Genomic DNA, 57,171 nt, shown 5'->3' with positions numbered 1-57,171 from the left:
ACACCCTGCTGACCATCGGTGACGGGCTGGTGGCGCAGATCCCCTCGCTGGTGCTGTCCACCGGCACCGCCATCCTGGTGACCCGCGTCTCCTCCAGTCAGGACATGGGGCGGCAGGTGCTGACGCAGCTGTTCAAGAACCCCAAGGCGCTGGCGGTGAGCGCCGGTGTCATCGGGCTGATGGGTCTGATCCCGGGCATGCCCAACCTGGCATTCCTGACCCTGGCCGCAGCCGGTGGCAGCCTGGCCTGGTACATCAATCGGCGCAACCAGGAAGAGCCGGAGGTTCTCGGCCCGGACGACGTGGAACCAACCCCCGGCCGTGGCGACAAGTCCAAGGCCGCGCAACCGGCGATGGCGCCGGAACAGCGAGAGCTGAGCTGGGATGACGTGCCGCCGGTAGACGTGATCGGACTGGAGGTGGGTTACGGGCTCATTCCCCTGGTGGACCGCCAGCAGGGCGGCCAGCTGCTGACCCGGATCAAGGGTGTGCGCAAGAAGCTGTCGCAGGACCTGGGCTTCCTGGTGCAGTCGGTACACATCCGCGACAACCTGGATCTCGGGCCCAACCAGTACCGCATCAGCATCCACGGTGTACCCATGGCCGAGGCGGAGACCCAGCCAGGTCGTGAGCTGGCCATCAATCCGGGCACGGTGCAGGGCGAGTTGCAGGGAACGCCGACCAGGGACCCGGCATTCGGCCTGGAGGCGGTTTGGATCGAGCCCGGACAGCGGGATTACGCCCAGACCATGGGCTACACCGTTGTGGACAGCAGCACCGTGGTCGCCACGCATCTGAGCCAGGTGATCCAGGGTCACGCCCATGAGCTGCTCGGCCATGAAGAAACCCAGAAGCTGCTGGACATGCTTGCCCGCCAGCAGCCCAAGCTGGTGGAGGACCTGGTGCCGAACACCCTGCCGCTCAGCGTGGTGGTGAAGGTGCTGCAGAGCCTGCTTGCCGAGAACATTCCCATTCGCGACATGCGCACCATTGTCGGCACGCTGGCCGAGCACGGCACCCGCAGCAAGGAGCCCACCGAGCTGCTGACCGCCGTGCGCGAGGCGCTGGGCCGGATGATCGTGCAGAACGTCAATGGCATGGCAGCCGAGCTGCCGGTCATCACCCTCGACCCGCAACTCGAGCAGTTGCTGCTGAACACGGTGCAGGGCACCGGCGATGCGGCTGGTTTCGAGCCAGGCCTGGCGGATCGTTTGCAGCGGTCACTTGCCGACAGCGCACGTCGCCAGGAGGCCGCCGGCCAGCCGGCAGTGCTGCTCACGGCCCCGCCGCTTCGGCAGTGGCTATCACGATTGATGCGACATGGGGTCCAGGGCTTGCACGTCCTGTCCTACAACGAAGTACCGGATGACAAGCAGGTGCGCATCGTCGCATCCATCGGACAACAGCAGGTATCCGGCGCCTGACGGGCCCGGGTGAGTGACGGAGGCAACCATGAAGATCCAGCGTATCTTCGCGAAGGACATGCGCCAGGCCATCCGGCAGGTGCGGGATGAGCACGGGCCGGACGCGGTGATTCTCTCAAGCCGTGCGGTGGAGGGTGGTGTCGAGGTGATTTCCGCCATCGACTTCGACCAGCGGGCCATGGAGGCGAGCGTCCCCCGGGCCGAGCCGCCCCGGCGCCAGTCCACACCCGCTGCGGCCCCGATGCCGGCGCGCCGCAATGCCGCCGACGAGCCGGCCTTCGGTGCCCTGCTGCGGGAGGTCGAACAGGGCGCGCCGGTGGCGGCGGCCAGGCGTGCCGGTGGCGGCATTGATGTCCGTGTGGATGACGCGCTGGACGATGACCTGGAGCAGGCCCTGGGCAGTGCGATGGCGTTCGCAGACTCTGCGCCGCAAGCCGGCCACACTGAAACCCGTCGGGCGCCGAAGCGCGCCGCGACCACGGTTAAGGATTCCGGGCGACCGACACGGGCCAAATCGCCGGTCAACGTCGAGTGGACACAGGAGCCGGCGCTGGTGGAGATGCGGGCGGAGCTGAAAACCTTGCGCAGTCTGTTCGAGAACCAGCTGAGCCTGCTGGACTGGCAGCAATCCGAAAAGCGCCATCCGGTCCGTACCCACGTGCTGCGACGGCTCATGGAGCTTGGATTCGGTCCGGATCTGTGTCGCAAGGCCGCAGACCGTGTGGCGGAAAACGTCACGCCCGACATCGCCTTTCGTCAGGCGCTGGCAATCATCACCCGGCACACGCCGGTGGCCAGGGATGACCTGATAGATACTGGAGGCGTGGTGGCGGTGGTCGGCCCCACCGGCGTCGGCAAGACAACCACCGTGGCCAAGCTGGCAGCCCGGTTCGCGCTGCGCCACGGCCGCCAGCATGTGGCGCTGGTCAGCACCGACAACTTCCGGATCGGCGCCCAGGACCAGTTGCGCAATTTCGCCCGGATTCTCGGGGTGCCGGTGCATGCCGCCGATGATGGCGAGGAGCTCAAGCGGGTACTCGACGATCTGTCGGATCGTCGCCTGGTACTGGTTGATACCGCTGGAATGAGTCGGCGGGACCTGCGGATTGCAGACCAGTTCAAGGCGCTGCAGACGTCACATCACAAGCTGCGCAGCTACCTGGTGATGTCTGCCGGTACGCAGCTGGCGAGTCTCGATCAGACGGCGCGGACGTACAAGCGCATGGGCCTGGCCGGCTGCATCATCACCAAGGTGGACGAGGCGGCTGCCCTGGGCCCGGCCCTGACAGTGATGCTGCGTCACCGGCTGGCGGCAGCCTATCTGGGTGTGGGGCAGCGGGTACCGGAGGATTTGCAGCCGGCCCGCAGTGATAGACTCGTTCAGCAGGCGGTGGACATCGTTCGCGACACCGACGTCGAGGTCGAGGATGAGCACATGGCCATGGTCTTCGGTGGTGGGCACTAGTCGTTCAGGTGCAGGGCACGTGCGTGCCCATGAACATCAACACAAGTATCGAACAGGGGTGGGGACGAGTGGATCAGGCAGCAGGGTTGCGGCGCATGGCCAAGGCCAGACCAGTCCAGGTCATTGCAGTGACCAGCGGCAAGGGTGGCGTTGGCAAGAGCAGTGTATCGGTCAACCTCTCGGTTGCGCTGGCGCGCTCCGGACGCCGGGTCATGCTCATGGACGCGGACCTGGGGCTTGCCAACGTGGACGTCCTGCTGGGCCTCACGCCGCGGTACAACCTGTCCCACGTGATCGAGGGGCAGGTGACCCTGGAAGAGGTACTCATGGAAGGCCCCGAGGGGGTGATGATCGTCCCGGCATCCTCCGGCACCAAACGCATGGCGGAACTGGGCCCGGCGGAGAACGCGGGTCTGATCCGCAGTTTCAGCGAGTTGAGCCAGGACGTCGATTACCTGATTGTCGACACTGCCGCAGGCATTGCCGATAGCGTCATCAGTTTTGCCCGGGCGGCACGGGAAGTGATCGTGGTGGCCTGTGACGAACCATCCTCCATTACCGACGCCTATGCCCTCATCAAGGTCCTGAACCGCGACTATCACGTGCCCCGCGCCCACCTGGTCGCCAATATGGTCAGTGGCGGCAGACAGGCCCAGGAACTGTTCGAGAAGCTGGCGCGGGTCTGTGACAAATACCTCGACGTGACCCTGTCCCTGCTCGGCGGTATCCCCATGGACGAGAGCCTGCGCAAGGCAGTGCAGCGCCAGCGGGCCGTGGTTGCCATGTATCCGGGCAGCCCTGCGGGTAAGGCCTTTGCCGACCTGGCGCGTCGGGTCGACCAGTGGCCCATGCCTGCCGGTCCGGAAGGGCACCTTGAGTTTTTCGTCGAGCGCCTGGTGCAGGTGAGTGGCAAGAGCGGCGAGTGGCAAGCATGAAGATGCCAGCGAAAGCTTATCAGCAGGTTGCCGCCCAGGTGGAGCAGGATTTGGTAGTGCAGCATGCACCGCTGGTCAAGCGCATCGCCCATCATCTCATGGCCCGGCTGCCGGACTCCGTGCAGGTGGACGACCTGATACAGGCCGGCATGATCGGTCTGCTGGAGGCCTCCCGCCAGTTTGATGCCTCCCAGGGGGCCAGCTTCCAGACCTATGCCGGTATCCGCATCCGTGGCGCAATGATTGATGAAATCCGCCGACTGGACTGGACGCCGCGTTCCGTGCACCGCAAGGCTCGGGAAGTCGCCCGTGCCATCCGCGAGATCGAGCATCGTACCGGGCGTGATCCCCGGGACAGCGAAGTCATCGAGGCCATGGGCATCAGCGCCGAGGAGTACCACCAGATCCTGCGGGATTCCTCCACGGCACGGCTTTTCAGCATTGATGATGACGAGTCCGAGGGTCGGGAACCGGCGGCGGATGTGGCGCAGCCACTGGACGCCCTGCAGGACGAAAATTTCCAGCATGCCCTGGCGGACGCTATCCGCGGCTTGCCCGAGCGCGAGCAATTGGTGATGTCTCTCTACTACGAGCAGGAACTGAATCTCAAGGAGATCGGCGCCGTGCTCGGTGTGAGTGAATCCCGCATCAGCCAGATTCATGGACGCATTGCCCTCAAGTTAAGGGCCCACCTTGCCGATTGGATAGAGTGACCGATCTCTCGAATTCGGTGGCGCAAGTGCCGAATTTTGGGCAGTAATCGGCAGAACATGAGGCCGCGCGCGTCCATCCTTCCCTAGGTGGTTCGCCGTGCCCCGCCGCGAGCCGCACTGCGCATAAAGACCATAGAAGGTGACTGAAAGTGAGTCTCGACAAGAACATGAGAATCCTGATCGTGGACGATTTCTCCACGATGCGGCGAATCATCAAGAACCTGTTGCGGGACCTGGGCTACAACAACACCGCCGAGGCGGATGACGGCAACAGTGCGCTTCCGGTCCTGAAAAAAGGCGGGTTCGATTTCCTCATTACGGACTGGAACATGCCTGGCATGACCGGCCTGGACCTGCTCAAGTCAGTGCGCGCTGAGCCCGAGTTGCGGGATCTTCCCGTACTGATGGTGACCGCCGAATCCAAGCGTGAGCAGATCATCGAGGCGGCTCAGGCCGGCGTCAACGGCTACATCGTCAAGCCATTTACCGCCAATACCCTGCGGGAGAAGATCGACAAGATCTTCGAGCGCATCGAGGCGGGGAGCTAGGCCTCCGATGAGTGATCAGGAAAGTGCCAATCAGCGGATGCTCGTGACCGCCAGACAACTGGTGGAACGCCTGGAATCCGGCGACGAGGTGGGCGTTGATGATCTGGTCGAGGAGCTGACTCATATCAGGGAGACGGAGCTCTTTCGCGAACTCGGGCAACTGACCCGCGAACTCCACGAGGCTCTAAAGGCTTTCAAGAGCGACTCCCGCCTGGCTGCCGTTGCCGAAGAGATTCCCGACGCCCAGGACCGGCTGAATCACGTGATCGACATGACCGAGCAGTCTGCTCATCGCACCCTGAACGCCGTGGAGGAAAGCCTGGATCTGGTCAACGGCTTGGCAGAGGGCGGTCAGGGCCTGCGTCAGCGCTGGCAGCAGTTTCGTGCCAGAGAGCTGTCGGCGGACGAATTCCGCATATTGAGCCGCGATCTCGAGGCGTTTCTCGATCGCGTCGGGGAAGAGGGTGGCAGGGTTCAGAGCCACCTCACCGATGCATTGATGGCCCAGGATTACCAGGATCTCACCGGACAGATAATCCGCCGGGTCATCAACCTGGTGCAGGAAGTGGAGAGTGGACTGGTCTCGCTGATCTCCATTTCCGGGCGCAGGCAAGGCGAAGAAAAGGATCAGTCCGGCGCGTCGCGCCAGAAGGCTGCGACGCCCGATCTCGAAGGTCCGCAGATTCCGGGCAAGGAGTCGTCGACCGCCGTGAAAGGACAGGATGAAGTGGATGATCTGCTTTCCAGTCTCGGCTTCTGAGCCGCTGGCCGGAAAGCTGGCATAACCAGACAGGTGCGACATGAGCATCGATACGGACGACGATATTGTTCAGGATTTCCTTGTGGAATCACGGGAAATCCTCGAGACCCTGGGTGGGCAGCTCGTGGAGCTGGAGCAGCGCGGCGATGACGCCGATCTGCTGAATGCGGTTTTTCGAGGGTTTCACACCATCAAGGGCGGCGCTGGCTTTCTCGGGTTGTCGCCACTTGTGGACGTTTGCCACCGTACTGAAGACCTCTTCAACCTGTTGCGCAACGGCGAACGGCAGGTCACCCCCGAATTGATGGACCAGGTGCTCCAGGCGCTGGATGTGGTGAACGGCCACTTCGATGCGCTGGAGCGGGGCAAACAACTTGAGCAGGCGCCGGAAGGCTTGCTGCGGGCACTGGAAGAACTCATCGAACACGGCAGCCTGCAGGGCGGAACCTCCGCGCCGGAGCCGACCAGGAAACCCGGCGGCGGTGATGACATCAGCGATGACGAGTTCGACGCCCTGCTGGATGCCCTGGATAACGAGCAGAAACAGAAACCATCCTCATCAGTGCAGGCAACAGAATCCGAGGAGAGGAGCCCCGAGACGGACTCCTCGGACAGCGGTGACATGAGCGAGGAGGAATTCGACGCCATCCTCGACCAGCTGCACGGCAAGGGGCGTCATGGCGGCGTTCCGGAGGCGAAAGTGGGTGCGCCGAAAGCCGCCCGTGAGGCTGCCAATGGCGATGACATCAGCGATGACGAATTCGAGTCCTTGCTGGACGAGTTGCACGGCAAGGGCAAAGGTCCTGTAAAGACGCCGGCAGCCAAGCCCGCCAGTTCAAGCCGTGAAACACCGCCCGCGGAGGCGCCGCCGGCGGGGAAAACTCCTCCTGCTGCAGCTGCCGGCGCTTCCAGCGCGGCAGAACCAGCCCGGGCCGAGGGGCCAAGGGGCGAGGCCACCGTGCGCGTGGATACCGCCAAGCTCGACGACATCATGAATCTTGTCGGTGAACTGGTGCTGGTGCGTAACCGCCTCAGCACGCTGCGCGGCCAGCAGGAGGATGAGCAACTTGGCAAGGCGGTTGGTGACCTGGAACTGGTCACCGCCGATCTGCAATCCGCCGTCATGAAGACGCGGATGCAGCCGATCAAGAAGGTATTCGGCCGCTTCCCCCGGCTGGTGCGCGACCTCGCCCGCAGCCTGGGCAAGGAAATCGAACTCGAGATGCGCGGCGAGGATACCGACTTGGACAAGAACCTGGTCGAGGCTCTCGCCGACCCGCTGATTCACCTGGTACGCAATTCCTGTGACCACGGGGTGGAACTGCCGGATGTGCGGGAGAGGGCGGGCAAGCCTCGTCAGGGCAAGCTCCTGCTCTCGGCGGCCCAGGAAGGCGACCACATCCTGCTCATCATCTCCGATGACGGCGGCGGTATGGATCCGGACGTGCTCCGCAACAAGGTGGTGGAGAAGGGCATCATGGATCGCGAGAGCGCCGATCGCCTGGATGACTCCGACTGCTACAACCTGATTTTCATGCCTGGTTTCTCCACCAAGGATCAGATTTCCGATGTCTCCGGCCGCGGCGTCGGCATGGACGTGGTGAAGACCAAGATTTCCCAGTTGAACGGCACCGTCAGCATTGATTCCGAACTCGGCGTGGGCACCACCCTGCGCATCAAGGTACCGCTGACCCTGGCGATCCTGCCGACGCTGATGGTGCGTATCGATGGCCGCAAGTTTGCCATGCCCATGTCGGTGGTCAGCGAGATCTTCGAGCTGGACCCGAAGCGGATGAAAACTGTCGATGGCCGTCGTGTGGTGATGGTGCGCAACAAGGCCATGCCGCTGTTCCACCTGCGCCGCTGGATCAGCGAGATCGGAAATGTTTCCGTGATCGGTGGCGGGGCGGCGCAAAGCGACGAGCAGCAGGTGGTCTCCGTGGTGCTCGGCAATCAGCCGCTGGGCCTGGTGGTGGATGAAGTGCTGGGTCTCGAGGAAGTGGTCATCAAGCCGCTGGGCGCGATGCTCCACGGGCTGCCGGGGTTGGCCGGCTCCACCATCACCGGTGATGGCCGCATTGCGCTGATCATTGATATTCCCAGCCTGGTCAAGGCTTTTGGTACCAGCATGTAAGGCGACAGGAGCCCACGGTCTTGCAGAAGGTTCGCGCACTCATCGTTGACGATTCCGGCTTTTTCCGGCGCCGGATACGCGACATGCTCACCGCAGATCCCGCCATCGAGGTCGTGGGCGAGGCTGCCAATGGCCGCGAGGCGGTGGAGCAGGTGGTGCGGCTGCGCCCGGATGTGGTCACCATGGATATCGAGATGCCGGAGCTTGACGGCATTTCGGCGGTGCGCGAGATCATGCGCCGGCGACCGACGCCGGTGCTGATGTTCTCCTCTCTGACCTTCGAGGGCGCCAAGGCGACCCTGGATGCGCTGGATGCCGGCGCAGTGGATTTTCTCCCCAAGCGCTTCTCCGACATTTCCGTGGACGCTGCCAAGGCGCGTCAGCAGTTGCAGCAGCGTGTAAAGGCCGTCGTCAAGGGGGGGCAGGGTCGCACCCCCACGCCGGCTTCGCCCGCCGCCCGCAACACCGCCACAAGCGCTGCAGCGTCAACCACCGCCCCCACAACGTCGTCTTCGCGGGGCGTTCGGGCCGCGGATCTGGACCTGGTCATCATCGGTGCGTCAACGGGTGGTCCCATGGCCCTGCAGCGGGTGCTGACCGGACTGCCGGCCAACTTCCCTGTGCCCATTCTGCTTGTGCAGCACATGCCGGCGAATTTCACCAAGGCATTCGCTCAGCGGGTCGACGGGCTTTGCGCCATCTCCGTGCGGGAGGCTGTCGAGGGCGATAGCCTGCAGGCCGGTCAGGCACTGCTGGCGCCGGGTGGTCGTCATCTCGGCGTCGTTCGGAAGGGTGCCGGCCTTGGCGTTCGCTTGGTTGAGCCACGGGAAGGACAGTTCTACAAGCCCAGTGTTGATATCGCCTTTGCCTCGGCGGCGGAAGTTGCCCCGGGCAAGGTGCTGGCCATCGTGCTCACCGGCATGGGAGCCGACGGCTGCGAGGGCGCCAAGCGTCTGCGCCAGACCGGCGCGCACATCTGGGCCCAGGACGAGGCCAGCAGCGTGATCTATGGCATGCCCCAGGCCGTGGCCCGTGCCGGCGTGGTGGATCGCGTGCTGTCGCTGGACAATGTGGCCGATGCGCTGAAGCGGCTGCGGTGAGACGGACATGAAGATCTGGGCGGTCTCCAATCAAAAGGGCGGGGTGGGCAAGACCACCACTGCCGTCAATCTGGCCGGGCTGGTGGCCAACCGGCGTGGTCGGGTCCTGCTGGTTGATCTCGACCCCCACGGCTCGATGACAACTTACCTGGGCTACGACCCGGAGGACATCAGTCCGACGGTTTATGATCTCTTCGGCGATGCCTATGCGCCGGCCATGTTGCCTCGCATGCTGCGTGGGACGCGTGTCGACGGCATTCGACTCATGCCAGCCTGCACGGCCCTGGCGACGCTGGACAGACAGCTCGGCGCTCGCCACGGCAAGGGACTGGTGCTGAAGCGTGCGCTGGAGCGGCTTGCGGATCAATTCGATCACGTGTTCATCGACTGCCCGCCGGTGCTGGGTGTGCTCATGGTGAATGCACTGGCAGCCTGCGATGCGCTGGTGATCCCCGTACAGACCGAATTCCTGGCGCTCAAGGGGCTGGAGCGCATGGTCAACACCCTGGAGATGGTGCAGCGCTCCCGTTCCCGGGAGTTGCCCTACACCATCGTGCCGACCATGTTCGATCGGCGCACCCGCGCATCAGTGCAGACTCTGCGGGAGCTGCGTGCGCGCTTCGAGGATCAGGTCTGGGAAGGGGCCATCCCAGTGGATACGCAGTTCCGTGACGCGAGCCAGGCGGGGCTGCCACTGACCGTGCTGCATCCCTGGTCGCGGGGAAGTCAGGCCTACCGCAAACTTCTCGAAAACATGCTGGGCGAGGATGTGGCCGTGACCAGGAGGGTCGTGCATGAATAGGCGATCGGGAGATGACACGACCGTACTGACGGACTCGCGGGTTGCTATCCGTGACTATCTGGATGCGCTGTTAAGCGAGGTGCCGTCGGATTTTCCTGACGAGGAGGACGAGCAAGCATCGTCTCTCGTGGTTGTGGAGTCGCCGCCGACACCGCTGGAAACCCAGCCTTTGGAAGAGACTGTGGCAGCCGAGCAGCCGCCTGCAGCGGCGCCGGACGAGGCGCTGGTGCCGTCCTGGGGCCAGGGGCTTTTTCAGGCCCTGTTCTTCAATGTCGGCGAATTGCGGCTTGCCGTCGCCCTGACGGAGCTGCACAGCGTGGTGCCGGTGGAAGACGTTGACATTACGCCCATGCCGGGTCAGCCCGAGTGGCAGATCGGGCTCATGCGCTACCGGGATCGCAACGTCAGGGTCATCGATACCGCGACCATGGTGCTGCCGCCGAATCGGCGTCCGCCACTGGGCGGGGAAGCGGCGCCGACGCAGATTCTGGTGGTGGGTGATGGCGCATGGGGGCTTGCCTGTCACGGCATTGGCGATGTGGTGAAGCTGGACAGTGACGAGGTGCGTTGGCGGTCTCGTCAGGGCAAGAGGCCCTGGCTGGCCGGCACGGTGATTGGACATCTGAGCGCGCTGGTCGAACCCGCGGCATTCACCCGAATGTTACAGGACTCTAGCGCACGATAGCGGATATGACGGGTACAAGAGGGCAGTCAAATGGCAGCGCAGGAACGCAGTGAAGCTGGAACGGCGGTGGGTCAGTGGGTGACCTTTTCGTTGGGGGATGAGACCTACGGCATCGACGTGATGCGGGTGCAGGAAGTGCTGCCCATGTCCGAGATTGCGCCGGTGCCGGGGGCACCGTCTTATGTGCTCGGCATCATCAATCTGCGGGGCAATGTGGTGACGGTGATCGATACCCGCATGCGCTTTGGTCTGGGCTCCCGGGAGTCCGACGATGCAGCCCGTATCGTCGTCATCGAGACCGGCGATCAGGTGGCCGGCATACTCGTCGACAGTGTCGCCGAGGTCATCAATGTCGATCCGACGGAGGTGGACACGGCGCCAAATGTGGGCAACGAAGAGTCTTCACGGTATATCCACGGCGTGGTCAGCCGCGGCCAGGATCTGCTGATCCTGGTGGACGTCAACCGCCTGCTGACCAGCGAGGAATGGCACGAAGTTGCGACGCTGTGAGTTGCCTGTCCGGGGGCACGACACCAGCCGCCAGGCTGGTGTAACCTCTGGGCTTGGCGGCCGTTTGGTGGCCAATGTCAGCAGATACCACGGAATCCCATGACGCTTGCCCTGATTGTCGCCCTGTTTGCCGCCTGCCTGGGCATCTACGCCGTTTTCCGCGCAGAAGACGCGGGCCGTCGACAGGCGAAGCTGCTCGAGCAGTTGCGCCAGTCCCAGCAGCGGTTGGCAGAGAACCAGCAGACTGCCGCCGCCGGGGCTGTGGCTCAGGGCGATCAACTGGTGCGCCTGGAGCAGGATCTGCGGCGGTTGAAGGATCAGCTCACCACCGTGGCCTCCCGGGAGACCGGTGAGGAGGCCTTCAATCAGGCGATCCGCATGGCGCGTCGTGGTTCGTCCCGGGAAGACATCATGGCAAGTTGCGGGCTCAGCCTGGTGGAAGCCGACCTGGTGCTGCTGCTGCACCGCGAGGGCTGATCACTCCCCTGGCTGCTCCTCATCGTGTTCTTCCCGGCTTGCCCGGATCAGGTAGGCAAACGCCAGGACTTCCGCAACCACTCGATAAAGCGCCTCGGGAATCTCCTCGTCCAGTTCCAGTGTCGACAGTAATCTGGCCAGCGCGCGGTCGTTGTCCACGGGCACGTCATGGGCCTGCGCCAGCGCGATGATTTCCTCCGCCAGATCGCCGATGCCCTTGGCGGTGACTCGGGGGGCCCCGCTGCCGTCATACTCCAGGGCCACGGCGAGCCGGGTGCCCGTCGGTGGATCATGCTCGCTCATCAAGCAACCGTCCTCCATCTGATCGGTCAGGGTCTGCCGCTTTGGGCGGCTTGCCATGCACGCAACGCATGCCGCCGACCTCCAGGCCCAGTTCCCGCAGACGTTCCGTCAACAGGGGAAGCTGGTTGCCCACCTCGGCCGCAGTGTCCTGCCGTTCGGCCCACCAGTTGGCGGATACCTGGGTGCCCCGCAGCACCAGCTTGCAGTGCAATGGCCCCAGTTCACGAAAATCGAAGGACAGCTGGAGCGTCCACGCCTTGTCAGCCTCTTCCCCGGGAGTCTGTTCCTTATCGAGCAGGAATTGCAGAACATCCGTGTCGTTGTTGTTGCGGACTCCGATCTCGAACATCCAGGGTGGCTGTGTCTCCTGGGCAACCAGGCCGATTTGCAAGGTCTGGATGCGGGCCAGCGCCGCGTCTGCCTGCCGCCCGAGTTCGGTCAGGACCTGTCCAGGTTCCGCCGTCACAGGTAGTCGGACGCTTGGCGGCGGAGGTGGAGAAGGGCGGGCGGGGTTCGGTGGGGGCTGCTCGCCCCCCTGGCTTGAGCGCGGTTGCGCTGTCAGTGCCCGGAAAACATGGTTCAGCAGGTTTGCGAGCAAGGCCTTGTTATCGCCGCGAACTGCGTCTACTGGCGGGGTTGTGCCGCTGACTGCGGCGGCCAGCTTGTTCTCGAGAAAGAGGCCGCTATTGAGCAATGCGGCCCGCAGGCCCTCGGGTCGACTGACCGCCTCCGGCCCGGGCAGGCTCGCCATAAGTGCCTCCGCCGCTGCACGCACCGGAGGCGACAGCGCGTCACGGGCCTGGGCATTGTTCAGTACCGCCTGCAGGGCGGTTGCCACGTTGCTGATGGGTGCCTGGCGGGGTAGCAGGCTGCGACTGGACTCGGCCAGGGTGTCCAGCCCCGGTGACCGCACCAGGCTCAGCGATAGCTCCGGCCGGACCGCCATCACCTGCAATTGCACGCGCTCGCCCGCCGGTAATTGCAACTCCCCTCTGACCGCGATGGTCTCACGGCCAATCTGCAGTGTGGGTCCATCCGGTCCAGGGGGGCGTACAACGGCTTCGAGTATCTGCCCGACCCGCCATTGACTGGCCGCGGCCGGTGGGGATTGAGGCACTCTAAGCAGCGGGGATGGTGCGTCGCGGGAGATATCCATCTATGCCGGGTGCACTCCGCCGTCGTGTCGTCGCGGCCACTAGTGTAGCGCCGGCGCTGCGACGCTAGCCAGCCCACGGTATGTGGAGGACAATGCCGGGAAGGCGACGGAAAATTGACATAGTTTGGCTGTTCGACGTTATTCCGTCGGTTTTTCGCGACAGGTGGGCATGGATGGCCGCAGGGCTGGCGCGGCAGGTCATTGTACGGGATAGAGAAATGCAGACTGGCAAGATACTGGCTAAATGTCCGAGGTCGAACAGATGACCAGGAGTCCGCACGTGACCCGACTGACCAGCGCGCTAGACAACGATAGTGGCGCCCCGGGATCCATCGCTCCGTTGCCCGGCGATGTGGAAGTGGCCGGCGCGCCGAGTTGGCGTCTGGCAACCGCTCTCATGGCGACCATCGAGGTGGAGGAACTGCTCCACCGTTTCTTTCATCTGTTGCGCGAGCAATCGCCCTGCGACGCCTTTGCCTATCGGCATGACCCCATCGGACTACGGGTACGTTTCGGGATCGTCGGTCGGTCCCACGCCGAATACCATCTGAAACTCGGGGATCAGAGCCTGGGCTACATCGGTTTCAGCCGTCGCCGTCGATTCGTGGAGTCGGATCTGGAACTGATCGAACGGGCCCTGGGCATACTGCTGCACCCGTTGCGCAATGCTCTGCGGTTCCGGGACGTCCGCGAGAGTGCACGACGGGATCCCCTCACCGGGGTTTTCAACCGGACAGCGATGGACGAACTACTGGCCCGGCAACTGGCTCATTCATGCCGTGAGGGTGGCGCGGTGTCGCTGCTTATCCTCGACATCGACAACTTCAAGCAGATCAATGACCGTTTCGGCCACGGCGTCGGCGATGATGTCCTGATTGCCCTCGCCGAGGTGCTGCAGTCGGTTTGTCGGGGTTCAGATCCGGTGTTTCGCTACGCCGGCGACGAATTCGTGGTGATCATGCCGGAAGCGGAAGAGGCCGGGGTCCGCTGCTTGGCGGAGCGTTTGCGGGAGGCTGTCCAGACCCACAATTTCGGCCTGCCCGGTGATGCTCTGGTGGAGGTGAGTCTGGGCATAGCCAGTTGCCGTCCCGGTGACACGCCTGAATCGCTGCTGCAGCGTGCGGATCGCGGTCTCTATCGCGCCAAGGGCGCGGGTCGAAACCGTGTTGAAGGGGAGTAGGGAGACCTGAGCGACGTCTCCCTATCGCAATGATTCAATGCTCCTGACCCAGGCCCCTTGCTCCCGCAGGTTGGCGGGTAGCGCGTTCAGCGCGTCTCTGGCGGCCTCTCGGCTGCCATGGGAGCCGCTGACCACCACGTACCAGTCGCTGCCGTCGCGTTGGGTGGCGATCAGGTGGGTGTTGTCCACCCCTGCCAGTTCATTGTCCAGATAACGCTCTAGGGCTTCGCGCTGCCCGGCGGCAATGAGCTGAATGGTGTAATTCTCGCCAGGCTGGCGCTCCAGCCAGCCGAGCTGCTCGGGTTCGGGCTGCTCTACCTCGGCCTCGCTGTCGGCCGGCGGCTCTGGCGGCGGCGGTGCCTCGACGATTTCTTCCGGTTCTTCCGCCGGAGCGGGGGTGAGCTCTTCCGGTTCTGCCGCCAAGGTAGGCCCGTCGGCTTCCACATCAGCGGAATCCTCCGGCATCAATGGATCTGCAGGGCGCTCCGCAATGGCGGGTTCTTCCGCCTCCGGCGTTTCTTCCGGCAGGCCGTCGAGTCCTTCCCGCATCGTTTCGTCCGGCTCCGCTGCCAGCAACGGATCTTCTGGTATCGTCTCCGGCCCATCGATTGTGGCGTCGGGCGCCGGTGTAGCCGTGGGACGCTCCAGGGCAATCTCTTCCATGTCGCCATTGCCGCCGCCGAAGAACGGCAGCAGTAGCAGTGCAAGCAGGGCAGCAGCGACGATGCCACCACCCAGGAGGAGCGCTTGCCTAGACGGCGGCCAGGGCAGTGGCCGCTTTCCCGATGCGACCGGCGCATCAAGGCTGTACCAGCGGCGCTGGCAGGCGGCCCGAACCCGCCCCGGCAGCCCCTGGCTCTCCTGGTGGATCTCGGCAGGGTCGAAGCGTGGGTCCAGTGGGGCGCCGCTCGCGTCCGCGCCCAGTTCGTGAGCGATATAGTCTGCAACCTGGTCTTCCCGCCAGGCGTGCAGGGCGGCGACATGAATGTCGGCCGGGGCAAGATCCGGTCCTGCCAGATCCAGCAGTCGTGGTGCAAAACCGCAACGGCCGATCAACACCAGCCCAAGGGTTGGGCCGCCCTCATGCCGGGCCGCGAGGCGCATATCCAGCAAGGCACGCAGGGAATCAGGATCGAGATCGTCGGCGTCGTCGATCAGCAGAACCGGCCGCTCCCCGTCCTGCAACAGCCTGGCCAGTGACTCCTCGGCGTGGGTGATAACCCGCTCTCCGGCAGGTACCGGTGGAGTAGGGAGATCAAAGCCCTGGATACAGGCATCGGCCAGTGCCTCGGCATCGTTCAGGTCCTCGGGGGCGAGGGGCAGCGGCATGATCAGGCCGTCGCGGTCATCCACCAGGCTTCCGAGCAAGGTGGTGCGTCCGGTTTCCGGTTCGCCCTCGATCACGATGATGTGGCGGCCGGTCTGCATCAGATGAAGCAAGCTGCCACGGCGGGAGCGCAATTCGCCGTCAATATAGAGACTGTCCTCGTCGAAAGGCGCGGCCGTGTCCAGATCGAACGGCGTCTCGTCGCCCCACTCTCCAGGCTGGTCGCTGTAACGGCTAGGCATTGTGCGTGCTGCTCCCGGTCCCCATGGTGGCGTCAGTCTAGCAGAAGGCCGAACGCTGCAGAGTGCGGCGATGGCCGGCGGTTGACAGGGATAATGCGGCTTCGTATGATGCGCCTGCCTTGGAGATGCAGGGCCGCAGCGTCCCCTTCGTCTAGAGGCCTAGGACACCGCCCTTTCACGGCGGCGACAGGGGTTCGAATCCCCTAGGGGACGCCACTAGTTTCGTGTGGTCTGGTGAAAGCAGGCCACAAGGGTGCCTCGGCACCGACGAAAAACCCGCCCAGAAGGCGGGTTTTTTTGCGTCTGGTGGGTGGCGCGGGGCAAATGGTCCCGTAGCGGGCTGCTAAACTGCCCGGATCATCCGCAGACTCCATGGCTTCTTTACTGTTAGGTACAGTCAGAGGACTCTATACATGGCGCTTGAATCCCAACGCGACGCGAACGAACTGGTCATCCGGATCAACGGTGAATTCGACTTCGGCCTGCATCGACAGTTTCGGGATGCGTATCGGGATGAAAGTGGCGTCACACGGTATGTAGTCGATCTCAGCGACACCGAGTACATGGACAGTTCCGCTCTCGGCATGCTGTTGCTGCTGCGCGAACATGCCGAAGCCCGCAACGGGAAGGTGTTCCTGAAAGGTGTCGATGGTGAGATCGAGCGCATACTCCGCATCGCCAACTTCCACCAGTTGTTCTCGGTCAACGACTGATCAGAAGGCAGCCGCTGGTGGCCGCTGAGCGCGATCCTGCTGCGGGGGCCAAACCGGCCTCCAATGGCGTCGTGCTCATCGTTGACGATGAGCCGGTGAATCGACAGCTGCTTGAGGGCATGCTGCGCGGGCGGGGCATGACCGTGGTGCAGGCGGGGAACGGGCGCGAGGCCGTTGAGCTGTTCGCCGAGCAGCCGCCGGATCTGGTGTTGATGGATGTGCTCATGCCGGAGATGGACGGCTATGAGGCCACGCGCCGCATCAAGGCCGCGCAGGGGGACTGGTTCACCCCCGTGTTGTTCGTGACCGCGCTTAGTGACGAGCAGCAACTGGCCCAGTGCGTGGAATGCGGTGGCGACGACTTCGTCTCCAAACCCGTGAACCGAGTCCAGTTGAACGCGAAGATCGATTCCTGGCTGCGCATCAAGGACCTCTACCGCACCGTCCGTACCCAACGGGACGAGCTTGACGCCTACCAGACCCGAAACGAGGTCGATCAGCGCCTGGCCAGGGACATCATGGAAAAAGCCCTGCGCTCGGATCTGCTGCGTCAGCAGTCCGGGATCGACTATTGCTACCAGCCTGCCGATATCCTCAGTGGTGACATGCTACTGGCCGCTCGCGCGCCGTCGGGGCGGGCCGACATCCTGGTTGGTGATTTCACTGGCCACGGCGTGGCTGCTGCCATGGGCTCGGTTCCGGTATCCGACCTGTTCCACCGCATGGTGCGGGAAGGCCGGGATCCTGGTGAGATCATTGATGCCATTAACCAGCGCCTCTACGTCTACCTGCCCGCCAATCTTTTTCTCGCGGCGGCACTGGTATCGGTGTCGCCGGATGGCCGCACGGTAAGTGTCTGGAATGGTGGTATGCCTGATCTGTTGTGGTTGCGTGATGGAGAACTGGTGGAACGCTTGCCCTCTACCCATCTGCCCCTGGGTATCGAGGAGCGCATCCGCAGTCACGATCGGCTCTGCTGCTACTGCAATCTCGAGCCCGGCGACCTGCTGCTGCTCTACAGCGATGGTGTTACCGAGGCCCGCAATCCACAGGGCGAGCCCTTTGGCGAATCGCGATTGCGCGAGGCGGTCAGGGCCACGGGAGGGGATGCAACGCAGCTCGGCCAAAGGCTGGATGAATTCCGTGGCCAGCGGCAGCGCGTGGATGACCTGACCATCCTGGCCCTGCGGCCGGACCAGCTCATGGAGACAGCATTGCTTGAGCGGTCGCAATCCGCCCCGGCGATGTGGACGCTTTCCATGTTGTTCGATGCGGAGGCCATGCGACAGGCCAGCCCGATTCCGGCCCTGGTTCAGCTTATCGTCGACATCGAGAAGCTTGCTGCCGAGGATGGCCGTCGGATTCTGACCATCATTACCGAGCTGTTCACCAACGCCCTTGAGCACGGCATGCTGGCCATGAATTCATCACTGAAGCGGGATGCATCGGGATTCGATGATTATTACGATCTGCGGCGGCATCGCCTGGAAACCCTTCGGGACGGATCGCTGCAGCTCGAGGTGGCGCTGCGAAAACATGCGACGACGGGGCGTCAGCTAGTCATCCGGGTGCGGGACAGCGGTCCGGGATTCGACCACGACCGTCTCGTGCCGACGCTGCACCGCCCCGCCGCAGAGAACGAATTCAGTGGTCGTGGTCTGCGACTGGTGCGGGGTCTGTGCAGCGACTTGCGTTTCCACGGTCGGGGAAACGCCGTAGAGGCCATCTACGGCATTGATGCGGGCCCGCAGAGACACTAGCGAGGCAACTCGATTCGCAGGGCTTCGAGTAGCCCGTTCAGGGTCAGCGGTTTGACCAGGTGCTCGGAGAAACCTGCCTGCAGAATGCGCTGCGCCGTGGTTTCCGCCACGTCAGCGCTCACCGCCACCACCGGAATGTTGGCGGTCACGCTATTGCCCCGCAGAACCTCCAGCGCCTGAAAGCCGTCCATTCCCGGTAGATGCAGGTCCATCAGGATAAGGTCTGGAGATTCGGTCTGGGCCATCACGATACCGCTTTCCGCATCCCGCGCCTCCAGCAGCTCCAGGTGTTTCTGGCGCTGAAAGATCTGTCGTGCCAGCAGACGATTGCTTTCATTATCCTCGATATACAGCACCCGGCGGATGTCGCTGACATCCGCCGGTCTCGAGGTGGGCGGCGCTGCTTTTGTTTCCGCGGGTGCGTGGACTGCGCCAGAGTCCAGGGCGTGGGGCAGGGTAACGGAGAATGCGCTTCCCACGGTTTCCTCGGATTCCACGCTGATCGTGCCGCCCATCAGTTCCACCATGCGGCGGCATACGACGAGACCGATGCCGGTCCCCTGGATCCGGCCGCCTTCGCGGCCGAGTCGGTTGAACGCCTGGAAGAGCTCGTTGCGCCGGTGCTCGGGGATACCAAGCCCGGTATCACGCACGGTAAAGACGCAGTTGCGATTGTCCTGATGCACCTGCAACTCCACCGTGCCGCCGGGGCGGTTGTACTTGATGGCGTTGGTCAGCAGGTTGAGCAGCACCTGGGTGAGCCGCGTGGCATCTGCGTCGATCAGTTCGTCGTCTGTGACATCGGCCTGCAGCGTGACGTCGTATTCCTTTGCCATCTGGGAGACGGTGCCCAGGCAATTGGACGCGATGTCCGAGGGGCGCACGTGGCTCCGGCGCATCTGCAGCCGCCCGGACTCGATCTTCGCCAGATCCAGTATCTCCGAAATGAGATCCAGCAGATGCCAGCCGGCGGAGAGGATCTGAGCCACCTGCTGTTGCTGGTTCTCCGACAGGGGTTGCTCGTCATCGGCCTCCAGCAACTGCGCGAAACCCAGCACCGCGTTAAGTGGGGTGCGCAGTTCATGGCTCATGTGAGAGAGAAACTCGGACTTCGCCCGGTTGGCGGACTCCGCTTCCAGTCGTGCCGCCACGAGGGCCTGCTCCACCGCCTTGCGCAAGGTGATGTCCTGAACCAGGCCGAGCATGCGGGTGACGCCTCGCTCCTTGTCCCGCAGCGTGTGTGCACGTGCGTGCAACCAGCGTTCGTCCGTCTCATGGGTGAGTCGGAATTCGAGATTGAGTTCCACGCCCTCGCGCAGACAGCGTCCCAGAGCCCGCAGCAGGGCGTGACGGTCCTGTGCAGGGATCTGCCGTAGCAGCTTGCGGCCTTGTAGCGCCGCATCCGCCGGCAGATCGAACAACTCGCGCAGGCCATCACCGGCGGTGAGCCTCCCCGAGGCGTCGGTGGTCCATTCAAAGTGCACGACACGGGCGAATTCCTGGGCCTTGCTCAGCCGTTCCTGGTTTGCCCTTAGCGCCTGCTCGGTTTCCACCCGATGGGTGACGTCCTCCTGGATGCCGACGAAGTGGGTAAGCTGCTCGTTGTCGTCGTGGACCGGAAACACCGACAGCTCATTCCAGAAAGCTTCGCCGGACTTGCGATAGTTGCGCAGCAGCGCCCGGCCGGGGCGGCCTTCGTCCAGGGCCTGGCGTATCTCGTTGAGGCTCTCCGGATCGGTGTCCGGGCCCTGCAGGAACCGGCAATTGCGCCCCAGGACCGTCTCCTCGGGGTAGCCGGTGATGCGAGAAAACGCCGGGTTTGCATAAACGATGGGTCGGTCACCTGCGCGGGCATCGGCGATGAGAATGCCGTCCATGGACGCGTCCAGCGCCTTGGATTGCAGCCGGACCTGTTGCTCGGCATGCAGGCGCTCGGTGATATCCAGTGCCTTGACGCAGAGTGCGTAGAGTTTGTCTTCCTCGTCGAACAGCGGGAATCGCACCACGATGAAGCTGCGCTCCCTGCCGTCGATGGTCATGGTCTCGACGTCTTCCAGCAGCTTGCGGTTGGCAACGGCCTCGTGTTCCCGCTGGGCGATGCGGTCCGCCTCCTGGGCGGGGAGCAGATCCGCCTCCGTCAGACCGATCATGGCATCGGGCTCACGGTCGAATACATGCGCCGCCGCCCGGTTAGCGTACAGATAGCGCCCGTGCGGGTCCTTCAGGGCCGTGATCAGCGGTGAATGATCGAGAATGGCATGCAGGCGGGCCTCGCTTTCCCGGGCACTGCGTTCAGCCTGCTTGATGCGTGTGTTGTCGAAGAAGGTGATCACGGCGCCGCGAATGGAGCGGTTCTGATCGTAGTAGGGCCGCATGCGCAACAGGTAGTAGCGTGCCCGGTTGCTGGTGGTATTGTCGCCTTCCTCGGTGACCGCCACCGAATGGGTGATCTGTACCTCCACCGCCTCGCCCTTGGTGACGACCTGCTTGAGCCGTTGGCTGAAGCGCGGCAGGTCAATGCGGCGTTCCACATCCGGCAGCAGCGTGCCGAAGTTCTCCGGGCCCAGGGAGAAGATGCGCTCACAGGCGGGGTTGTAGAACTTGATGCGCAGCTTTTCGTCCACCACGATCAGCGCGTCTGCCAAGCTGTCCTTGACGTTTTCCAGGTCCGAATAGGCAGCGTTCAGTTCGATGGTCTTGCTGTTCAACTCCTCGTTGACGGTGGTGAGTTCCTCGTTGGAGGACTGCAACTCTTCGTTAGTAGTTTCCAGTTCCTCGTTCGAGGATTGCAGCTCCTCGTTGGAGGATTGCAACTCCTCGTTGCTGGATTGCAGTTCCTCGTTGGTGGTTTCCAGTTCCTCGATCACCGTCTGCAGATGCTCGCGGGTGGCGGCAAGCTCATCTTCAAGTTCCCGAATCCGCCGGTCCGCCTCGTCGGGAACGATATCCGAGGCCTCGGCGGTCCCCTGTGGCTGAGGCCGCATGGCCTCGAAGCTGATCAGGAAGAGCAGGGAGTCGTCGGCACTGGCTGCCACGGGGTGGACCGTCACCCGGACGGATTCCTCGTCGGGTCCGAGACGGATGACGCGGCTCGAGACGTTACGGCGTTCCTTCTTGACGCGGGTGATCAGGGCGGCAAGGTCGACCCGCATTTCCCGACGTGCCAGGTTGCGCAGGCTGAAGTCGGGTTCGCCGGAGGGAAAGCGCAGATAGCGGCTTACGTCACCGAGCAGGTGATGGATGGTCAGCTTTTCATCCACCAGCAGACTGGCCGGCGCATAGTGCTCCAGGGCCACCTTGATCATGCGGTCATAAACCGATGGGCGCCGCGGCGCCGGTGGCTCTACAGCCTCGGCCAACTCATTGCGCCCGGGGCGATAGCTGCGATAGCGGGCACCGGCGCTGTTGGGCGCTCCACCGTGTCGCCGGTACACCCGCCAGCGTGCATGCACGCTGGCGAACAGTTGCTCGTGCCTGGTGGCTGCCTCGGATTTTCCGAGGAACAGCAGGCCACCCGGGTTCAAGGCGTAGTGAAACGTCTCGAACAGGCGCTGCTGGGCTGACTGGTTGAAGTAGATCAGCAGGTTGCGGCAACTGACCAGATCGAGCCGCAGGAAAGGTGGATCCTGCAAAAGGTTCTGGCGGGCAAACACCAGCATGTCCCGCAGTCGCTTGGTGACCTTGTACTGACCGCCACGGTGTTCGAAGTACCGCTCGATGAGGTCCGTGGGCATGTCATTGAACGACGACTCATCATAGATGCCGCGTCGGGCGACACCCAGCGCCTGGGCGTCCAGATCCGTTGCGAAGACCTGAACACGCACATCGTCCATGGTGCCCCGGGTCAATTCGCAGAGCATGATGGCGAGGCTGTAGGCCTCCTCCCCGGTGGCGCAGCCCGGGACCCAGATACGAATGTCCTCGGTCAGGGGTTTACGCTCGAGCAACTCCATGAGGGGCGCCTCCAGGGCGCGGAAAGCCTCCGGATCCCGGAAGAATGAGGTCACGGAGATGAGGATCTCCCGCGCCAGGCGGTCCACTTCCTCCGGGTTCTGGCGGAGTAGTTGTTCGTAGTCTTCCAGCGCATTGACGTGATTCGCGGCGAGGCGACGGCGAAGGCGCCGCTGGACGGTCTTGTCCTTGTAGGCGCTAAGGTCCAGCCCACCGCGCTTCTGAACCAGGCGGGCGATGCGCTCATAGACGGGCGGTAGCGGCGAACTTCCCGATGGCAGTTCCACATCCCGCGACAGCGTGGTGATACGCATGAGTTCCGTTGCGATGGCCGCGGGTTCCATCACGAAATCGACGCAACCCGTATCGATGGCCGCCCGCGGCATACCGTCGTACTTGGCGTTGGCCGGCGTCTGCGCGAAGGTGAAACCACCAGACGACTTGATCGCCCGGATACCGTGACTGCCGTCGGTGCCGGTCCCCGACAGGACAACACCTACCGCATGTTCGCCAAATGCATCTGCAAGGGAGCGGAAGAAGGCATCCACCGACGGCTTGGGGACGGGGCGCTCCTCCGGCTGGCTCAGTCGCAGCAGGCCGTCGTCGACGACAATGTTGCTGTTGGCCGGTGTGATATGGATGGTTGACGGCTGTGGCAGCATTCCGTCTTCGACCTGAATTACCGGAAGCGTGGTCTCCCGCGCCAGTAACTGCACCAGCATGCTCTGGTGTGTCGGTGAAAGATGCTGCGCCACGACGAATGCAAGGTGTTCGTCGGGCCGCAGGGCATTGACCAGGCTGCGAAGCGCTTCCAGGCCCCCGGCGGAGGCGCCTATTCCGACCAGTACCAACTCGGTTGCCGTGTTCTTGCCGCTCTGCGATGCCTCGGCCTGTTGCGTCATTGAATCCTCTTCGGCAAGACTGTCTGCGTCACTCTGGGGTCGTGCACCCGCCTGGGTGGCTAAGAGAGTACATGTTCATGAGGCGGCGCAACAGAGACCGGCAGCATGCAAAACGTCGCCGACTGGAGTCATCACCCATGCCCCTGAAACAACGGGTCTTCGTTTATGGCACGCTGCGCGCCGGAGGCAGTAACCATCGCCTGTTGACGGCAGGGCGATGTCTGGGGACACACTGGACCGAACCCCGCTACACCATGCTGGACTGCGGTGCCTATCCCGGCGTCGTCATGGGGGGGACGCATGCCATCCACGGCGAGGTCTATCAGGTCACGCCCCGCATCATGGCGCAACTCGACCGCCTCGAGGACTACCCGCGCAGCTACGATCGCAGCCTGCTCGAGACGCCCTGGGGCGGGGCGTGGATCTATATTTTCCGTCCCGGGGCCATGTGCCTGCCGACCATTCCCGGTGGCGACTGGATGCGGCGGCGGTGAAGCGTGGCCAAGGGGGTGACAAGGTGAGTAGAATTGCGCTCCCGAAGTTCGCCCGTCAGAGGGAGTGGAAATGAGCGAGCAGGTGCCCTACATCAAGCATGTGACCGCCGGCAGTTTTGCCGCCGAAGTCATGGAAGTCTCACGCCAGACACCTGTACTGGTGGACTTCTGGGCAGACTGGTGCGAGCCCTGCAAGCAGCTGATGCCCGTGATTGAGCGACTGGCCCACGAGTACGACGGCCGTTTCGTACTGGCCAAGGTGGACTGTGACCAGGAGCAGATGCTGGCGACCCAGGTAGGCATACGCAGCCTGCCGACGGTCATACTGGTCAAGGACGGCCAGATCGTCGGGCAGTTCCAGGGGCTTCAGCCGGAAGGCGAAATCCGCAAGTTGCTTGATGCCCACGTCCCGGCTGCCGAGGAATCGCCTGCCGCAAAGGCTGCGGTGCTCATCGGGGAGGGCGACTTTGCGGGAGCGCTGCCCCTGCTCGAGGAGGCCTACGCGGCAAGCCCCGACGATACGGATATCCGCATCGACCTCGCCCGGGCGCGTCTGCATGAGGGCGATGCAGCCGGTGCCGAAGCCCTGCTCTCCAACCTGCCTGCCGATGCCGCCAATGATGATCGGGTGAAAGGCATGCGCGCCCAGCGCGCCTTTGCCGAGCGTGTTGCCGGTTTGCCTGATCTGGCCAGCCTGCAGGCGGCGCTGGCCGAAGGGGATCAGCCCGAGCCGCGGCACCAGCTGGCCTTGCAACTCATCGCCCGAGGCGAATATGCCGCCGCCATGGAAGAGTTGCTGGTGCTGATTCGCCGCCATGCCGACTGGAACGAGGGTCAGGCCCGCCAGACTCTGCTGGAAGTCTTCGATCTGCTGGGCCTTGAGCATCCCGAGGCGCGCCGCTACCGGCAGAAACTCTTCCAGATGATGTACTGACGGCGTTATCTGCCCGCCAGCGCATCGAGAAGCGTCGGGATGTGCTTCCGGAAGCGGAAGAACCCGTGGGTCGCGTGGGGCCAGGCCAGTTCGTCCCAGCGATTGCGCGGCGTAACCACATGCACCCCGTGTGATTCGAGCATCCCGGCCAGAACCTCCACCACATCACCACCCGGGCCGATGGGCGTCCACGGTATGACCACCTGCTCAAGCTGGTTGCGTCTCACCCAGTCTTCCACCTCGCGGCCCGCTACCGCGGCATCCAGCTGTTCGCAATCCACGTCCCAGTGCGCCGTTGTCCGGCGGCAGGCGTCCGCAATGGCCTGCCGGGTGAAGTCCCTGACCAGTGGTGCCACCGTGCCGGGGCCCCGGTCAGCGCTGCAGTCAATGGCAAGCGCTGTTGAGATTGCCACATCACCAAGCCAGAGTTCCGGCGTCAGTTCGTCCTCGGTGAACAGCAGGCCGGTGCGCTTCCCGGACGCGACCTCCGTGGCTGCCTGCAGCGGGCGCGGATCACCCATCTCGGCCATATCGCGTACCTCGAAGGCGGCATCCGCCAACTCGCTGGAGCCGGGGCGAAATCGTCCCTCGGTATAGCGGGCAATGTTGTCGGGCCGTGCGAGGTAGGCCTTGCCTCGGGTTTGCAGCCCTGCAACCCACCGCCAGGACAGCGTGTTGCTCGCCGCGTCGCCGTCCAGCAGATGGCGCAGGAAGTGGTCCGCACCCAGGGCCCATGGCAGTTTGAGGGTGAACGTCCAGATGCTGGCGAACCACATGCGGGCATGGTTGTGCAGATAGCCCGTGTCACGCAGTTCGGCGATCCAGTGGTCGAAACAGTCGATCCCGGTACGGCCCTGACAGGCCCGGTTGAGACGCTCGGACAGCCTGGTATCGTCGTCCACCTCGGCAAGCCCCAGGGCGACCTCCCGGCGATACGCCTGCCAGACCCAGGGCCGCAGTTCCAGCCAGCCTTTCCAATACGTGCGCCAGCAGACTTCCTGGATGAATTTTTCGGCACCCTCCGCCGAGTGGTGTTCCAATACCCCGGCGATGATCTCCTCTTCGCGAATCAACCGATGGCGTACCCACGGGGAGAGTTGCGAGACGTGCTCGTGGTGCTGGGGCCCCAGGTCGTGATTGCGCAGCCGGGCGTAGTCCCGACCCGCCCGGGGCAGGTAGGCCTGCAGTCTGGTGAGGCCTGCTGCTCGTTCGGCGCTCCAGTCCATTCGAGTTGCTCCCGCGCTTGAAATCGGTCGCCTTAGCCGGGCCTGGGCAGGAGAAGCCCGATGCAGACGCCGGCAAGCGCTCCATACAGATGGGCTTGTATGACCACCGGGCCACCGATCAGTTGCGAGACCGATACCGGTGCGGTGGTGAAGAAATCCGCCGCCAGCTTGGCTACCAGGGCCAGTAGCACCAGGGCGGCGAACCACGATCCGCCGCGAAACCCCCTGATCGCACCCGCAGCCCACAGTGCCGCCGTAACCCCGGAGAGGCCCGCGTACCAGAACAGTTCCGGGTGAAGCAGCCAGAAGGCCGCGCTGATACCGATAGCCGCAAGCGGAGCGGTGAGGAGCATGCCCGCTGGTCCGAGCCATGGGCCCACCAGCAATGTGAGAATAGCCAGCGACAGCATGTTGAGAACAAGATGCTCACGACCCAGGTGAACCCAGTGTCCGGTCAGACCGCGCCACCATTCGCCGGCCGTCATTGCCAGGTTGTCGTAGCGCAGGGCGGTGTAGGCGGCGTCGCCAAACAGTGCGATGCCGAGCGCTGGCATTGCGATCAGCAAGCCCGCCAGGATCACGGCGGGCAACTCGCTACGCATGCCGCCGGCTCCCGCGGTCATTCTGACCCGCTACCATTCCGGATACTCCGACATCGACTCGGCATCAGGCGAATCGCCGCTGTCGCGACGCAGGTTCTCCTGGTACATGCGGATGAAGAGCAGCCCCTGGCGGGTTGCGTCATCCAGCGCGATATGACTGGCCACTGAATCACCCTCGATCCAGTGGGGCGGCATGCGGCGCGGAATGACCCGGCCCAGGCTCGCGGTTTGTAGAACGGCCATGGCGTAGCTGTGTATGTCGATGGCCGAGCGGCCGAACGGGTTGGTACCGGTGAACCGAACCAGGTAATGGCTGACAAAGGGGAAATCGAAGGCGACCGGGTAACCGAGAAAAATCGGCTTGCCCGGCAGGCCCCGCAACCACGCAGCATAGTCGGCCATAACCGTCGCGGGGTCTTTCGCATTGCTGGTCGCTGCTCCCCAGGCCTCCGGCCGCTCGGCCCACCAGGCCATGGTGTCGCGGTCCGCCGTTGCGTCGGGCAGCGGTTCCAGGTTGGCGGAGAAGGTGTCGACCAGTTCGCCCTCGGGATTGAACACCGCAGAAGCGAGCGACAGCATGGAATGGGAGCCGGGCGCCGGGCCATCGGTCTCCACGTCCGTGGACACGAAAAGCTCGACTGCCTCGGGCTTGAAGCGGGACATGCTGCACCTCCGGGTGGATCGGTGTTGACAAGCTGCAAAACCTTACACCGGGCGCCCAGTTGCGTCCATGGCTGTTCAGAGAGGAAATGCCATGACCTGCGTTCGCCATCTGCTGGTCTGTCTGGGCGATCAACTCGATCCCGACAGTGCGTTGCTGCGACAGGGTGATGCCTCGCAGGATCAACTGTGGATGGCCGAGGTCGATGAGGAGTCCACCCATGTGTGGTCCCACAAGGCGCGGATCGTGCTGTTCCTGTCGGCAATGCGGCACTTCCGCGACGAACGTGAGGCGGACGGCTGGCGGGTTCAGTACCGTTGCCTTGATCAGCACACGGCAAGCGGTCTCGACGCCGCGCTGACCGAAGACATCGCCAGGTTGACTCCGGAGCGCGTGAGAGTGCTGCAGCCCGGGGACTACCGGGTGCTGCAGAGGCTGCGCAGCGCCTGTGACCAGGCAGGTGTGCCGCTGGATGTTGTCGACGACGAGCATTTCTTCGACACGCCGGCTGGCTTCAATGCCTGGGCGGAAGGGCGCAAGCAGTTGCGGCTCGAATACTACTATCGTGCCCTGCGCAAGCGCTTTGCTGTTTTGATGGACGGTGATCAGCCCCTCGGCGGGCAGTGGAACTTCGACAAGGACAATCGCCGTGATTTCGGCAGCAGTGGGCCAGGCCGAATCCCGGCCCCCAGGGCATTTCCGCCGGACCCAACAACCCGCGATGTCATCGCTCTGGTCGAGCACCGGTTCGCCGATCATCCCGGGACACTGGATGATTTCGATTGGCCCGTCACCCCCGGGGATGCCGGGCAGGCCCTGGAGGATTTCGTCAATCATCGGCTCGCCGCCTTCGGCCCCTACCAGGACGCCCTGTGGGCGAATCAGCCCTGGCTGTACCATTCGCGGTTGTCTGCCGCCATGAACCTCAAGCTGCTGTCGCCCCGTGCCGCGGTGGCGGCGGCGGAGCGGGCGTATGCCGAGGGTCTGGCGCCGTTACAATCCGTAGAGGGCTTTATCCGGCAGATACTCGGTTGGCGGGAATACGTTCGCGGCATCTACTGGCGCTCCATGCCCGATTATCTGCAGGGCAACGCGCTGGATGCGCAGGCGCCGCTGCCGACGTTCTTCTGGACCGGCGACACCGACATGCGCTGCCTCGCCGACGCCATTGGCCAGACGCTGCGCTACGGCTATGCTCACCATATCCAGCGACTCATGGTCACCGGCCTGTACATGCTGCTCTACGGCGTGCATCCGGATGCCGTGCATCGCTGGTATCTCGCCGTATACGTGGATGCCGTGGAATGGGTGGAAGCCCCCAACACCATCGGCATGAGCCAGTTCGCCGACGATGGCACCATGGCCTCCAAACCCTATTGCGCCACTGGCAAGTACATCCGGCGCATGAGCAACCACTGCGCTGATTGTCGCTTTGATCCGGAACGACGCACCGGGGAGGCGGCCTGCCCATTCACCACACTGTACTGGGACTTCCTGCAGCGTAACCGTGAACGTCTGCAAGCAGTGGGCCGCATGTCGATGCAGCTGCGCAATCTCGATCGACTCGACGCCACCGAGCTGACCGCGATCCGCCGTCAGGCCCAAGCGCATCGGGACGCTGTCTCCGGGTGAAACGCTCAACGTCGGCGATTGCGCCGGCATCGCTCTGAACAATAGCGGACCTCGTCCCAGACCTTCGCCCATTTTTTGCGCCAGGTGAAGGGACGGCCGCACACCGCGCAGACTTTCTCCGGCAGATCAGCTTTCTTCATGGCCATCGTCCCCGAACAGGCTGAGCTGGGGCGGTTGCGGCCTGGGGCGCGTTCGCCTGGGTGCAGGTCTTCTACGGCTGCCATGCTTATGGCGAATGGCGTCCGCCTCGGCGTTGGCCGCCGCACTACGCCGGATCGGTGTGAACCGCTGCCGCGCTTCCCGGGCGGCCTGCTCGTGTTCCACCACCTGCAAGGGGTAATCCTCGCCCAGGCGGCAGCCACTGTCCCGTTGCACCGCCTCGGGCATGGTCCACGGCTCGTGCAGCCAGCGGGTGGGCACCTGCCCCAGTTCCGGTATCCAGCGGCGAATGAATACGCCATCCGGGTCCTGATCTCGGCTTTGCTTGACCGGGTTGTAGATGCGCAGGGTGTTGATGCCGGTGGTGCCCGATTGCATCTGGAACTGGCAGTAATGGATCCCGGGTTCGTAGTCGGTGAATTGCCGTGCCAGGTAAAGCGCGGGCTGCCGCCAGTGCAGCCAGAGATGATAGGCGGCAAACGAGACCACCAGCGCGCGCATCCGGAAATTGAGCCAGCCGCCGGCGTTGACGGCGCGCATGCAGGCATCCACCAGCGGCAGTCCGGTTTCGCCCCGGCACCAGGCATCGAAACGGTCCTGGCGGAATTCGTTTTCACGCAGACCGTCGCAGGCCCTGTGCATGTTCTCGAACTCGATGCGTGGCTCGCTCTCCAGTTTCTGCATGAAATGACAATGCCAGTGGAGGCGCTCTTCGAAGTTGCGCAGGGACCGCAACCAGCGTCTGCGTTCCGGAGAGGCTGCCTCATCGCGCAGGCTCTGGCGACGAGCGCGGCTGGCGTGAACCACCTCCCGTAGCGACAGGGTGCCCCAGGCCAGATGGGGGCTGAGTCGCGAACTGCTCTGCCAGGCGGTGACGGGGCTCGAAATGCCGCCGGAATAGCCGATGCCGCGATGCTCCAGGAAGCCCTGCAGTACACGCAGGCCGCGCTCGCGACCGCCGGGCTGGATGTGCCGCTGTCGTGGGGCGTCCGTCAGTTCACCGGGCAGGTCGGGAAGGCGGATGCCCCTGATCCCGACGGCTGGGCGCAGGGCATCCGGTGCTGGCCGGATCGCTTCCGCCATCAGCCCTTCCCACTGCCGAGACCAGCCATCGCGTTGTCCCAGGCGGCGAACCACCCCGTGCTGACGTGTCTCGAACAGCGGAATGCCGGCCTCGCGCAGCACCGCGGAGACCGTGAGATCCCGTTGATAGGTCCAGGCATTACCCGTTTCCTGGTGGGCATGCACCGCGCTGATCCGATACGCCGCCGCCAGTTCCCGGAAGATTGTCGCTGCGTCACCCTGGCGAATCACCAGGGGCTGTCCCAGCCTGCTCAACGCAGCATCCAGTTCCTGCAACGCTGCATGGATGAACTGCCAGTGGCGGGGCGCCATGTCCGGTTGTGCCCAGAGGGTCGGCTCGATGACATAGAGCGGCAGCACCGCGTCTGCGGATTCGGCGGCATCCAGCAAGGGTCCGTGGTCCACCACCCGGAGGTCGCGCTTGAACCAGACGATACGCAGCGTCATCCCCAAGAATGTTCTCCCGTGTTCCCGTGCGGGTTGTTCAGACTCCAGACTAGTGACAATAATAAAGACGCTGTTCTCCGGTGGCCTCGCACCCCATGCGATTGCCGCCACCGGATAACCGGATAAAGCCACAGGGATGGAAGAGCAGATTGAACAGCATACTGGTTGTGGATGATCACCCGGAGGCGCGCTCCTGGCTGGTGGATATTTCACTGCGGGCATTCCGCGGTGCCTCGGTGATCGCGGCGGCGACCCTGGCCCAGGCCCGGGAGCGCATGCGAGGCACCCATCTGGATCTCGCCCTGGTGGATCTGGGGCTGCCGGACGGCAATGGTTCCTCGTTGGTGACCGAACTGGCTCGTCGCTCCCCTGAAACTTTCCTGGTCGTGACCACCATTTTCGATGACGACCACCATCTGTTCACGGCCCTGGCCGCCGGTGCCGGTGGCTACCTGCTGAAGGATGAGCCGGAAGATCAGATCATCGACCGGCTGCAGGGCATTCTCCGCGGCAATCCTCCGCTTGCCCCGGGTATCGCCCGGCGTATCCTGCGGCATTTTCAGGATCAGGCCATGCAGCCCCTTGCTCGTCGCCCCACCATAGGCAAGGGCGCACTGTTGAGCGATCGCGAGACAGAGGTGCTGGCCTTGCTGGCCAAGGGCCTGAACCGGACAGATGTGGCACGGGTGCTGAACATTTCACCCAACACCGCCGCCGGGCACGTGAAAGCGATTTACCGCAAGCTCAATGTGTCGGGCCGGGCTGAGGCCACACTCGAGGCAGTGAATCTCGGGATCGTGGATCCTCCGGCCTAGCCGCCGCAGCGCCCCTGGCCTTGGCTACTTCATCCGATCGCCTGCTTCGCGTTGCGCCACTGCCGCTGGTGGCGGGCTGCGCCTTTCTGGCGTTGCTGTTGATCCTGCTGGCTGTTCGGCTTGCCATGCATCAACCATGGCTCGGGGTTGCATGGACGCCGACAAGCAACGGGGCGGGCCTGGTTGTCGATGCCGTTCACCCCGAGAGCCCGCTCCGCGGCCGGTTGGAGCCGGGGGAACAAGTCGTTGCCCTGCGAGATGTCTACGGGCACTTCGAAAGTCTGGTTGCCTACGATCCGACCCTGGAGCCCCACGGTCTGGCCACTTTTGCCGAACATGTGGACTACTTGGAGCGCCAGGGCCGCTTCGCCCGGATGCTCGCCGCTGACAGCGGTATTGTGCTTGTGCTCGCGGATGGTCGTCGACTGCATGCCCGGCCTCTGGAAGCCCGGCCCGTCCAGTCTCTGCCGTCGGAATTCTGGCTCTTCAATCTGTTTGGCACCGTGGCCTTGTTGATCGGAGCCGCGGTGTGGGCGTTCCGTCGCCAGGCGTCGGCGCCCCGGCTGCTGATGCTCTCCGGCGTCGGATTCTTCCTTGCCACGCTCTTCAACAGCGTCTACCTGGTGCGGGAACTGGCCTTGCCCGCGGGACTGTTCGATGGGCTGATGCGCGCCAATCACCTCGGGCTCGCCGTTCTGCTTGGCGGTCTCCTGGCACTGCTCATCTACTATCCGCGACGGCTGGGTGACTGGCCCGCTGGTTGGATCGTGTTTGGCCTGATGACTGTCTACCAGTTGAACGAAAACCTGCGACTCTTCGATCTGCCGGTGCACACCTTCTACCTGCCCCTGATGATTCTCTACGCACTGGGTGTTCTGGTCGCGGCGGGGCAGTGGCGGGCTGCCCGCGAGGAGCCGCTGGATCGCGCAGCACTGAAGTGGCTGTTCCTGTCGGTTTTCCTCTTCATGGGCATCGGGCTGGTGCTCTACTTCGTGCCGATTGCCTTTGGCGAGGCGCCGTTGCTGTCGCAAACCGCCATGGTCGGCTGCGCCACCGTCATGTACGTGGGTTTTGCCCTGGGGGTTGTCCGCTACCGCCTCTTCGATCTGGAGCGCTGGTGGTTCAGCGTCTGGCTCTGGTTCCTCGGTGGCGTGGCTGTGCTGCTGGTGGACATGGCGCTGATCTTCCTGCTGGGCCTGCAGCCGATCCAGGCCCTGGGGCTGGCAGCCATTCTCGTGGGATGGCTTTATTTCCCCGCACGGCAGCGGCTATGGCAGCTCATGGCGCCGGGTAGCCAGACTTCTGTCGTTACCGAACTGCCGGATCTGGTGCAGAGCATGTTCTCCGCCGAAACCGGCAAGGCCGTGGAGGCGGGCTGGCGCAGTTCGCTGCAGCGCAGCTTCATGCCCATCACGATCACGTGCAGCGATGGCGACCTCGAGCGGCCCCTGCTTGCGGAGTCAGGGGCGGCGTTGCTGGTGCCCATGGTCGAACAGCGAGGTTCCCTGCGGCTGCTGTATGCCCGGGGCGGTCAGCGACTCTACGGCGAATCGGATGTTGATCGCGTCAGCGCACTGCTTGCCGTCGCCCGGCGCACCTGTCAGGCCCGTCGAGCCCGGGACGAGGGTGCACGAACCGAACGCCAGCGTATTCTCCGGGACCTGCATGACGATGTCGGCGGTCAGTTGCTTAGCCTACTGCATGCAGCTCCGGACAAGCGCATGGCCGACCTCAGTCGTGGTGCCCTGCAGGCGCTTCGGGAATCCATCTATGCCCTGGACGATCAGTGTGATCGACACCTTGAGGACGCCCTGGCCGAATGGCGTCTGGAGTTGCGTGAGCGGTTGCAGGGCAACGGCGTGACGCTTGCCTGGGAGCAACGGCTTGGCAGTTCGTTGCGGCCGCGGCTGACTGCGCGGCAGTACATCAATCTCAAGCGGATTCTCGCCGAAGCGGCTACCAATGCGTTGAGACACGCCAGACCGACATTTCTGCGCGTCAGCTGGAGTTTCGTTGACGGGTGGCTCGAATTGGGCATTCTCAATGACGGTATCGAGATTGTGGCGAGTCCTTCTGACCGGGCTCACGCGGAGCTGGAAGGCCGTGGCATGCATAACATGCGGACCCGCGCCGGCGAACTGCGGGGAACAGTCCGTGCCCAGCCGCTGGAGAATTCGGCGGACCATTTCCTGGTGGACGTAAGCTTTCCCTTGGCCGACCATGAAGGTGCTGCACCGAGTCGTCCCCCGGACGTGGTATCGCGTACGGTGGACGCTGTGCGGCAAACTGACAGGGAATCCGGATGAAAGGAGGGGGGACATGGACTCAAGACAGGGTTTGATTGCCACCGTGGGGGGCGCACTTTTTCTTGCCGCGGGTATGGCGCAGGCGGACGTAACCGGCGTATTCGATACGCCGGATGGTCAGGTCACGCTGGAAGTTCGGGACGCAGACAATCTGCGTTTCCGGACGCCGGATGGCAGCTTTCTCGTCGTTTCCCGCGGCGAGGCCTTCATGCTCGGAAGGGGCAATGACGGCTGGATGGCCATGCCGGTGAGCGAGATTCCCGCAGCCGGCGGCTCGCCCGAGGAAGTGCGCTTTCGCGCCACCGGCGACCGTGAAACCGTTGCCGGAATTCGCGGCGAAGTCTATCGCATGGAGCGTGGTGACAGCTGGGCTGACGACTGGCAGCCGGCTGGAGACGCCGTTTTCAGCACAGATCCGCGGGCCCGGGAGCTGGGACAAGGCTTTGTGTCCCTGATGCAGCACTTCTCCGCCACCGGGGAGCTTGAGACCGCTTTTGGTGACGTGGATGGTATTGATCTTGATCGACAGGGCATGCTGCGGGTAAACAACGATCTGGTGCTGGTAAGCCTGGACGACAGCCGCATCGCCGACCGGAACTTCCAGTTGCCGCCCAATGTGCAGATGATGTCCGGGCCGGGGCGAGGTGCTGCATCCTCCGATGATGGCGGCGCCGATGAGCAGCGCGAGCCCGGCTGGTTCGGCCGTCAGGTCCAGGGGACGGGAGAAGATGCCCGGGACGATGCCGCCGGGGAAACCCGCCGCGAGATTCGTGACAACGTTCGCGACGGGGTACGCAGTCTGTTCCGATGAGTCAGGGCTCATTGGTCCGCTGCGCTGGCCGTGGCGATACCCTCGGCCTGCGCCACGGTCAGCGCTGTCATGTTCACCAGCCCTCGCACCGTTACCGACTCGGTGACCACGTGCACCGGCAGCCGGGCACCCACGAGAATGGGGCCGATGGAGACACCGCCGCCCAGCGCCTTCAGCAGGTTGTAGGCAATATGGGCGGCGTCGACATTGGGCATGATGAACAGGTTTGCGGCACCTGTCAGGCGGGACCCCGGCAGAGCTGTCTCCCGCAGATCCTGGGATAGCGCCACGTCGGCATGCATTTCGCCGTCGACTTCGAGATCCGGATGATCCCGGTGCAACTCCTCCACGGCGCGACGCATGGCGCGGGCGGACTCGGTGTCGTGGGTGCCGAAATTCGATCGATTCACCAGGGCTACCTTGGGCTGCAGGCCGAAGGCCTGAACCTGCCGCGCTGCCATGACGGTCATTTCCACGAGTTCATCGGCCGTGGGATCAGGCGTGGCATGGGTATCGCACAGGAAGAACGTGCCGGCGGGCAGGATCAGCGTCGTGATGGTAGAGAGCGACTGCACGTCATCGGCGGTGCCGATCAGCTCCTCCACCTGCCGCAAATGGTGGTGGAACTTGCCCACCGAACCGCAGATCATGCAGTCCGCGTCACCCTTGCGTACCATCAGCGATGCGATCGCCGTGGTGTTGGTGCGAACCAGCGCCTTGGCGTCTTCCGGCGATACCCCCTTGCGCCCCATGATCTGCTGGTATTCGGTCCAGTAATCCCGGAAGCGGGGGTCGTTGTCGACATCGACAATGGTCATGTCCTGGCCGTCGCGCAGCCGCAGGCCGAGTTCCCCGAGCCTGGCCTCGATGACCGCCGGGCGACCGACCAGAATCGGGTGGGCCAGGCCTTCGTCGGCGGCTTGCTGTGCCGCCTGCAGCACGCGTCGGTCCTCCCCCTCGGCATAGGCCAGGCGTTTCGGAGATTGCCGGGCCCGCTCAAACAGCGGCTTCATCAGCAGACCGGACTTGTAGACGAATTGCAGCAGCCCCTGGCGATACAGCTGGAAGTCTTCCATGGGCCGGGTTGCGACGCCGCTCTCCATGGCGGCTTTTGCCACCGCTGGTGCGATCCGCACCAGCAGGCGTGGATCGAACGGGCTGGGGATCAGGTAATCCGGCCCGAAGCGGGCAGCATTGCCACCGTAGGCTTTGGCCACCAGTTCCGATGGCTCGTCCATGGCCAGGTCGGCGATAGCCTTCACCGCTGCCAGCTTCATTTCGTCGTTGATCCCGGTAGCGCCCACATCCAGTGCACCGCGGAAGATATAGGGAAAACACAGGACATTATTGACCTGGTTGGGATAGTCGGATCGACCGGTGGCGATGAGTGCATCGGGCCGGACTTCCCGGGCGAGCTCCGGTTGAATCTCGGGCACCGGATTGGCAAGGGCGAGAATCAGCGGATCCTTCGCCATACGCTTGACCATCTCCGGCTTCAGGACGTTGGGTGCGGACAGGCCCATGAAGATGTCGGCCTCGCCAATGACATCGCCAAGGGTTCGGGCCTCCGTATCCTGGGCGTAGATGGCTTTCCACTCGTCCATGCTTGCTTCGCGGCCCTGGTAGACCACGCCATCGATGTCGCAGATGGTGATGTGCTCGCGCTTGATACCGAGCTTGACCAGTAGATCCAGACAGGCCAGGGCGGCTGCGCCGGCACCGGAGCAAACCACCCGGACATCGGCCAGTTCCTTGTTGACGATACGCAAGCCATTCAACACTGCCGCGCAGACGATAATCGCCGTTCCATGCTGATCATCGTGGAAAACCGGGATGTTCATGCGCTTGCGCAATTCCCGCTCGATGACGAAGCACTCGGGTGCCTTGATATCCTCGAGATTGATGCCGCCGAAGGTGGGTTCCAGCCGGGCAACAGTCTTGATGAACTCTTCCGGGTCGTTCTCGCTCACTTCCAGGTCGAAAACGTCGATGTTCGCGAACTTCTTGAACAGCACCGCCTTGCCTTCCATCACCGGTTTGGAGGCGAGGGGGCCGATGTTCCCGAGGCCGAGGACTGCCGTGCCGTTGCTGATCACGGCAACGAGGTTGCCGCGAGCCGTGTAGTCCGCCGCGGTCGCCGGATCGTCGACGATGGCACGGCAGGCTGCCGCGACACCCGGTGAGTAGGCAAGGGACAGGTCTCGCTGGTTGGCCAGCGGTTTGGTCGCCGTGATTGCAAGCTTTCCGGGAGTGGGCTCTCGGTGGTAGCGCAGTGCCTGTTCGTCGAAATCGTTGCTCATGCGAGCTCCCTGGTCCGGGCACCTCATGGGTGCCATGGTCTTGATGCCAAGCATGATACCCGCTAGGGGTGCCCCTGTTCACGTTCGCCGGCAATGCTAGAGTGACGCCATCAGTCGAGCAGACCAAAGGGGGCGCGGCCCAGGCATGACACGAGACATACTTCTACTGACAGACGAGGCGGCGCGCTATGCCGAGGCGCTGGAGGAACGCGGTCTCAATGACGTGACCCTGCATGTGGCGGAGTCCTTGGATGAACTCGACGATCAGGCCCTGGCCGCACCGGTGGCGCTGGGCAAGCCGGCCTTGCTCTGCAAGGTGATTGACCGCATGCCGGCACTGGAGTGGGTGCAGTCCACCTTCGCCGGTGTCGATGCGCTGCTCGATCCGGCACTGCGTCGCGACTACCGCCTGACCGGTGTGAAGGGGGTTTTCGGGCCGCTGATGAGCGAATATGTGCTTGGCCAGATCATCGCGGTGGAGCGTGACTTCCGTCGCATGGATCGTGCTCAGGCGGCCGCCCGGTGGGAGCCTTTCCCTTACAGCGGGCTGCGGGGCCGGACCATGGGTATCGCCGGGCTTGGCTCCATCGGCCGGGACATTGCTGCCACGGCGCGACACTTCGGTATGCGGGTGCTTGGTTACAAGCGCTCACCGGGCGAGGTCGAAGGTGTTGACGCCGTCTATGCTGGGGCCGACTTCGCGGAGTTTGCGGCAGCCGTCGACTACCTGGTGTTGGTGATGCCCGCAACAGCCGAAACAGAACACGTGATCAATGCCACGACGCTCAGCGCGATGAAACCGTCGGCCTGGCTGATCAATGTCGGGCGCGGTGCGCTGGTCAATGAGGCGGCGCTGGCTGAAGCCCTGGAGCAGCGCCGCATCGGCGGAGCCATTCTGGACGTGTTCGAGGAAGAGCCACTGCCGGGCAGCAGCTCGCTGTGGAAGCTGTCCAACGTGGTGATTACGCCCCACGTGGCGGCGGAGAGCTTCCCCGAGGACATCGCAGGAATCTTCGCCGACAACTGGCAACGGTTCCAGGGCGGCAAGCCGCTGCTCTACGAGATCGATTTCGAACGGGGCTATTGAGTCAAAGGGAACTCCCGGTGGAAGGATCGGGACTGAGTGCAGTGTCTCATTGCCACCGGGAGTCAGCCCATGTTCCGACATTTTCCAGACCAGTTCACGGCCCTGATCCAGGGTGCCAGCCGGGGCATTGGTCTCGAGACCGTGCGCCAACTCCTCAATGCGCCGCAGACGGGGCTGGTAATCGCCACCAGTAGAGATCCGCAAGCAAGCGCTGGCTTGCAGGCCCTGGCAGACCAGCATGGCGAGCGGCTTGTGCTGGTGTCCATGGATGTCAGTGACCCGGATGCCATCGCCCAGGCGGCAGATGCGGTCGCGCAACGCATCGAGCGCCTGCATCTACTCTATAACGTGACGGGCATACTGCACGACAACCAGGGGTTGTCCCCGGAAAAACAGCTGGCTGATGTCCGGGCAAACAACCTGGAGCAGAGTTTCCGCGTCAATGCCATGGGGCCGATGCTGGTGGCACAGGCGTTCTCGCCCTTGATGCTGCACGGTGCGCCAGCGGTGCTGGCCAACATGTCGGCGCGGGTTGGCAGCATCACCGATAACCGTCTTGGAGGCTGGTACGCCTATCGCGCCGCAAAGGCGGCCCAGAACATGTTCACGCGGGGGCTGTCCGTTGAACTCGGCCGGAAGTCGAAGGCTCTTGCCGTAGTCGCCCTGCATCCCGGCACCACTGACACCGAGCTGTCCGCGCCTTTCCAGAAACGTGTTCCCAGCGACAAGCTGTTCAGTGTAGAGCGAACCGCCCGCCAGTTGCTCGAGATCATCGCCGAGCTGGAGGGCAGGGACACCGGTCGCTTTATTGCCTGGGATGGGGCTGATATTCCGTGGTGAGTTCCATCAGTCTGATGGGTTCGACAGCTTCGGGTGGCTGTTGCTCGGGACTGATCGGGGAACGGTATACGGGTGCGCCGCTCGGAGACACGCCGTGAACCCATCCCTGGGGGCTCGACAACGACATCCCTGTCGCTGACGGTCTCTGAGCGGCGCACCTGCACCCCGTTTGTGCAATGTGCATGGGTACACGTAGGGTGTGTTAGCGCGCAGCGCGTAACGCACCACGACAACGATTCTCAAACCCGTTCGACCAGATAAAGCCTCGGCGTGCTCTCCGTAGGCGGCGTCGGGTTCAGCAGCTGCCATCGATAATTGGCCGACAAGCGCTTGCACCACGCCTCCACAGCCGTGGATTCCGCGTCTCCCCCTGGATGTCCCGTGTACGCGAGCACTGTCATCCGGCCACCGCTGCGCAAACGGCTGGTGGCGGCCTCCAGGGCGACCATAGTCGTCCCTGCGCTGGTGGTGACAGCATGGTCGCCGCCGGGCAGATAGCCCAGGTTGAACATCACCGCATCCAGCGGTCCGTCAACGTGTGCGCCAAGCTGCTCATGGCCGGCATGCAGCAGCGTGACCCGGCTCGCAAGTTCGCGGGGCAAGCGATGCCGCGCTTCGGTCAGGGCCTGCTCCTGGACGTCGAAACCCCAGACCTTGCCAGCGGCTCCCACCCCTGCGGCCAAAAACGCCAGGTCATGACCGTTGCCTACCGTCGCATCCACGGCTTTCCCGCCCTCGCGAAGGGCCGGTGTGATGGCCTCATGGGCCAATCTGGTCAGTGAAACGCGCTGGCCCATCATGAGATCCACGGGTTCCAGGCGTCGGGTAGGCTCTCGCCGTGGCTCAGATGCCGGGCGAGGGTATTTGCGCAGTGGGGTCCGAGCAAGGTGCCCCGTGACCCCAGACCACTGAACAGGTAGAGAGCCCTGTCGCCGGGCAGGCGGGCGCAGAAGGGAAACCCGGTGTGGCTGCCGGCACGGATGCCCGCCCGCTGATCGACTACCTCGGGCTCACCCGGCGAAGCCAGCAGTCGATCCAGGGCACGGAGCAACTCGCGTTGGTTGGCGGCGCTGGGTTCAAGGTCATCCAGGCAACGGTCATAGGTGGCGCCGAGCCAGTAGCGTCCGTCGGTCAGCGGAATCAGGCTCTTGCCGCGATTGACCGCATAGGATGGCCAGCCGTCTTGTCCTTCCAGAGTGAGCGCCACACCCCGGGAAATACGCCAGGGGAGGGCGTCGAGGCCGGGCAGGCGCCGGGCGGCGGCACCCTGGCACAGCACAACTGCGCGGGCCCGGGTTGACCCCCAGCACATGCCGTCCGGCACTGTCTTGAGATCAGCGGTATCGAATGTGGCCTCCAGCAAGTTGCCGCGCTGATGCAAGTCTTGCCGGGTCTGCTGGATGTATGCCGGCAGGTCAACCTGGCCAGCGTCGATTTCCACGTGTCCCGGTGCGGCGGCGAGCCCCGTCGGGCTGTCAGGCCTGGGTTCGCTCAGCACGGCGGCAACGGCCGGATCGGCTCTACGCTGTTCGACCCGTTCCGCCTCATTTGCCTGGCGGAAAAGGCGGATCAGCCGCTGCCGCCGATAAAGCCGCAGCCCCATGCTCTCCGATAGACCGAGCCAGGTACTTCTTGCTGCCCCGAGCCAGGTATTCAGGGGAGTCGGCGCCGTGTACCGTGGGCTTGCACAGGGGTTCATCGCTCCCGCCGCCGCCATGCTCGCGGCTTGATCCAGGCCGGCATCAACCACCACGACGCGCTGCCCCAGTCGGGTAAGCGCATGGTAGAGCAGGCTACCCGCCAGGCCCTGTCCGACGATGATGACATCCACGTGCCGCATCCGGAATTTCCCCCTGCGCCGGGCGTTTGCGTGAGAACTCGGCGGCCAGTAGCATACACGCTCGCCGCAAGAGGTCGATGGTCCATGTCTGTAGTGACAGAGGGTGTTTCCGCCCCGAACCCCCGTATCGGTTTTGTCAGTCTGGGCTGCCCCAAGGCCCTGGTGGACTCGGAGCGCATCCTCACCCAGCTGCGGGTTGAGGGCTACGAGGTGGTGGGTGGATACGATCAGGCCGATCTGGTGGTGGTGAATACCTGCGCGTTCATCGAGTCCGCCCAGGAGGAATCGCTGGATGCCATCGGTGAGGCCCTGACCGAGAACGGCAAGGTGGTGGTGACCGGGTGCCTGGGAACCAAAGAGGGACTGATCCGGGAGCGCTTTCCGGATGTACTGTCCATCACCGGCCCCCACGATTACGAGGCGGTGATGTCGGCGGTGCACCGGCAGCTGCCGCCGCCACCGCGCAGTCCCTATCTCGATTTGCTGCCGGCCAGCGGCGTCAAACTGACACCCCGCCATTACGCCTATCTGAAGATCTCCGAGGGCTGTAATCACAAGTGCAGCTTCTGCATTATCCCGCAACTACGCGGCAAGCTGGTCAGCAGGCCGGTGGAACAGGTTGTGGCCGAGGCCGAACGCCTGGTCCGGGATGGTGTGCGGGAGCTTCTGGTGGTGTCCCAGGACACGTCCGCCTATGGCGTCGACACCCGTTACGAGACGGGCACGATCCGCGGCCGGGAGTATCGCGCGCAAATGACGGATCTTTGCCAGGCTCTGGGCGAGCTTGGCGTCTGGGTGCGTTTGCACTATGTCTATCCCTACCCGCATGTCGACGATGTCATCCCCCTGATGGCAGAAGGCAAGGTGCTCCCATACCTGGACATGCCCCTGCAGCACGCCAACGCGGATGTCCTGCGGGCCATGCGTCGGCCGGCCGGTGGCGAAGCGGTGCTGGAGCGGCTGCAGCGCTGGCGGGAGACCTGTCCGGATCTGGCCGTTCGCTCGAGCTTCATCGTCGGCTTTCCCGGTGAAACCGAGGCCGCTTTTGAAGAACTGCTGGATTTTCTCCGTCAGGCGCAAATCGATCGTGTCGGCTGCTTCGTCTATTCGCCGGTGGAAGGGGCCAGGGCGAACGCTTTGCCTGGCTGGGTGGATCCCGATGTTGCCGAAGACCGGAAGCGCCGCTTGATGGAGGTGCAGGCGGAAATCAGCAGCGAGCGGCTGGCGAGGCTGCGCGGACGTGATCTCGACGTGCTGATTGACGAAGTCCACGAAGACGGAAGTATCGGACGGAGTTTCGCCGATGCCCCTGAAATTGATGGTCAGGTCCATCTGCCGGGGGTCGGCGGTGTGCGTCCCGGTGACTTTGTGAAGGCCCGCATCGTCGAGTCGGATGACCACGACCTGATCGCCGTTCTCGCCGATGATTAGTGTGCGGCGTGTGGTTCGACGTTGCGGATGCTGCCCGGTGCCTCCGGTATCGGGATCAAGGGTTGTCGCGGAAGACCTGGCGAAGGCGGCCTAGAAAGGCGATACCCGTCTCGATTTCCTCTGCCGTCAATTGCTCGAAGCGTTCCTTGAGAAAATCCCTGTGGGCTGGGAAAACCCGCTGAAACAGTGCAGCCCCCTCGTCGGTCAGTCGCGCAATGGTGCTGCGCCGATCCTGGCGTGACGGAACCCGCTCGACCCAGCCCCGGGCCTCCAGTCGATCAACCACACTGGTCAGGGTGGTCTTGTAGAGCAGGGTGCGTTCGCCGAGTTCCTTGAAGGTCATGCCATCGGTGTTGCCCAGGGTTGCGATCACATCGAACTGTGCGGGGGTCAGCCCCTGCGCCTTGATATGGGGGATCGCATAGCCCTCGAATGCCTGATATGACTCGACGAGTTCACGCAGGAGTTTCATGTACGGGTCACGCTGATCGGTTGGTTTGTTCATGAATTTTCAGTCCATTGTTAATCAGTCCAGTATCGGACTGAAATGTAACATCCAGCGTGAATCAGTCACAGCCTGCGGCAGCGATTCGACACCTACGATCTGTCGAACAGGCCTGGTTGCCGAACCGGTGCCTCTCTTGCGGTTTCCTCGCCGCGCACCATCGCCATGAAACGGCGGCAACTTGCCGGTGCATGGCCGGCAAAGCCGTTGTTGAAGAATCCGAAGACGCCACCCGGCGCTGATTGCGCCGCCAGCGTCGTGCTTAGTTGCCGGTACCACCACTGGAGTCGTGGCTGCGGATCCAGGTGCTCGCGTCCCAGGTCCGGGAACTGCTCGTGTTGGCCGAGCCAGCGCAGGTACAGAAAATCGGCCGTGCGCGGCGCTGACCTCGGCTGGTAGCAGCCCTGGGGAACGCGGTGGGGCGGTAGCCCGGCGACGGAACGGTCAGCCTCGTCTGCCGTGACCCAGGCAATGCCCAGTTCCTGGAACAGCTCGGCTGTCTGGCGATGCCACCAGTCAGCGTGCCGCAACTCCACCGCATAGCGACAGTGTCCTGTCGGCAGGCCGCCGAGCAGGCTTTCCAGTTCCGCGAACCGGCGGAACCGGAACGACGGCGGAAATTGCAGAAGGACGACCGCGAGCTTCGGGCCCAGCGGTTCCAGTGCCTTCAGCAGTCGGGGAACCGTGCGCTTGGCCACCGGGCCGTCCAGTTTGAGTTCACCGTGGGTCAGGGTTTTTGGCGCCTTGGCGGCAAAGCGAAAACCCTGGGGCACTGCGGCGGCCCAGGCGCTTGCCCGCTCCCTGGGAGGAATGGCATGGAAGGTGGTGTCCAGTTCCAGGGCGTTGAACTGCCGTGCGTACCAGCCAAGTCGCGCGGCTGCCCCCAGGCTGCCGGGATAGAAGCTCCGTCCCCAGTCCGGGAAACTGAACCCGGTTGTCCCCAGATACCAGCGCTGCTCACTCATTGTTGGTTTCCAACGGTCGCGGTGCGCCCATTGCATCGTCTTCCGAGCGCAGCAGGCCGCCAATCAGGGCTCGTGCGACGGGAATGCCGTCCTGCTCCAGATGGAACTGGCTCGGATCCCGTAACCAGTCCGAGTATATCCCCAGCATCAGTGAGCGAAAGGCCCAGACAGCTTGCTGCGGCGTCAGACCGGGACGCAGTTCGCCGCGCTGCTGGGCAGCTTCGAAATAGGTTTCCAGAATTGTCTGCACTTCACGATTGCGCAGGGTGCGGCTGGCGGAGACCTGCGCCGTCTCGTCGGCCGCCTCGCTGCGATGGAAGAGGATGGTATAGACACGCCGGTGCTGTTCACTGTGTGCCAGTCGGTCAAGCGCATCCACCGCAAGTCGGATCAGACCATCGCGTAGGCTGTCCTTGTCCACACCGATGTGCAGCGCAGCCGTGATGTCGGCCAGGGGGGTCTGCACGCGGGCAAGCATGGCTTCGAAGACATCACCCTTGTCCCGGAAGTGCCAGTAGATGGCGCCCCGGGTCACGCCGGCTCGCTGCGCGATCTGCTCCAGGGAGGTTCGGGCCACGCCTCGTTCCAGGAAGATGCACTCCGCTGCGTCCAGGATGGCGGCGCGGGTTTTTTGTGCGTCTTCCCGGGTTCGTCTCGCCATGACGGATCAGCAGCCACATTGACCGATGGATCGCCTATGTTGTTAGGTGGCGACAGGCTATGCAAGCGAGCTGTAAAATCATACATTCATGCCTGTATGTAAACTCCACCCGGTCCCGTGTCGGTACCGGTCGTATGAGACACGGTGAGGTATCGGAATGCGGTTGACGATGTTCGGCGGGGCAGCGCCACGGAGGTGCTGGCTTCTCCTGCTTGTGATGCCTCTTGTGCTGGTTGGTTGCACCGCGGAATCCGATGAGGGTGACCCGGAGGAGGATGTGGCCGCCGAAGTGACGGTTCGGGTGGCCGAGCATGAACCCGTTCTGGTCTCCCGTACCTACACCGGCCGCACCCGGGGCTCTCGACAGGTCGAATTGCGTGCCCGGGTGGGCGGCATTCTGCACAGTCGTGCCTATACCGAAGGCGCGCTTGTCCAGGCCGGTAACGCCCTGTTCCAGATTGACGCCACGCGTTATGAAGTGCGCGCTCAACGGGCTGAGGCTGAAGTCGAGCGGGCCGCAGCCGAGGTTCGCCAGGCGGAGCGGGAGTGGGAGCGGGTCTCCGAGTTGTTCGACGACGACGCCATCAGCGGTCGTGAGCGTGACGAAGCGCTGTCGGTGCTGGAGCTGGCGCAGGCGGGTCTTGCGCTTGCAGAAGCCGATCTGGCGGACACCCTTATCGATCTCGAGTACACCACGGTGGAAGCGCCCGTTGACGGCGTGGCGGGCCTGGAGGAGTACCCGGAAGGCAGTCTTATCGATGCCGGCACCCTGTTGACCACTCTGACCCAGCTGGAGCCCATGCACGTGCGGTTTTCACTGCCGGAATCGCATATGAGCCAGTTCGGTTCGCAGATTCGGTCCCGGGCCAGCTTTCGGGTCGCTCTGACGCTGCCCAACGGTGATGAATACCCGGAGCTGGGCGATATCGACTTTACCGATGCTGCCGTTGACCCGGCCACGGGCACAGTCCAGGTTCGCGCCGTATTTCCCAACCCGAATCGCGTCCTCATGCCCGGGCAGTTCGTTCGCATCACGCTGTCAGGGCTGCATCTTGGCTGGGGGATTCGCGTGCCCCATCGGGCCGTAGTCGAGGGAGCCTCCGGGCCGCTGGTGTATGTCCTGGACGAGGATGACAGGCCCCAGGGCAGGCGCGTGCTGCTCGGACATGACCTGGGTGATGAGGTGTTGTTGTCCCAGGGCGTCTCGGACGGGGACCGGATCGTGATCTCCGGAGTGGCGGCCCTGGAAGAGGGCGTGGCCGTGATTCCCCAGGAGGAAGAACGCGACGCTATCGAGAGTCCCCAGGTGCTTGGCGTACTGCCCCCTGCCGATGTTGACGTCTATCCAGAGGGTCGCAACGGGGAGGACCAGTCCGAGGAAGGCCAGTCCGAGGAAGACGACTGATGCTGCGGTACTTTATCGACCGCCCGGTTTTCGCCTCGGTTATCTCCATATTGGTCGTGCTCGCCGGGATGGCGGCTGGTCGCATGCTGCCGGTCACCCAGTACCCCGATATTCTCCCGCCCCAGGTCGTGGTCACGGCGAGCTATTCCGGCGCCAGCGCCGAGAACGTCGCGGACACCGTGGCTGCGCCACTTGAGGCCACCATCGACGGCGTCGACGGCATGGTCTACATGCGCTCCATCTCCAGCGATGACGGCAGCATGGAACTGGTCATCACCTTCGAGGTTGGCACCGATCCGGACCTCGCTGCCATCAATGTGAGTAACGAGATCCAGGGCGCCATGGGCCGCCTGCCGGAGACCGTCGCCAACGCCGGCATCGAGATCGAAAAACGTTCCCCGGCCATGCTGCAGATGGTCACCTTTTCATCCTCGGACGGCAGTCTGGACGCCCGCTTCATCAGCGACTACGTCTGGCGCAACGTCTACACCGAACTGCGTCGTGCCCCGGGTATTGGCGACCAGACGTTTTTTGGAGCCCAGATCTACTCCATGCGCATCTGGCTGCGTCCGGACCAGATGGCGGAATACGACATCACTGCGGGTGATATTCGCGATGCGATTCGGGACCAGAATACCCAGTACGCGGCGGGGACCTTCGGTGCAGAACCGAGTCGGGCGGAGCTGGAGTTCACCTATTCGGTCACCACGCCGGGACGGCTCTCCGAGGTGCAGGAGTTCGAGAACATCATCCTGCGCAGCACCGAAGATGGCTCCGCGCTGCGCCTGAGTGATGTGGCCAGGGTCGAACTGGGCGCCCATTCCTATTCCTTTCGCGGCAAGCACAATGGCAGCGAGACGGTACCAGTAGGGCTCTACCTGCTCCCGGGGGCGAATGCGCTTGAGACGGCCCGCGGGGTGCGTCAGATTCTCGAAGAGCTCGAACCAGAATTTCCCGACAGCCTAGAGTATGCAGTCCCGTTCGATACCACGACGTTCATCGACGCCGCGCTGAGCCGTGTGCTGCTCACCCTCATCCAGGCGCTGATCCTCGTGGTCGGTGTGGTCTATCTGTTTCTGCAGACTATCCGCGGGACCCTGATCCCGGCGATCGCAGTTCCCGTGTCGCTGATCGGCACACTGGCGGGCATGTATCTTTTCGGCTTTTCCGTGAACATGCTGACCCTGTTCGGACTGGTGCTCGCCATCGGCATTGTGGTGGACAATGCGATCATCGTGCTGGAGAACACCGAGCGCATCATGCGGGATGAGGGCCTCCCGCCTCGTGATGCCGCGATCAAGACCATGGACGAAGTCGCTGCACCGGTTATCGCCATGACGCTGGTGACCGTGGCGGTGTTCGTTCCCGTCGCATTCATCGGTGGCTTCAGCGGCCAGATGTATCAGCAGTTCGCCATCACCATTGCGGTGTCGGTAGCGATTTCCGGGTTGGTTGCCCTTACCCTGAGTCCAGCCATGTGCGCCCGCCTGCTGTCGGCGGAGCGCCGTCGCCCAGCCTGGCCGTTTCGCTGGTTCAACAAGGCCTTCGACAAGTTCACGGATGTCTATGTCGGCGGTGTCCGGCTGCTGCTCAATCACAGCGTCGTCGGCGTGCTTCTGTTCGTGGTGCTGGTTGGAGCTATCGTCGGCCTGTTCCGGATCGTGCCCGGTGGCTTCGTGCCCGACGAGGACCAGGGATATGTGTTTGCGGCGGTCGAGCTGCCTGCGGCGTCATCTTTGCGGCGAACGGAAGAGGTCATGGATCGGCTGGGCGATGTTGCCGGCGACTACGACGAGATAGCTGATGTCGTGGCATTCTCCGGTCTGGATCTGCTGTCTGACGGCATGAAGAGTTATACCGGTGCGGCCTATATCACGCTGGATCATTGGTCGGAGCGGCGCGGTGCGGGGCAATCCAGCGACGCAATCGTTCAGCGCCTGGAGCGGGATGGGCGACGCATTGGCGATGCCAACGTGACAGTGTTCAATCCACCCCCGATCACGGGTATTTCCACCACGGGCGGGTTCGAGGCCTATCTGCAGAGCAGACATGGCGATTCCGTGGAGGACGTGCTGGCCAAGACCAACGAGTTTATCTCCGCTGCCAGGGAGCGTCCGGAACTCGCCGGCGTACGCACCCTGCTGACGACGCAGGTGCCGCGTTTCGAGGTTGACGTCGATCGCGAGCGGGCCTGGGCCATGGGTGTCCCCATCGGCAACGTTTTCGATGCCATGCAGAGCACATTCGGCACGCTGTACGTCAATGACTTCAACATGGCGGGGCGGGTCCTGCGGGTGCACATGCAGTCGGAGCCGGAGTTCCGTGAGCGACCGGCTGATCTGGATCGCGTGTTCGTGCGCTCCGATAACGGCAGTCTGATCCCGTTATCGACGTTGATCAGCGTGGAACGGACCCAGGGCGCCGATATGGTGGAGCGCTTCAACGTCTACCCCGCCGCCCGGATCATCGGTGAACCGGCAGAGGGCTACAGCACCGGACAGGCCATCGCGGCCATGGAGCAGGTGGCCTCCGAGGTGCTTTCCAACGACTACCTGATGAGCTGGACCGGCGCTGCCTACCAGGAGCAGCAGGCGGGTGGCGCCTCGGCGCTGGCCTTTGTGCTGGGCCTGGTCTTTGTATTGCTGATTCTGGCGGCCCAGTACGAACGGTGGAGTCTACCCCTGGCCGTGGTCACAGCCGTCCCGTTCGCGATTTTCGGCGCCTTGCTGGCACTGCTGCTGACCGGGCAGAAGAACGATATCTACTTCCAGATCGGTCTGCTGGTGTTGATCTCCCTGGCCGCCAAGAACGCCATCCTGATCGTGGAATTCGCCATGCTCAAGCGCAAGGAAGGCCTGAGCCCCATGGATGCGGCAATGGAGTCCGCGAGACTGCGTATGCGACCGATCATGATGACCGCCATCTCATTCATTCTCGGCAGTGTGCCCCTGGCGCTTGCAAGCGGTGCCGGGGCCAACAGTCAACAGGCCATCGGTATCGGGATCATCGGTGGCATGCTGAGCGCCACCTTCCTGGCAGTGCTGTTCGTGCCCATGTTCTATTACCTCATCACCGTGGGGACGGAGCGCCTGCAAGGCTGGTTCCGCCGTGAGCCAGCAACTGCCGGGGGCGACAATGCTTAGAGCGGCGATGTTGTCAGTCTCGGCGGCGGTGATGACTGCCTGCGCCGTCGGTCCGGATTACGAGCGTCCGGACATCCTGCTGCCGCAGGACTGGCCGGAAGAGGTCCGCAGCCCCATGGATGAGGAGGCCAGCATTGGCCAGTGGTGGACCCGCTACGACGATCCGGTGCTGAGCGAGCTGGTGGAGCGGGCCCTCGAGAACAATCTGGATATCGGCCTGGCTGCCGCCCGGGTGGCGGAGGCCCGGGCCAGCCTCGGCTTTCGACGGGCCGAGCAGTTTCCCACTGTCAGCGCTTTCGCCGAGGCCGAGCGCGATGATCCGGGCCTGACCGGTGGCGGAATCGACCAGGAGTTCGTTGTCGCCGGCGCCCTGAGCTACGAGCTTGATCTGTGGGGCCGGCTGTCCCGCGATACCGAGTCCGCCCGCGCAGCCTTGCTGGCAACGGCATTCAGTCGCGATGCCGTCCGCCTGGCGGTGGTTACTGACCTCGTAGCCAGTTATTTCGATTACCGTGCCGTTGTGGAGCAGATCCGAATCACGGAGCGCACGATTACCTCCCGCGAGGAGTCGCTGGAATTGGAAGAGTCTCGCTTCCGTTCGGGCGCCACCACCGAGCTTGCCATGCGGCAGGCGGAAGCAGAGCTTGAAACCAGTCGTGCGGAACTGCCTGGCCTGCGGGCCGAGGCCGAGCGGGGCAGGCGGGCGTTGGCCATATTGGTGGGTGACAGCGAGGCCGTGGGCCGCGGGCTGGGTGGGCTTGGTGACTTCGGTTTACCGGACCTGCCCGACAGCGTTACGGAACTCCCCCGTGTGTTGCCTGCAGAACTGCTGGAAAGGCGACCGGATATCAGGGCGGCGGAGTCATTTCTGATCGCCGCGAACGCGGACATCGGCGTTGCCCGGGCGCAATGGTTGCCCCGGGTCGATCTGCTGGCCATCTATGGCACCGGTGCCACGGCCGCCGGCGATCTCTTCACGGGGCCGGCGACCTTGTGGGAGTTGCTGGGCACGGTGACCGCGCCGATTCTGGACTTTGGCCGACGTCGTTCGGCTGTCGAGGGCGCTGAGGCGCTCTATGACATCGCCGAGCTTCAGTATCGCGCCACCATACTGGATGCTATCCGTGAAGTGGGGGATGCCTGGACCCTATTGACCACTGCGGATGAACGTCTGGAGGCGCGGGATCGGGAAGTGGCCGCCCGGGTTGAGGTCGTCAACCTGGCGGAACGGCGCTATGGAGGCGGATTTTCACCGTACCTCGAAGTGCTGGATGCCCGCAGAGCCCTGTTTGACGCGGAACTGTCACGGACCGCGGCGGCGCGGGATCGACTCATCGCGACAGCGACTCTTTATCGGGCGTTGGGCGGTGGTTGGGAAATCGACGAAGAGCAGGCAGCACTCGAGAGCGCGCTATAGCAGGGAGAGTTGCGGGCTTGACGCTCCCGGGTTGCGAAACTGACTGCAGTCCAGGCCACGGATATCCCGCCCGTTCAAGCCATGTCGCCGACAGGCGAGTCGAAAACGCTGTTCAAGCAGCTTGGTCCAGTGGCTGTTTCCGCGCATGCGATGGCCGAAACGTGCGTCGTAATCTCTGCCACCATGGGCTTCCCGCAGCCGATTCATCACTCTGCGTTCTTCGCCGGGCGCGTGGGTCTGTAACCATCGCTGGAACAGTGCAGCAACCTCATGGGGTAGACGTAGCAGGACATAGCCTGCACTTGCCGCTCCGTGTTCTGCAGCAGCGCCAACCAGGCCCTCCAGTTCCGCATCGGTGATGATCGGGATCACCGGCGCAATCAGGGCGGTGACTGTCACGCCAGCGGACGCCAGCATTCGCATGATCTCCAACCGTCGGCCGGGGGATGCCGCACGCGGTTCCAGGCTGCGTTTCAGGGCAGGACGCAGGGTGGTGAGGCTGATGCTCACCGAAGCCAGGTTCATGGACGCCAACTCGGCGATGAGTTCCAGATCCCGGGGCAGATGCGCGCCCTTGGTAATGATATGCACCGGGTGTCTGGCTTCCAGCAGCACGGCCAGTAATTCGCGGGTGATCCCGTGCTCACGGTCGATGGGCTGATAGGGGTCTGTATTGGTGCCAAGAACGATAGGGCGACACTGGTAGCCCGGTTTGGATAACGCACTTCGCAGAAGCGCTGCGGCGTTGGTCTTGGCGCTCAGTCGGGTTTCGAAATCCAGCCCCGGTGACAGGTCCAGCCAGGCATGGCTGGGGCGGGCAAAACAGTAGATGCAACCATGCTCGCAGCCACGATAAGGATTCATGGACTGCTCGAAGGGCACATCCGGTGATTGGTTGCGGGTGATGATGGAACGGGCCGTTTCCTTGCGCACCGTTGTCTCGGCCTTGCGGGGCGGGCAGTCATCGAGCCCCTCTTCCGCCACAGCCTCGATATGCTGGCGATGAAAGCGGTTATTCGGATTCCAGTCGGTGCCACGCCCTTTCATAGTGCTGTATTTATATACAGTAATTCCCATTCGGGCAAGAATAACCTCTGATCACTCCTCGGCAAGCGGAATGATGCGTTGGGCTTCCGTGGAGGAGATGCTCGCGACACAGCGGCCTTCGGAAAACTGGAACAGGCTGATCAGCCAACCGCGGTCGTGGATGCAGAAGCCGATTCGACCGGCAAGCCAGACGGGAGCAAGCGTGACCGGACTGCCCTCGGGGTTCTGTTCGGCCAGGGTTCGCAGGGCTTCTGCCTGCTCCGCCGTGCCGGCCGGGTTGAGTTCCCCGGCGGCGGTTTCAACGGCGAAGCCGGCGGGCAAGGGCAGGCGGCAGACAATGTCCAGGGCGTCGGGCACGTCTTCCGGGCCGTTGCGAACCAGCACCACGGCGTCATGACTGGTGAGCAGCAGGTAAAGCGGCCCGCGATAGCCGTCGCCGCCGCGATAGTGCTCCGTTGCGAACGCATGCCGCCAACCGGGCACCAGCCAGTCCAGCTTCGGAACGAGAAACCCGTTGACACGGTGGAATCGCGTTTGCATTTTTCGCCCTCAATCCTGATAACGCCAGATGGCGTGGGTGCCCCCCGAGGGTGGGCATTGCAGTGTCAGTGTCCATCCGTAGCGCTGACAAAGCCGCTCAATAAGCGAGAGGCCAAGACCATGGCCACCGTTTGCGCTGGCAGGCTGGGTTTGCGGCAGGATGCCCACGCCATCGTCGTCGACGATAAGCCGATTCGCCTCCACGATCACCCGGATCCGAGACGCGTTGGCGTGCTGCAAGGCATTGCGGACCAGATTGCCGATCAGTACATCGATGACCTTGGTTGGTACCGGGAGCGCAGGTGTCGCGCGAGCCTCCAGACTGACCTGATGCTGACCCGCGCCTGCCGCGGCGATCTCGTCCTCGATGACCGCCCTGGCACGGTCCACCACGCTGACCCTCTCTATCTCTTTGAGATCTGCACCCTCTCGCAACAGCGCAAGTAGCGTCGCGCTGGTCTCTTCCATGCGGCGGCTTGCCGTGATCAACCGTCCCAGGGCCTGACGGGAGCGCAATCCGAGCCCCTGGTCGGCTTCGATCAGCTCGGCCGCATTCTGGATGATGGTCAGTGGGGTGCGTAGCTCGTGACTCACGTCCGCGGAAAACCGCTGCTCGCGCTCCAGTGTCTCCCGGGCATCGCGGCGATAGCGCTCGATGGCGCGGGCAAGCCTTGCCACCTCGTCCTGTTCCCGGTCTGACGTCAGGGCAGTAGTGCCGGGAGGGTTGTCCTGCTCTGCGGTGACCGCCGCAGTGAGGCGCTCCAGGGGAGTGGTCAACCAGCGGGCAAGCCAGTAGCCAAGCATCAGTGCCACCACCGTGGCGAGCAGCGCGCCGGCCAGGCCATAGCCCAGGGCGAATCGCTCGCGCCCCTCGATGTGGGAGACATCCTCCACGACCACAAAGCGACCCGAAGGGCCTTCCCCCACCGCGACCATCCAGGCCTCAGGGCCACTCTCGTATTCGTGGATTCCAGGTGGCAACTCGAACAATGCTGAGGGGATATGCTCCGGAGCCGCGGTGGTCAGCAGGAACATGTCCGTCTGGTTGTCCACATCCTGAAAGCGATAGCGCTGGGGCTGGTCGAGTGCGGCCTTGAGTTGACCTTGAACCAGGCTGCGCGCCCCGCGTTCCTGGGCTTCCATGCTCAGATAGAGCAAGGCCACGCCGATGAGCGGGCCCAGGCAAAGCCCGGCGACCGCAAAGGCGCAGAGGATTCGAAAGCGCAGACTATTTCGAGATGGCAGCATCGTCGAACAGCCGATATCCAACGCCATGCACCGTATGCAGCAAGGGCCTCGCAGCGTCCTGATCGATGGCCCGCCGCAGGCGATGGATGTGCGCACGCAGCGTGTCTGAGCCGGGTGGATCGTCGGGCCAGGCCTGTCGTTCGATCTCCCGCCGCGAGACCACCCCGGGCGAGGCGCGCATGAGAATGACGAGAATGTCATAGTCCAGGCGCGTCAGTGTCAGCACTGCACCGGCCCGGCTGGCGGTTCGCGTGCGCTCATCGACGATCAGGTCGGCCACCTGCAATTGCGGCTTGTCCAGGCCGCCCCGGGCGCGTCGCACCAGTGCCATCAGCCTGGCTTCCAGTTCCCGCAACGATACGGGTTTTACCAGGTAGTCGTCGGCGCCAATGGTCAACCCCTCTACGCGCTGATCCACCGTGGATCGCGCCGTCAGCATCAGTATGGGAGTTGCGTGCCCTTCCTCTCGCAGGCGCTTGCAGACTGTCACGCCGTCGAGGCCGGGCAGCCCGAGGTCCAGCACGATGACGTCGGGGTGGGTGGTCACCGCCAGATGCAGCCCCGAGAGACCATCCGCAGCGCAATCCAGAGAATGGCCGTGGGCCTCAAGGTAGTCCACCAGGTTTGCTGCCAGATCCCGGTTGTCTTCAATGATCAGCACGTGCATGTCGTGATCATACAACGAACCGTACAAACCACCTGCGTCGTTGGCATGTCACGAAAATTTAACTTTTTACGCACATAATTTTCACACGGTCGGTCGTATCGTACCGGGCTGACCTGGCATTGGCGACGTTGCCGTCCGGAGCCCGAATTGCAACAGCGAAAGGTGATTCTGCATATTGGCCTGCACAAGACGGGCACGCGCTATCTTCAGCGTGACGTCTTCCGGCTGCTCGATGCCGAGCGGTTCGTGTTTAACCCCAGGGCGTTGACACTGGCGGTCCGTGCGGCGGTGCGCAACCCGGGTGATCGCAGCTACGCCGAAGCGGCCCGGGATGCCGTGGACGCTTGGCGGCGGTCAGCGGATTCCAGAACGCTGATCATCTCGGAGCCGCATATCAGCGGCGATATGTATAACCAGCACGAGGATTGCGGCTGCAACGCGAGATTGATGCGGGAGTTGTTCCCGGAAGCGCAGATCATCTATTTCGTGCGCCGGCAATCGGACTGGCTGCAGTCGGCCTATCGCCAGCAATTGGTGAAGGGTGGCAGCATTCCCATGGAAGTGTTCCTGAATCACTATGATGGGCGCTTCATGTCACGCCCCGATCGCTGGACCCATGGCGGCCGAAGCGTCGAGGCGCTGAGTCAGCGTTTCCTCGAGATCTATCATGCCTTCGCCACCCAGTACGGTGCGGAGCACGTGCACCTGTTCAGACAGGAAGACCTGCGACGGCAATCGGCCGAGGTCAAGACAGCGCTTGCCGCCGTTCTGGGTGTTGCGACGCTGCCGGAACCCCCCAGGGAGCGACTGCAGAACCGCAGCTACTCCGCCCTGGCAATTCATTTGTTCCATCCGCGAACCCTGCGCCGCTTCGCCGCGCCCACTGCTGCGGACTGTGGCCGTCCGGCAAGGCCGTTTCACAAGGCCCTGCGTCCGTTGACCCGGCTACGGCGTGTATTCATACAACATGTTTTCGACCGACTGATCTACCGCGATCGGGACTTGCTGCAGGCCCACGACATGCGCGGCCGGATTGATGCCCACTATGTCGTCGAGAACGCCGAGCTTGCGCGTATTGCCGAGCGCGTGGTGCAAGCCTTGACATCTGTTGCGGCGTCCCAGTCCACCGAACACGTCGTTGTCACACCAACAGAAGAAAACGCTCATGCAGAGACTGCTGATCATCGTCGGCGTCGCACTGCTTCTGGGCGCCGGTAGTGTTCTAGCCGGCAACGAGGTGGAGTTCGTCTATCACGACGGCCGCCACGTCGCGACGGAAATCGAACTCGAAGACTAGTCTCCCCGGGGCAGCAGATCGCCGATCCAGCCCACCGCCTCGGCTCAGTTCGCCGACAGGATCCGCAGCGGAGATCGGGTCACCCTGGTTCGGGGATCAATGAACGACGGGTTCCGATGCCAGTTCGGCCACTGCACTGGCGCTCATTGGCTTGCCATAGAAGTAGCCCTGGGCAATGTCGCAACCTTCGCTGCGGAGGTAGTCCACCGTGTTGCCATCCTCCACCCCCTCGGCCACGGTCCGCAAGCCCAGGTCCTGCGCCATGCAGGCAACCGCGGAGACGATGCGCATGCGCCGGGGGTCCTCTGTAACGCTATGCACCAGACTACGGTCGATCTTGAGCTTGTCCAGCGGCAAGGCTGTGAGATGCTTGACCGAGGTGTAGCCGTCGCCAAAATCATCCAGTGCGATGGCGATGCCGGCTTCCCTCAGGGCATGCAGGTGCCGACCGATCATGCCGGCATCGTGGATGATCGCGGATTCGGTGATTTCCATCTCCAGCCGATGCGGTTGCAGGTCGAGTTCCCGGCTTTGCCGCAAGATGGCGTCGGTGAGCACCCCGTCATCCATGTTCCGTGGAGAGACGTTGAACGCGACGCTGATGTCGAGTCCGGCCTTTTGCCATGCCGCTGCCTGCTGGATGGCGTTGCTGGCGACCCACTGGCTGAGGCGGTTGATCAGTGCGGTGGCTTCCAGCAACGGGATGAATTGCCCCGGCGCCAGCAGGCCTAGCGTCGGATGCTGCCAGCGGATGAGTGCCTCGGCGCCGATCAGCCGACCATCGTCAAGCCTGAATTGTGGTTGGTAAAGCAGAGTGAACTGATTCGCCGTGAGGGCTCTTGTCGTCTCGCTCAGCAGTCGCATGGCCAGCGCGCGCTCCGAGCGCTGGGTGTTGTCATAGTGGGCCACTGCGCGGCCCTTGAGCTTTGCCCCGGCCAGGGCGATGTTCGAGCGCTGCATGAGTCGTCCTGGCGAGGTGTCGTCGGCTTCCAGCGATGCAGCGCCGATTACCAGGTCGAGGTACACCGGCACGTCGCCAACAACCAAAGGCTCATCCAGGGTATCCAGCAGGGCGCTCGACTGGGTCTGCGCGCTGGCCACATGTTCATCCACCAGTACACCGATCCGGCCCGAATGCAGATGAAAGATCTGCCAGGGCAGAGGGAAGTCGGATCTCGTACGTGCAACTATTGCCGCAGGGATGTGTTGGGTGATCTCTGGGCCCAGCGTGTTGAAGATCTGGTCCATATTCCTGACCTCGACGGTAATCAGTCCCAGCGGGAGATCGCTTTCCCGTTGCCGGATCACTTCGGAGAGTACCTGCTCCAGCGCCGCCTGCGTTGGCAGCCTGGACACCGGGTGCAGATAGCTTGCACGGCGGATGCGCCGCAATTGTCTGCGCAGGTGTCCGATCACCAATCCGGCGGCGACACCGAAGAAAAGGAAAAAGCCCGCCCTGAACAGCCAACTTCCCAGCGGCTGTTCCGCGCCGGACGAGGTATCCATCGGCATCAACGGGCCGACGCTACCGAAACCGGCGAGCATGGCGGCGATGGCACCACCGATCATGCCGAAGGCGCTGGCGGCAAGCAGCACTGGTACATAGGCCAGGTGCAGATAGGCGGTTTGTGTGCCGCCGGTGGCATAGACGATCCAGGTGACCGCGGCGAGCAGCGCCAGGGTAACCGCCACGGCCGCTGCCTGGGCCATGCGGCCGAGGTGACGCCCGCCATGGCTGAGAGTCGATTGCAGCGCGTAGGGTAGATCCAACTCGGCGAGCTTGGGCATGACAGTCCTTGTTGGCGATCGCAGAGGTGCAGTTGCGCCGGTATGGCTTGCCGGCGGCGACGTGTCACCCGCTACAAGGTAACGTCCGAAAAGCCCACCGTGTTGACGACTGCGTCACAGCTTCGTCTGCGTATCCGCTGACGTCTGGTGACCCCGAGCAAATCGACCTGCATTCACTAAGCTTGGTGAAGGCCTCGGGAGAGGCGGCGGTGGTCCAGGGGGGCATGACGATGGGTGGGCAGCAGTCGTATCCCGACGCACTGGCGCGACAGGAGCAGGCACGACTCGCGATGCGGCGGGCTGCGGCGGGCCTTGATGGCACAAAACCCGTAATCGCAATGGGGCTGTCCGGTGGCGGCATCCGCAGTGCAACGTTTGCCCTGGGCTTCTTCCAGGGCCTGGCCCGGCACGGGCTGGTCCGCCACGTGGACTATCTCTCCACTGTGTCCGGAGGCGGTTACTTCGGGGCCTTTCTTGGCCGGCTGTATGGTCGTGAGGCGCTCCGCAGCGTCGACGACGTGGAGGCGCTGTTGGCGGGGCCTCGCCTGGCGAGGGAAGGCCCGTCAGCTGCAGGCATCGCCAGGGACCCCGGGTCGACCTATCGGGATGATGTGCTGCGCTACCTGCGGGAGAATGGCCGCTACCTGTCACCTAACGGGTCCGGAGACACCCTGCTTGGAGGGGCCATCCTGCTGCGCAACCTGGTCAGCCTGCATGTCACTTTGGCGTTCTT

General features: G+C 63.7%; 50 protein-coding genes and 1 tRNA gene (2 of these 51 cut by a window edge). 31 read left to right on the top strand and 20 right to left on the bottom strand.

What is annotated here, in order from left to right; all coding sequences use genetic code 11:
- From flhA to J2T57_RS13495, 12 genes are all read left to right on the top strand, one after another.
- On the top strand, positions 1-1,424 hold the 3' portion of the coding sequence (gene flhA / locus J2T57_RS13550; RefSeq protein WP_436262710.1) for a flagellar biosynthesis protein FlhA. It extends 715 nt beyond the left edge of the window; 1,424 of the gene's 2,139 nt are visible here — the last part of the coding sequence; the start codon falls outside the window, past its left edge; it ends in the stop codon at positions 1,422-1,424.
- 28 nt (positions 1,425-1,452) lie between these two features.
- Entirely contained in the window at positions 1,453-2,889 is a 1,437-nt protein-coding gene (gene flhF, locus J2T57_RS13545) for a flagellar biosynthesis GTPase FlhF (protein WP_253479167.1), read from the top strand.
- A gap of 29 nt (positions 2,890-2,918) precedes the next feature.
- Entirely contained in the window at positions 2,919-3,824 is a 906-nt protein-coding gene (locus J2T57_RS13540) for a MinD/ParA family protein (RefSeq protein WP_436262704.1), read from the top strand.
- A gap of 2 nt (positions 3,825-3,826) precedes the next feature.
- Positions 3,827-4,537 carry an RNA polymerase sigma factor FliA gene (locus tag J2T57_RS13535; RefSeq protein ID WP_253479165.1) on the top strand — a complete coding sequence of 237 codons (711 nt, stop codon included), beginning with the start codon at positions 3,827-3,829 and terminating at the stop codon, positions 4,535-4,537.
- 167 nt (positions 4,538-4,704) lie between these two features.
- Complete coding sequence (locus J2T57_RS13530; RefSeq protein WP_253479163.1) at positions 4,705-5,085, top strand: chemotaxis response regulator CheY; 381 nt, start codon at positions 4,705-4,707, stop codon at positions 5,083-5,085.
- A gap of 7 nt (positions 5,086-5,092) precedes the next feature.
- The gene (locus J2T57_RS13525) at positions 5,093-5,845 is read left to right on the top strand and encodes a protein phosphatase CheZ (protein ID WP_253479161.1); all 753 of its coding nucleotides are present in this window, start codon (positions 5,093-5,095) and stop codon (positions 5,843-5,845) included.
- 40 nt (positions 5,846-5,885) lie between these two features.
- Positions 5,886-7,979 (top strand): chemotaxis protein CheA, encoded by a 2,094-nt coding sequence (locus J2T57_RS13520; protein ID WP_253479159.1) that lies wholly within the window; start codon positions 5,886-5,888, stop codon positions 7,977-7,979.
- Between the two features lie 20 nt (positions 7,980-7,999).
- On the top strand, positions 8,000-9,079 hold the full coding sequence (locus tag J2T57_RS13515; RefSeq protein ID WP_301289382.1) for a protein-glutamate methylesterase/protein-glutamine glutaminase: 1,080 nt from the start codon (positions 8,000-8,002) through the stop codon (positions 9,077-9,079).
- Positions 9,080-9,086: 7 nt separating this feature from the next.
- Complete coding sequence (locus J2T57_RS13510) at positions 9,087-9,881, top strand: ParA family protein (RefSeq protein WP_253479157.1); 795 nt, start codon at positions 9,087-9,089, stop codon at positions 9,879-9,881.
- Entirely contained in the window at positions 9,874-10,566 is a 693-nt protein-coding gene (locus tag J2T57_RS13505) for a chemotaxis protein CheW (RefSeq protein ID WP_253479156.1), read from the top strand. Before J2T57_RS13510 ends, J2T57_RS13505 begins: the two co-directional genes overlap by 8 nt.
- A gap of 30 nt (positions 10,567-10,596) precedes the next feature.
- Positions 10,597-11,076: a chemotaxis protein CheW gene (locus J2T57_RS13500; protein ID WP_253479154.1), complete on the top strand. Its 480-nt coding sequence runs from the start codon at positions 10,597-10,599 to the stop codon at positions 11,074-11,076.
- A 99-nt stretch (positions 11,077-11,175) separates the two neighbouring features.
- A complete protein-coding gene (locus J2T57_RS13495; protein WP_253479152.1) occupies positions 11,176-11,553 on the top strand; it encodes a DUF2802 domain-containing protein in 378 nt (125 codons plus the stop codon).
- Here J2T57_RS13495 and J2T57_RS13490 read toward each other — a convergent pair whose 3' ends face one another.
- Complete coding sequence (locus tag J2T57_RS13490; protein WP_253479150.1) at positions 11,554-11,856, bottom strand: EscU/YscU/HrcU family type III secretion system export apparatus switch protein; 303 nt, start codon at positions 11,854-11,856, stop codon at positions 11,554-11,556.
- Positions 11,843-13,012 (bottom strand): flagellar hook-length control protein FliK, encoded by a 1,170-nt coding sequence (gene fliK / locus J2T57_RS13485; protein WP_253479148.1) that lies wholly within the window; start codon positions 13,010-13,012, stop codon positions 11,843-11,845. The genes J2T57_RS13490 and fliK overlap by 14 nt, the downstream gene beginning before the upstream one ends.
- A 280-nt stretch (positions 13,013-13,292) precedes the next feature.
- Here fliK and J2T57_RS13480 point away from each other — a divergent pair, with 280 nt between their 5' ends.
- A complete protein-coding gene (locus J2T57_RS13480) occupies positions 13,293-14,192 on the top strand; it encodes a GGDEF domain-containing protein (protein WP_253479146.1) in 900 nt (299 codons plus the stop codon).
- Between the two features lie 21 nt (positions 14,193-14,213).
- Here J2T57_RS13480 and J2T57_RS13475 read toward each other — a convergent pair whose 3' ends face one another.
- A complete protein-coding gene (locus J2T57_RS13475; RefSeq protein WP_253479144.1) occupies positions 14,214-15,761 on the bottom strand; it encodes an SPOR domain-containing protein in 1,548 nt (515 codons plus the stop codon).
- A gap of 140 nt (positions 15,762-15,901) precedes the next feature.
- Between J2T57_RS13475 and J2T57_RS13470 the strand changes: the two genes are divergently transcribed.
- From J2T57_RS13470 to J2T57_RS13460, 3 genes are all read left to right on the top strand, one after another.
- Positions 15,902-15,977 (top strand) — tRNA-Glu (locus J2T57_RS13470).
- A 197-nt stretch (positions 15,978-16,174) separates the two neighbouring features.
- Entirely contained in the window at positions 16,175-16,474 is a 300-nt protein-coding gene (locus J2T57_RS13465) for an STAS domain-containing protein (RefSeq protein WP_253479142.1), read from the top strand.
- 17 nt (positions 16,475-16,491) lie between these two features.
- Positions 16,492-18,234, top strand: a complete 1,743-nt coding sequence (locus tag J2T57_RS13460; protein WP_253479140.1) for an ATP-binding SpoIIE family protein phosphatase — start codon at positions 16,492-16,494, stop codon at positions 18,232-18,234.
- Here J2T57_RS13460 and J2T57_RS13455 read toward each other — a convergent pair.
- The gene (locus J2T57_RS13455) at positions 18,231-23,087 is read right to left on the bottom strand and encodes a chemotaxis protein CheB (RefSeq protein ID WP_253479138.1); all 4,857 of its coding nucleotides are present in this window, start codon (positions 23,085-23,087) and stop codon (positions 18,231-18,233) included. The two genes, J2T57_RS13460 and J2T57_RS13455, sit on opposite strands and share 4 nt — an antisense overlap.
- 137 nt (positions 23,088-23,224) lie before the next feature.
- Between J2T57_RS13455 and J2T57_RS13450 the strand changes: the two genes are divergently transcribed.
- Positions 23,225-23,581 carry a gamma-glutamylcyclotransferase family protein gene (locus J2T57_RS13450; protein ID WP_253479136.1) on the top strand — a complete coding sequence of 119 codons (357 nt, stop codon included), beginning with the start codon at positions 23,225-23,227 and terminating at the stop codon, positions 23,579-23,581.
- A 70-nt stretch (positions 23,582-23,651) separates the two neighbouring features.
- The gene (gene trxA, locus J2T57_RS13445) at positions 23,652-24,515 is read left to right on the top strand and encodes a thioredoxin (RefSeq protein ID WP_253479134.1); all 864 of its coding nucleotides are present in this window, start codon (positions 23,652-23,654) and stop codon (positions 24,513-24,515) included.
- A gap of 5 nt (positions 24,516-24,520) precedes the next feature.
- Here the strand turns inward: trxA and J2T57_RS13440 are convergent, their stop codons facing one another.
- Genes J2T57_RS13440 through J2T57_RS13430 form a run of 3 tightly spaced genes read right to left on the bottom strand, consistent with a single transcriptional unit; the run spans position 24,521 to position 27,006 of the window.
- A complete protein-coding gene (locus tag J2T57_RS13440; protein WP_253479132.1) occupies positions 24,521-25,741 on the bottom strand; it encodes an FAD-binding domain-containing protein in 1,221 nt (406 codons plus the stop codon).
- 32 nt (positions 25,742-25,773) lie between these two features.
- On the bottom strand, positions 25,774-26,343 hold the full coding sequence (gene rrtA, locus J2T57_RS13435) for a rhombosortase (protein ID WP_253479130.1): 570 nt from the start codon (positions 26,341-26,343) through the stop codon (positions 25,774-25,776).
- A 30-nt stretch (positions 26,344-26,373) separates the two neighbouring features.
- Positions 26,374-27,006, bottom strand: a complete 633-nt coding sequence (locus J2T57_RS13430; protein WP_253479128.1) for a 3'-5' exonuclease family protein — start codon at positions 27,004-27,006, stop codon at positions 26,374-26,376.
- A 91-nt stretch (positions 27,007-27,097) separates the two neighbouring features.
- Here J2T57_RS13430 and J2T57_RS13425 point away from each other — a divergent pair, with 91 nt between their 5' ends.
- Positions 27,098-28,636: a cryptochrome/photolyase family protein gene (locus J2T57_RS13425; RefSeq protein ID WP_253479126.1), complete on the top strand. Its 1,539-nt coding sequence runs from the start codon at positions 27,098-27,100 to the stop codon at positions 28,634-28,636.
- Positions 28,637-28,641: 5 nt separating this feature from the next.
- Here the strand turns inward: J2T57_RS13425 and J2T57_RS13420 are convergent, their stop codons facing one another.
- Together J2T57_RS13420 and J2T57_RS13415 are read right to left on the bottom strand one after the other, a co-directional pair.
- The gene (locus J2T57_RS13420; RefSeq protein ID WP_253479124.1) at positions 28,642-28,776 is read right to left on the bottom strand and encodes a DUF2256 domain-containing protein; all 135 of its coding nucleotides are present in this window, start codon (positions 28,774-28,776) and stop codon (positions 28,642-28,644) included.
- A complete protein-coding gene (locus J2T57_RS13415) occupies positions 28,763-30,325 on the bottom strand; it encodes an FAD-binding domain-containing protein (RefSeq protein ID WP_436262709.1) in 1,563 nt (520 codons plus the stop codon). Before J2T57_RS13415 ends, J2T57_RS13420 begins: the two co-directional genes overlap by 14 nt.
- Before the next feature lie 149 nt (positions 30,326-30,474).
- On the opposite strand from J2T57_RS13415, the gene J2T57_RS13410 reads away from it, so the two are divergent.
- Genes J2T57_RS13410 through J2T57_RS13400 form a run of 3 tightly spaced genes read left to right on the top strand, consistent with a single transcriptional unit; the run spans position 30,475 to position 34,257 of the window.
- Entirely contained in the window at positions 30,475-31,140 is a 666-nt protein-coding gene (locus tag J2T57_RS13410; RefSeq protein ID WP_253479120.1) for a response regulator, read from the top strand.
- A 20-nt stretch (positions 31,141-31,160) separates the two neighbouring features.
- Positions 31,161-33,446: a sensor histidine kinase gene (locus J2T57_RS13405; RefSeq protein ID WP_253479119.1), complete on the top strand. Its 2,286-nt coding sequence runs from the start codon at positions 31,161-31,163 to the stop codon at positions 33,444-33,446.
- A gap of 13 nt (positions 33,447-33,459) precedes the next feature.
- A complete protein-coding gene (locus tag J2T57_RS13400) occupies positions 33,460-34,257 on the top strand; it encodes a hypothetical protein (protein WP_253479117.1) in 798 nt (265 codons plus the stop codon).
- Between the two features lie 8 nt (positions 34,258-34,265).
- Here the strand turns inward: J2T57_RS13400 and J2T57_RS13395 are convergent, their stop codons facing one another.
- Positions 34,266-36,557, bottom strand: coding sequence for an NADP-dependent malic enzyme (locus J2T57_RS13395; RefSeq protein WP_253479115.1), 2,292 nt, complete (start codon positions 36,555-36,557; stop codon positions 34,266-34,268).
- A gap of 145 nt (positions 36,558-36,702) precedes the next feature.
- Here J2T57_RS13395 and J2T57_RS13390 point away from each other — a divergent pair, with 145 nt between their 5' ends.
- Together J2T57_RS13390 and J2T57_RS13385 are read left to right on the top strand one after the other, a co-directional pair.
- Positions 36,703-37,644 (top strand): D-2-hydroxyacid dehydrogenase, encoded by a 942-nt coding sequence (locus tag J2T57_RS13390; protein WP_253479113.1) that lies wholly within the window; start codon positions 36,703-36,705, stop codon positions 37,642-37,644.
- 69 nt (positions 37,645-37,713) lie between these two features.
- A complete protein-coding gene (locus J2T57_RS13385; protein WP_253479111.1) occupies positions 37,714-38,484 on the top strand; it encodes an SDR family oxidoreductase in 771 nt (256 codons plus the stop codon).
- A 239-nt stretch (positions 38,485-38,723) separates the two neighbouring features.
- Here the strand turns inward: J2T57_RS13385 and mnmM are convergent, their stop codons facing one another.
- Positions 38,724-39,284 carry a tRNA 5-(aminomethyl)-2-thiouridylate-methyltransferase MnmM gene (gene mnmM, locus J2T57_RS13380; protein ID WP_253479109.1) on the bottom strand — a complete coding sequence of 187 codons (561 nt, stop codon included), beginning with the start codon at positions 39,282-39,284 and terminating at the stop codon, positions 38,724-38,726.
- Complete coding sequence (locus J2T57_RS13375; RefSeq protein ID WP_253479107.1) at positions 39,281-40,324, bottom strand: NAD(P)/FAD-dependent oxidoreductase; 1,044 nt, start codon at positions 40,322-40,324, stop codon at positions 39,281-39,283. The genes mnmM and J2T57_RS13375 overlap by 4 nt, the downstream gene beginning before the upstream one ends.
- Positions 40,325-40,408: 84 nt before the next feature.
- Here J2T57_RS13375 and rimO point away from each other — a divergent pair, with 84 nt between their 5' ends.
- Complete coding sequence (rimO, locus tag J2T57_RS13370) at positions 40,409-41,755, top strand: 30S ribosomal protein S12 methylthiotransferase RimO (protein WP_253479105.1); 1,347 nt, start codon at positions 40,409-40,411, stop codon at positions 41,753-41,755.
- A 55-nt stretch (positions 41,756-41,810) separates the two neighbouring features.
- Here the strand turns inward: rimO and J2T57_RS13365 are convergent, their stop codons facing one another.
- From J2T57_RS13365 to J2T57_RS13355, 3 genes are all read right to left on the bottom strand, one after another.
- Positions 41,811-42,260, bottom strand: a complete 450-nt coding sequence (locus tag J2T57_RS13365) for a MarR family winged helix-turn-helix transcriptional regulator (protein ID WP_253479103.1) — start codon at positions 42,258-42,260, stop codon at positions 41,811-41,813.
- A gap of 92 nt (positions 42,261-42,352) precedes the next feature.
- Entirely contained in the window at positions 42,353-43,225 is an 873-nt protein-coding gene (locus J2T57_RS13360; RefSeq protein WP_253479101.1) for a DUF72 domain-containing protein, read from the bottom strand.
- The gene (locus J2T57_RS13355; RefSeq protein ID WP_253479099.1) at positions 43,218-43,886 is read right to left on the bottom strand and encodes a TetR family transcriptional regulator; all 669 of its coding nucleotides are present in this window, start codon (positions 43,884-43,886) and stop codon (positions 43,218-43,220) included. The genes J2T57_RS13360 and J2T57_RS13355 overlap by 8 nt, the downstream gene beginning before the upstream one ends.
- A 217-nt stretch (positions 43,887-44,103) precedes the next feature.
- Here J2T57_RS13355 and J2T57_RS13350 point away from each other — a divergent pair, with 217 nt between their 5' ends.
- From J2T57_RS13350 to J2T57_RS13340, 3 genes are read left to right on the top strand one after another with little or no spacing between them, the layout of a single operon-like run.
- Entirely contained in the window at positions 44,104-45,291 is a 1,188-nt protein-coding gene (locus J2T57_RS13350) for an efflux RND transporter periplasmic adaptor subunit (protein ID WP_253479097.1), read from the top strand.
- On the top strand, positions 45,291-48,434 hold the full coding sequence (locus J2T57_RS13345; protein WP_253479095.1) for an efflux RND transporter permease subunit: 3,144 nt from the start codon (positions 45,291-45,293) through the stop codon (positions 48,432-48,434). The genes J2T57_RS13350 and J2T57_RS13345 overlap by 1 nt, the downstream gene beginning before the upstream one ends.
- Positions 48,435-48,444: 10 nt before the next feature.
- Positions 48,445-49,851 (top strand): efflux transporter outer membrane subunit, encoded by a 1,407-nt coding sequence (locus J2T57_RS13340; RefSeq protein ID WP_436262708.1) that lies wholly within the window; start codon positions 48,445-48,447, stop codon positions 49,849-49,851.
- Here the strand turns inward: J2T57_RS13340 and J2T57_RS13335 are convergent.
- Genes J2T57_RS13335 through J2T57_RS13320 form a run of 4 tightly spaced genes read right to left on the bottom strand, consistent with a single transcriptional unit; the run spans position 49,846 to position 53,353 of the window.
- Positions 49,846-50,898 carry a PA0069 family radical SAM protein gene (locus J2T57_RS13335; RefSeq protein WP_253479091.1) on the bottom strand — a complete coding sequence of 351 codons (1,053 nt, stop codon included), beginning with the start codon at positions 50,896-50,898 and terminating at the stop codon, positions 49,846-49,848. The two genes, J2T57_RS13340 and J2T57_RS13335, sit on opposite strands and share 6 nt — an antisense overlap.
- 51 nt (positions 50,899-50,949) lie before the next feature.
- Complete coding sequence (locus J2T57_RS13330; protein ID WP_253479089.1) at positions 50,950-51,438, bottom strand: hypothetical protein; 489 nt, start codon at positions 51,436-51,438, stop codon at positions 50,950-50,952.
- Between the two features lie 9 nt (positions 51,439-51,447).
- Positions 51,448-52,686, bottom strand: coding sequence for a sensor histidine kinase (locus tag J2T57_RS13325; RefSeq protein WP_253479087.1), 1,239 nt, complete (start codon positions 52,684-52,686; stop codon positions 51,448-51,450).
- Entirely contained in the window at positions 52,667-53,353 is a 687-nt protein-coding gene (locus tag J2T57_RS13320) for a response regulator transcription factor (RefSeq protein WP_253479085.1), read from the bottom strand. The genes J2T57_RS13325 and J2T57_RS13320 overlap by 20 nt, the downstream gene beginning before the upstream one ends.
- Before the next feature lie 147 nt (positions 53,354-53,500).
- Between J2T57_RS13320 and J2T57_RS13315 the strand changes: the two genes are divergently transcribed.
- Both J2T57_RS13315 and J2T57_RS22260 read left to right on the top strand, forming a co-directional pair.
- Positions 53,501-54,571 carry a hypothetical protein gene (locus J2T57_RS13315; protein WP_253479083.1) on the top strand — a complete coding sequence of 357 codons (1,071 nt, stop codon included), beginning with the start codon at positions 53,501-53,503 and terminating at the stop codon, positions 54,569-54,571.
- Complete coding sequence (locus J2T57_RS22260) at positions 54,519-54,650, top strand: hypothetical protein (RefSeq protein ID WP_301289381.1); 132 nt, start codon at positions 54,519-54,521, stop codon at positions 54,648-54,650. Before J2T57_RS13315 ends, J2T57_RS22260 begins: the two co-directional genes overlap by 53 nt.
- Positions 54,651-54,746: 96 nt before the next feature.
- On the opposite strand, the gene J2T57_RS13310 is transcribed toward J2T57_RS22260, so the two are convergent.
- Complete coding sequence (locus J2T57_RS13310) at positions 54,747-56,438, bottom strand: bifunctional diguanylate cyclase/phosphodiesterase (protein ID WP_253479081.1); 1,692 nt, start codon at positions 56,436-56,438, stop codon at positions 54,747-54,749.
- A gap of 185 nt (positions 56,439-56,623) precedes the next feature.
- On the opposite strand from J2T57_RS13310, the gene J2T57_RS13305 reads away from it, so the two are divergent.
- A protein-coding gene (locus J2T57_RS13305) for a hypothetical protein (protein ID WP_253479079.1) crosses the window boundary here: on the top strand, positions 56,624-57,171 show its 5' end (the start). The gene runs 2,227 nt beyond the window's last position; 548 of the gene's 2,775 nt are visible here — the first part of the coding sequence; it begins with the start codon at positions 56,624-56,626; its stop codon lies beyond the right edge, outside the window.

It is taken from the genome of Natronocella acetinitrilica (genome assembly GCF_024170285.1).
Lineage (GTDB): Bacteria > Pseudomonadota > Gammaproteobacteria > Nitrococcales > Aquisalimonadaceae > Natronocella > Natronocella acetinitrilica.
Note: the sequence above shows the minus strand (reverse complement) of the source record. Positions and strands in the feature narration are given on the sequence as shown.

Excerpts from the sequence above, each read along its gene's own strand:
- flhF (WP_253479167.1), top strand. The coding sequence starts at position 1,453 with ATGAAGATCCAGCGTATCTTCGCGAAGGACATGCGCCAGGCCATCCGG.
- J2T57_RS13540 (WP_436262704.1), top strand. The coding sequence starts at position 2,919 with ATGAACATCAACACAAGTATCGAACAGGGGTGGGGACGAGTGGATCAG.
- J2T57_RS13535 (WP_253479165.1), top strand. The coding sequence starts at position 3,827 with ATGCCAGCGAAAGCTTATCAGCAGGTTGCCGCCCAGGTGGAGCAGGAT.
- J2T57_RS13530 (WP_253479163.1), top strand. The coding sequence starts at position 4,705 with ATGAGAATCCTGATCGTGGACGATTTCTCCACGATGCGGCGAATCATC.
- J2T57_RS13525 (WP_253479161.1), top strand. The coding sequence starts at position 5,093 with ATGAGTGATCAGGAAAGTGCCAATCAGCGGATGCTCGTGACCGCCAGA.
- J2T57_RS13520 (WP_253479159.1), top strand. The coding sequence starts at position 5,886 with ATGAGCATCGATACGGACGACGATATTGTTCAGGATTTCCTTGTGGAA.
- J2T57_RS13510 (WP_253479157.1), top strand. The coding sequence starts at position 9,087 with ATGAAGATCTGGGCGGTCTCCAATCAAAAGGGCGGGGTGGGCAAGACC.
- J2T57_RS13505 (WP_253479156.1), top strand. The coding sequence starts at position 9,874 with ATGAATAGGCGATCGGGAGATGACACGACCGTACTGACGGACTCGCGG.
- J2T57_RS13500 (WP_253479154.1), top strand. The coding sequence starts at position 10,597 with ATGGCAGCGCAGGAACGCAGTGAAGCTGGAACGGCGGTGGGTCAGTGG.
- J2T57_RS13495 (WP_253479152.1), top strand. The coding sequence starts at position 11,176 with ATGACGCTTGCCCTGATTGTCGCCCTGTTTGCCGCCTGCCTGGGCATC.
- J2T57_RS13490 (WP_253479150.1), bottom strand. The coding sequence starts at position 11,856 with ATGAGCGAGCATGATCCACCGACGGGCACCCGGCTCGCCGTGGCCCTG.
- fliK (WP_253479148.1), bottom strand. The coding sequence starts at position 13,012 with ATGGATATCTCCCGCGACGCACCATCCCCGCTGCTTAGAGTGCCTCAA.
- J2T57_RS13475 (WP_253479144.1), bottom strand. The coding sequence starts at position 15,761 with ATGCCTAGCCGTTACAGCGACCAGCCTGGAGAGTGGGGCGACGAGACG.
- J2T57_RS13465 (WP_253479142.1), top strand. The coding sequence starts at position 16,175 with ATGGCGCTTGAATCCCAACGCGACGCGAACGAACTGGTCATCCGGATC.
- J2T57_RS13455 (WP_253479138.1), bottom strand. The coding sequence starts at position 23,087 with ATGACGCAACAGGCCGAGGCATCGCAGAGCGGCAAGAACACGGCAACC.
- J2T57_RS13450 (WP_253479136.1), top strand. The coding sequence starts at position 23,225 with ATGCCCCTGAAACAACGGGTCTTCGTTTATGGCACGCTGCGCGCCGGA.
- trxA (WP_253479134.1), top strand. The coding sequence starts at position 23,652 with ATGAGCGAGCAGGTGCCCTACATCAAGCATGTGACCGCCGGCAGTTTT.
- J2T57_RS13440 (WP_253479132.1), bottom strand. The coding sequence starts at position 25,741 with ATGGACTGGAGCGCCGAACGAGCAGCAGGCCTCACCAGACTGCAGGCC.
- rrtA (WP_253479130.1), bottom strand. The coding sequence starts at position 26,343 with ATGCGTAGCGAGTTGCCCGCCGTGATCCTGGCGGGCTTGCTGATCGCA.
- J2T57_RS13430 (WP_253479128.1), bottom strand. The coding sequence starts at position 27,006 with ATGTCCCGCTTCAAGCCCGAGGCAGTCGAGCTTTTCGTGTCCACGGAC.
- J2T57_RS13425 (WP_253479126.1), top strand. The coding sequence starts at position 27,098 with ATGACCTGCGTTCGCCATCTGCTGGTCTGTCTGGGCGATCAACTCGAT.
- J2T57_RS13420 (WP_253479124.1), bottom strand. The coding sequence starts at position 28,776 with ATGAAGAAAGCTGATCTGCCGGAGAAAGTCTGCGCGGTGTGCGGCCGT.
- J2T57_RS13415 (WP_436262709.1), bottom strand. The coding sequence starts at position 30,325 with ATGACGCTGCGTATCGTCTGGTTCAAGCGCGACCTCCGGGTGGTGGAC.
- J2T57_RS13400 (WP_253479117.1), top strand. The coding sequence starts at position 33,460 with ATGGACTCAAGACAGGGTTTGATTGCCACCGTGGGGGGCGCACTTTTT.
- J2T57_RS13395 (WP_253479115.1), bottom strand. The coding sequence starts at position 36,557 with ATGAGCAACGATTTCGACGAACAGGCACTGCGCTACCACCGAGAGCCC.
- J2T57_RS13390 (WP_253479113.1), top strand. The coding sequence starts at position 36,703 with ATGACACGAGACATACTTCTACTGACAGACGAGGCGGCGCGCTATGCC.
- J2T57_RS13385 (WP_253479111.1), top strand. The coding sequence starts at position 37,714 with ATGTTCCGACATTTTCCAGACCAGTTCACGGCCCTGATCCAGGGTGCC.
- mnmM (WP_253479109.1), bottom strand. The coding sequence starts at position 39,284 with ATGATGGGCCAGCGCGTTTCACTGACCAGATTGGCCCATGAGGCCATC.
- J2T57_RS13375 (WP_253479107.1), bottom strand. The coding sequence starts at position 40,324 with ATGCGGCACGTGGATGTCATCATCGTCGGACAGGGCCTGGCGGGTAGC.
- rimO (WP_253479105.1), top strand. The coding sequence starts at position 40,409 with ATGTCTGTAGTGACAGAGGGTGTTTCCGCCCCGAACCCCCGTATCGGT.
- J2T57_RS13365 (WP_253479103.1), bottom strand. The coding sequence starts at position 42,260 with ATGAACAAACCAACCGATCAGCGTGACCCGTACATGAAACTCCTGCGT.
- J2T57_RS13360 (WP_253479101.1), bottom strand. The coding sequence starts at position 43,225 with ATGAGTGAGCAGCGCTGGTATCTGGGGACAACCGGGTTCAGTTTCCCG.
- J2T57_RS13355 (WP_253479099.1), bottom strand. The coding sequence starts at position 43,886 with ATGGCGAGACGAACCCGGGAAGACGCACAAAAAACCCGCGCCGCCATC.
- J2T57_RS13350 (WP_253479097.1), top strand. The coding sequence starts at position 44,104 with ATGCCTCTTGTGCTGGTTGGTTGCACCGCGGAATCCGATGAGGGTGAC.
- J2T57_RS13345 (WP_253479095.1), top strand. The coding sequence starts at position 45,291 with ATGCTGCGGTACTTTATCGACCGCCCGGTTTTCGCCTCGGTTATCTCC.
- J2T57_RS13335 (WP_253479091.1), bottom strand. The coding sequence starts at position 50,898 with ATGAAAGGGCGTGGCACCGACTGGAATCCGAATAACCGCTTTCATCGC.
- J2T57_RS13330 (WP_253479089.1), bottom strand. The coding sequence starts at position 51,438 with ATGCAAACGCGATTCCACCGTGTCAACGGGTTTCTCGTTCCGAAGCTG.
- J2T57_RS13325 (WP_253479087.1), bottom strand. The coding sequence starts at position 52,686 with ATGCTGCCATCTCGAAATAGTCTGCGCTTTCGAATCCTCTGCGCCTTT.
- J2T57_RS13320 (WP_253479085.1), bottom strand. The coding sequence starts at position 53,353 with ATGCACGTGCTGATCATTGAAGACAACCGGGATCTGGCAGCAAACCTG.
- J2T57_RS22260 (WP_301289381.1), top strand. The coding sequence starts at position 54,519 with ATGCAGAGACTGCTGATCATCGTCGGCGTCGCACTGCTTCTGGGCGCC.
- J2T57_RS13310 (WP_253479081.1), bottom strand. The coding sequence starts at position 56,438 with ATGCCCAAGCTCGCCGAGTTGGATCTACCCTACGCGCTGCAATCGACT.